Source organism: Collinsella sp. AM16-21, from assembly GCF_003471905.1.
GTDB lineage: Bacteria > Actinomycetota > Coriobacteriia > Coriobacteriales > Coriobacteriaceae > Collinsella.
In genome coordinates this window covers 115,267-170,672 of sequence record NZ_QRKJ01000002.1, presented here as the reverse complement: position 1 = coordinate 170,672, position 55,406 = coordinate 115,267, and the positions used below count along the sequence as shown (strand labels likewise).

Annotated in this window: 45 protein-coding genes; 17 read left to right on the top strand and 28 right to left on the bottom strand. The window is 58.8% G+C overall.

Annotated features, from left to right (window positions below; genetic code table 11):
* Positions 1–189: 189 nt before the first annotated feature.
* The 9 genes from DW180_RS02475 to pflB form a co-directional block, all read right to left on the bottom strand.
* Positions 190–822 carry a helix-turn-helix transcriptional regulator gene (locus tag DW180_RS02475; protein WP_117758364.1) on the bottom strand — a complete coding sequence of 211 codons (633 nt, stop codon included), beginning with the start codon at positions 820–822 and terminating at the stop codon, positions 190–192.
* 31 nt (positions 823–853) lie between these two features.
* The gene (locus DW180_RS02470; protein WP_118237246.1) at positions 854–1,537 is read right to left on the bottom strand and encodes a DUF3990 domain-containing protein; all 684 of its coding nucleotides are present in this window, start codon (positions 1,535–1,537) and stop codon (positions 854–856) included.
* A 94-nt stretch (positions 1,538–1,631) separates the two neighbouring features.
* Entirely contained in the window at positions 1,632–2,222 is a 591-nt protein-coding gene (gene yihA, locus DW180_RS02465; protein WP_055252447.1) for a ribosome biogenesis GTP-binding protein YihA/YsxC, read from the bottom strand.
* A gap of 38 nt (positions 2,223–2,260) precedes the next feature.
* The gene (gene mtnN / locus DW180_RS02460; protein WP_099432169.1) at positions 2,261–3,001 is read right to left on the bottom strand and encodes a 5'-methylthioadenosine/S-adenosylhomocysteine nucleosidase; all 741 of its coding nucleotides are present in this window, start codon (positions 2,999–3,001) and stop codon (positions 2,261–2,263) included.
* A 78-nt stretch (positions 3,002–3,079) separates the two neighbouring features.
* Positions 3,080–3,301, bottom strand: coding sequence for a hypothetical protein (locus DW180_RS02455; RefSeq protein WP_117758362.1), 222 nt, complete (start codon positions 3,299–3,301; stop codon positions 3,080–3,082).
* A 48-nt stretch (positions 3,302–3,349) separates the two neighbouring features.
* Positions 3,350–4,168, bottom strand: a complete 819-nt coding sequence (gene pflA, locus DW180_RS02450) for a pyruvate formate-lyase-activating protein (RefSeq protein WP_118237244.1) — start codon at positions 4,166–4,168, stop codon at positions 3,350–3,352.
* Positions 4,169–4,355: 187 nt separating this feature from the next.
* Positions 4,356–5,210: a DegV family protein gene (locus DW180_RS02445; protein ID WP_118237242.1), complete on the bottom strand. Its 855-nt coding sequence runs from the start codon at positions 5,208–5,210 to the stop codon at positions 4,356–4,358.
* A 438-nt stretch (positions 5,211–5,648) separates the two neighbouring features.
* On the bottom strand, positions 5,649–5,900 hold the full coding sequence (gene grcA3, locus DW180_RS02440; protein WP_055252439.1) for an autonomous glycyl radical cofactor GrcA3: 252 nt from the start codon (positions 5,898–5,900) through the stop codon (positions 5,649–5,651).
* Positions 5,901–5,985: 85 nt separating this feature from the next.
* Positions 5,986–8,037, bottom strand: a complete 2,052-nt coding sequence (pflB, locus tag DW180_RS02435) for a formate C-acetyltransferase (protein ID WP_117758359.1) — start codon at positions 8,035–8,037, stop codon at positions 5,986–5,988.
* Positions 8,038–8,574: 537 nt separating this feature from the next.
* On the opposite strand from pflB, the gene DW180_RS02430 reads away from it, so the two are divergent.
* The 5 genes from DW180_RS02430 to DW180_RS02410 all read left to right on the top strand — a co-directional run bounded on the left by DW180_RS02430 (position 8,575) and on the right by DW180_RS02410 (position 15,853).
* A complete protein-coding gene (locus DW180_RS02430) occupies positions 8,575–9,024 on the top strand; it encodes a MarR family winged helix-turn-helix transcriptional regulator (RefSeq protein WP_117583523.1) in 450 nt (149 codons plus the stop codon).
* Positions 9,021–11,387, top strand: coding sequence for an ABC transporter ATP-binding protein (locus tag DW180_RS02425; protein WP_118237240.1), 2,367 nt, complete (start codon positions 9,021–9,023; stop codon positions 11,385–11,387). The genes DW180_RS02430 and DW180_RS02425 overlap by 4 nt, the downstream gene beginning before the upstream one ends.
* Positions 11,387–13,243, top strand: a complete 1,857-nt coding sequence (locus DW180_RS02420; protein WP_118237238.1) for an ABC transporter ATP-binding protein — start codon at positions 11,387–11,389, stop codon at positions 13,241–13,243. Before DW180_RS02425 ends, DW180_RS02420 begins: the two co-directional genes overlap by 1 nt.
* A 565-nt stretch (positions 13,244–13,808) precedes the next feature.
* Positions 13,809–14,840 (top strand): 3-deoxy-7-phosphoheptulonate synthase, encoded by a 1,032-nt coding sequence (locus DW180_RS02415; protein ID WP_118237236.1) that lies wholly within the window; start codon positions 13,809–13,811, stop codon positions 14,838–14,840.
* Between the two features lie 362 nt (positions 14,841–15,202).
* On the top strand, positions 15,203–15,853 hold the full coding sequence (locus DW180_RS02410; RefSeq protein WP_117583527.1) for a GNAT family N-acetyltransferase: 651 nt from the start codon (positions 15,203–15,205) through the stop codon (positions 15,851–15,853).
* A gap of 1,036 nt (positions 15,854–16,889) precedes the next feature.
* Here the strand turns inward: DW180_RS02410 and DW180_RS02405 are convergent.
* Positions 16,890–17,993, bottom strand: a complete 1,104-nt coding sequence (locus DW180_RS02405) for an IS30 family transposase (RefSeq protein WP_233545148.1) — start codon at positions 17,991–17,993, stop codon at positions 16,890–16,892.
* Positions 17,994–18,245: 252 nt separating this feature from the next.
* Here DW180_RS02405 and DW180_RS02400 point away from each other — a divergent pair, with 252 nt between their 5' ends.
* Positions 18,246–18,437: a hypothetical protein gene (locus tag DW180_RS02400; RefSeq protein WP_118237234.1), complete on the top strand. Its 192-nt coding sequence runs from the start codon at positions 18,246–18,248 to the stop codon at positions 18,435–18,437.
* Positions 18,438–18,472: 35 nt separating this feature from the next.
* On the opposite strand, the gene DW180_RS02395 is transcribed toward DW180_RS02400, so the two are convergent.
* From DW180_RS02395 to ptcA, 4 genes are all read right to left on the bottom strand, one after another.
* The gene (locus tag DW180_RS02395; RefSeq protein ID WP_089572368.1) at positions 18,473–19,882 is read right to left on the bottom strand and encodes an APC family permease; all 1,410 of its coding nucleotides are present in this window, start codon (positions 19,880–19,882) and stop codon (positions 18,473–18,475) included.
* A 640-nt stretch (positions 19,883–20,522) separates the two neighbouring features.
* On the bottom strand, positions 20,523–21,728 hold the full coding sequence (locus tag DW180_RS02390) for an agmatine deiminase family protein (protein WP_117776866.1): 1,206 nt from the start codon (positions 21,726–21,728) through the stop codon (positions 20,523–20,525).
* Between the two features lie 367 nt (positions 21,729–22,095).
* Positions 22,096–23,535: an APC family permease gene (locus DW180_RS02380; RefSeq protein ID WP_117583531.1), complete on the bottom strand. Its 1,440-nt coding sequence runs from the start codon at positions 23,533–23,535 to the stop codon at positions 22,096–22,098.
* Between the two features lie 133 nt (positions 23,536–23,668).
* Positions 23,669–24,742 carry a putrescine carbamoyltransferase gene (ptcA, locus tag DW180_RS02375; protein WP_117583532.1) on the bottom strand — a complete coding sequence of 358 codons (1,074 nt, stop codon included), beginning with the start codon at positions 24,740–24,742 and terminating at the stop codon, positions 23,669–23,671.
* Between the two features lie 330 nt (positions 24,743–25,072).
* Here ptcA and DW180_RS02370 point away from each other — a divergent pair, with 330 nt between their 5' ends.
* The gene (locus DW180_RS02370; protein ID WP_118237233.1) at positions 25,073–26,038 is read left to right on the top strand and encodes a response regulator transcription factor; all 966 of its coding nucleotides are present in this window, start codon (positions 25,073–25,075) and stop codon (positions 26,036–26,038) included.
* A gap of 328 nt (positions 26,039–26,366) precedes the next feature.
* Here the strand turns inward: DW180_RS02370 and DW180_RS02365 are convergent, their stop codons facing one another.
* Entirely contained in the window at positions 26,367–28,568 is a 2,202-nt protein-coding gene (locus DW180_RS02365; protein ID WP_118237232.1) for an FtsX-like permease family protein, read from the bottom strand.
* On the bottom strand, positions 28,558–29,343 hold the full coding sequence (locus DW180_RS02360; protein WP_089572375.1) for an ABC transporter ATP-binding protein: 786 nt from the start codon (positions 29,341–29,343) through the stop codon (positions 28,558–28,560). Before DW180_RS02360 ends, DW180_RS02365 begins: the two co-directional genes overlap by 11 nt.
* A 144-nt stretch (positions 29,344–29,487) precedes the next feature.
* On the opposite strand from DW180_RS02360, the gene vsr reads away from it, so the two are divergent.
* The 3 genes from vsr (at position 29,488) to DW180_RS02340 (ending at position 32,625) form a co-directional block, all read left to right on the top strand.
* Positions 29,488–30,477, top strand: a complete 990-nt coding sequence (gene vsr / locus DW180_RS10445) for a DNA mismatch endonuclease Vsr (RefSeq protein WP_233545147.1) — start codon at positions 29,488–29,490, stop codon at positions 30,475–30,477.
* Between the two features lie 538 nt (positions 30,478–31,015).
* Positions 31,016–31,945: an AraC family transcriptional regulator gene (locus DW180_RS02345; RefSeq protein WP_158549316.1), complete on the top strand. Its 930-nt coding sequence runs from the start codon at positions 31,016–31,018 to the stop codon at positions 31,943–31,945.
* A gap of 56 nt (positions 31,946–32,001) precedes the next feature.
* The gene (locus DW180_RS02340; protein WP_089572377.1) at positions 32,002–32,625 is read left to right on the top strand and encodes an HAD family hydrolase; all 624 of its coding nucleotides are present in this window, start codon (positions 32,002–32,004) and stop codon (positions 32,623–32,625) included.
* Between the two features lie 322 nt (positions 32,626–32,947).
* Here the strand turns inward: DW180_RS02340 and DW180_RS02335 are convergent, their stop codons facing one another.
* The gene (locus tag DW180_RS02335) at positions 32,948–33,805 is read right to left on the bottom strand and encodes a class II fructose-bisphosphate aldolase (RefSeq protein ID WP_118237230.1); all 858 of its coding nucleotides are present in this window, start codon (positions 33,803–33,805) and stop codon (positions 32,948–32,950) included.
* Between the two features lie 335 nt (positions 33,806–34,140).
* Between DW180_RS02335 and DW180_RS02330 the strand changes: the two genes are divergently transcribed.
* The gene (locus tag DW180_RS02330; RefSeq protein ID WP_118237228.1) at positions 34,141–34,944 is read left to right on the top strand and encodes a DeoR/GlpR family DNA-binding transcription regulator; all 804 of its coding nucleotides are present in this window, start codon (positions 34,141–34,143) and stop codon (positions 34,942–34,944) included.
* A gap of 67 nt (positions 34,945–35,011) precedes the next feature.
* On the opposite strand, the gene DW180_RS02325 is transcribed toward DW180_RS02330, so the two are convergent.
* Positions 35,012–36,172, bottom strand: a complete 1,161-nt coding sequence (locus DW180_RS02325) for an FprA family A-type flavoprotein (protein ID WP_233545145.1) — start codon at positions 36,170–36,172, stop codon at positions 35,012–35,014.
* Between the two features lie 129 nt (positions 36,173–36,301).
* Positions 36,302–37,288, bottom strand: a complete 987-nt coding sequence (locus DW180_RS02320) for a LacI family DNA-binding transcriptional regulator (RefSeq protein WP_118237258.1) — start codon at positions 37,286–37,288, stop codon at positions 36,302–36,304.
* A gap of 383 nt (positions 37,289–37,671) precedes the next feature.
* Between DW180_RS02320 and DW180_RS02310 the strand changes: the two genes are divergently transcribed.
* Positions 37,672–38,877 (top strand): galactokinase family protein, encoded by a 1,206-nt coding sequence (locus DW180_RS02310; protein WP_118237226.1) that lies wholly within the window; start codon positions 37,672–37,674, stop codon positions 38,875–38,877.
* On the top strand, positions 38,868–40,496 hold the full coding sequence (locus tag DW180_RS02305) for a UDP-glucose--hexose-1-phosphate uridylyltransferase (protein WP_233545143.1): 1,629 nt from the start codon (positions 38,868–38,870) through the stop codon (positions 40,494–40,496). The genes DW180_RS02310 and DW180_RS02305 overlap by 10 nt, the downstream gene beginning before the upstream one ends.
* Positions 40,497–40,737: 241 nt before the next feature.
* Here DW180_RS02305 and DW180_RS02300 read toward each other — a convergent pair whose 3' ends face one another.
* The 7 genes from DW180_RS02300 to DW180_RS02270 form a co-directional block, all read right to left on the bottom strand.
* Entirely contained in the window at positions 40,738–41,673 is a 936-nt protein-coding gene (locus DW180_RS02300) for a hexose kinase (protein WP_118237256.1), read from the bottom strand.
* A 53-nt stretch (positions 41,674–41,726) separates the two neighbouring features.
* Positions 41,727–42,608 (bottom strand): aldose 1-epimerase family protein, encoded by an 882-nt coding sequence (locus tag DW180_RS02295; protein ID WP_118237222.1) that lies wholly within the window; start codon positions 42,606–42,608, stop codon positions 41,727–41,729.
* A 373-nt stretch (positions 42,609–42,981) separates the two neighbouring features.
* A complete protein-coding gene (gene lacB / locus DW180_RS02290; RefSeq protein WP_006234831.1) occupies positions 42,982–43,506 on the bottom strand; it encodes a galactose-6-phosphate isomerase subunit LacB in 525 nt (174 codons plus the stop codon).
* Between the two features lie 63 nt (positions 43,507–43,569).
* Positions 43,570–43,998: a galactose-6-phosphate isomerase subunit LacA gene (gene lacA, locus DW180_RS02285; RefSeq protein WP_006234830.1), complete on the bottom strand. Its 429-nt coding sequence runs from the start codon at positions 43,996–43,998 to the stop codon at positions 43,570–43,572.
* A gap of 307 nt (positions 43,999–44,305) precedes the next feature.
* Entirely contained in the window at positions 44,306–45,319 is a 1,014-nt protein-coding gene (locus tag DW180_RS02280; RefSeq protein WP_118237220.1) for a hypothetical protein, read from the bottom strand.
* A gap of 465 nt (positions 45,320–45,784) precedes the next feature.
* On the bottom strand, positions 45,785–46,123 hold the full coding sequence (locus DW180_RS02275) for a PTS lactose/cellobiose transporter subunit IIA (protein ID WP_089572387.1): 339 nt from the start codon (positions 46,121–46,123) through the stop codon (positions 45,785–45,787).
* A 214-nt stretch (positions 46,124–46,337) separates the two neighbouring features.
* Entirely contained in the window at positions 46,338–47,342 is a 1,005-nt protein-coding gene (locus tag DW180_RS02270; RefSeq protein WP_118237218.1) for a LacI family DNA-binding transcriptional regulator, read from the bottom strand.
* A gap of 357 nt (positions 47,343–47,699) precedes the next feature.
* Here DW180_RS02270 and DW180_RS02265 point away from each other — a divergent pair, with 357 nt between their 5' ends.
* Positions 47,700–49,475 carry a lactose/cellobiose PTS transporter subunit IIB gene (locus tag DW180_RS02265; RefSeq protein WP_118237216.1) on the top strand — a complete coding sequence of 592 codons (1,776 nt, stop codon included), beginning with the start codon at positions 47,700–47,702 and terminating at the stop codon, positions 49,473–49,475.
* Positions 49,476–49,541: 66 nt separating this feature from the next.
* Complete coding sequence (lacG, locus tag DW180_RS02260; protein ID WP_118237214.1) at positions 49,542–50,981, top strand: 6-phospho-beta-galactosidase; 1,440 nt, start codon at positions 49,542–49,544, stop codon at positions 50,979–50,981.
* Between the two features lie 404 nt (positions 50,982–51,385).
* Here lacG and DW180_RS02255 read toward each other — a convergent pair whose 3' ends face one another.
* Positions 51,386–52,756 carry an ATP-binding protein gene (locus DW180_RS02255; protein ID WP_117637046.1) on the bottom strand — a complete coding sequence of 457 codons (1,371 nt, stop codon included), beginning with the start codon at positions 52,754–52,756 and terminating at the stop codon, positions 51,386–51,388.
* A 157-nt stretch (positions 52,757–52,913) separates the two neighbouring features.
* Complete coding sequence (locus DW180_RS02250) at positions 52,914–53,678, bottom strand: DeoR/GlpR family DNA-binding transcription regulator (protein ID WP_233545142.1); 765 nt, start codon at positions 53,676–53,678, stop codon at positions 52,914–52,916.
* 206 nt (positions 53,679–53,884) lie between these two features.
* Between DW180_RS02250 and DW180_RS02245 the strand changes: the two genes are divergently transcribed.
* Entirely contained in the window at positions 53,885–54,937 is a 1,053-nt protein-coding gene (locus tag DW180_RS02245) for an aldose epimerase family protein (protein WP_118237212.1), read from the top strand.
* A gap of 63 nt (positions 54,938–55,000) precedes the next feature.
* Positions 55,001–55,360, top strand: coding sequence for a transposase (locus DW180_RS02240; protein ID WP_369831515.1), 360 nt, complete (start codon positions 55,001–55,003; stop codon positions 55,358–55,360).
* Positions 55,361–55,406: the final 46 nt, after the last annotated feature.

The following is a 55,406-nucleotide window of genomic DNA, read 5'->3' as shown; positions in this document are numbered from 1 at the left end:
GGGGGTCCTGCCGTCCTGCGGAAAGATTTGGGGGCAAAGCCCCTGGCCTCCCCTACGTTAACTTCGCTGGCGGCGGCTACAGGAACCTACGCTCTGGAAAGTCGCCGGGCTGATAGTTGCTTTTTATTGGTAGGGGCTCTTGCTAGGCTGGAGCACTTCCTAGAGGCGGGCATCGGCTGTGTGCTTGGTTTAGGCGGCGCTGGTTTCTTTGTATTCGAAGACTGGTTCTAGGAGGTCTTCGATGTTGCAGTGGAGGGCTTTTGCTATGGCTCTTACGCTTGTAACCGAAGCTTCATTGATGTTTCTCTGGCGCTGCTCGTACATTTGGATTGAGCGGAGTGATACGCCCGATTCGTATGCCAGGTCTTGTTGGGTTTTCTTGAGCCTCTTTCTTGCTTGCGCCAGTTTAGTTTGACGAGGTGTTTTCTTCGCCATATCGCAAATAAGACGCGCCACACGTTCCTCTGAGGCTTCGTGCCAGGGGTAGTACAGACTGCGTAGCACATCGAATGGAACGACATGCAGCAAATCTTCGAAAGACTCTCCTAGGCGCCACTGAAGGTATGCCAATATCCAGCCTGTCCAATATTCCGGTGTCTTTTCGAATCGGTAGGTTCGATTTGGCATCGGCCTTGATTGATAGCCGAACCTTTCGGCAATGAGCGCAAACAGCTCAACGCCCGATTTTCCCGATACGACCCATGCGTTGCCGCGTTCGAACTCGCGGGCTACGCCGCTCAGGCAAAAGAGTTCAGCAACTTCCGATCCTTCTGCCCCATAATCGTTAACGGCATAGTCAAAGCAGTCGCCGAGGTTGTTCATTGCATCCTCAAGGTAGTAGACGGGGTATGTCCTACTCGGCCCACGATCCGTTAACTCTTGGATCATTTAAATCAACCCTCCCTGCCATCAAATCCCTAATGTCGACACCATCAGAGTCAAATCCGTTTACCGTATCCAGGTACTTTCGTCGAGCGTTCTGTTCTCGCTCAAATCGTTTGGGATAAAACTCAGCTCCCGAGGCCTGCTTCCAATCGCGGAACTTAATCGCCGAGAACGCACGCTCACTCATGAGCGCATATTGAATGCCCAAATCCCCCAAAAACATAATGCGCTGCAATTGCCTGAGCGAGATCATGCCGTTGACAAACTGTCTTGCAAACGAGAAATAGGAATCGTCTGCACGATAGCCTCGAATAACGTCATAGGGAGAAATATCAATCAGGCAGTTATCCAGCAGATAACGAAGCCCCTCGCGTGCTACTGGCGTTGAAACATTGAACTCTCTCTTATTCGCCAGAATTGCAAGCCAGTTGAGAATCGAGAACTCACCTGATTCCAAATCCAAAATCGCAAGGCCATCTAAATCAAGCTCATATCGATTGGCAATGCCATCAGACTCGGTCCGGCATGCCCATTCCATTGCCATTTCCTCATGTGGCGTGCAATAAAACCCGCGCCCATAGTCATTGAATTGCCTGCATTTATCCAACGATGGATGCTCGACAACAACCTCCGACCCGTGCCAAAGCTCCATATCGACCTCCTAAAAAATATCACCCCAGTGATAGTTTACCAATAACTATCACTGGGGTGATATAGATGAGAGCTTTTGAGGGGTTGCAGCCCGATTAGAGGCAGGCCTCGGCGATGCGGCGCTTGAGTTCATCGATGCCGGTGCCGGTCTGGGAGCTTGTGATGATTACGTTTTCGGCCGGGACGTTGAGCTGCTTTTTGATGGCTGCCGCCTGGCGGGCCTGCTGGGTGCGGCTGAGCTTGTCGGCTTTGGTGAGGCAGACGATAAAGTTGAACTCGTTGCCCTGCAGGTAGTCGATCATGTCATGATCGAGCTTGCTGGGGTCGTGACGAATGTCCACCAGCGAGACGACCAAGTTAAAGCTGCGCTCGGAGTCGAAAAAGTCGCCGATAAGCTCGGCCCAGCGGTCGCGCTCGGCCTTAGAACGACGGGCGAAACCATAGCCCGGCAGGTCGACGAAGTGCACGTCGTCGGCCTCGAAGAAATTGATGTTGCTTGTCTTGCCCGGTGTGCTCGAAACCTTGACCAGGTTCTTGCGGCCAAAGAGCTTGTTCATAATCGACGACTTGCCCACATTGGAGCGGCCGACAAAGCTCACTTCGGGGCAGGTGGACTCGGGAATCTGCGAAACCTTGCCGTAGCTGGCGACGAACTTGGCAAGCTGGTAGTTAATGGAATCGGCCATGGACACTCCTTGGTCGTAGGTTCTTACAAAAGAGCGCGCTATTGCGCAGCGGCAATGCGGCGGACGATATCGAGCGTGATGTTACTTGCGACACGCGCGTACTCGAACAGATCGAACTCTCGGTCGCAAATTGCATCGTACGCCTCGTCACAATTATCGCTGATAGCGCGCAACACCAGGCAATCGACACCATTTTTGGTTGCGACATGGGCAATCGCCGCGCCCTCCATGCCGACACAATCGGCATGCGTCGCTTCGATAGCGTCGTTACGCATGGCGGCGCCCGTCACAAAGCGGTTACCCGTGGCAATCGTGCCGACCAGGAACTGTTTGGTGCCCTCGTTCGAAGCGACTGCATTTGTCGAAGCGTCAACGAACCCACGCTCAGCAAGCACGTCGACGGCAATATCGACCAGCGCGGGCGTCGAACCAAACTCCTCAAGCCCCGGTGCGGACTCGGCGATAAGCGCGGTATCGGTATCCAGATAGCGTAGGCGTTTGCCAATGACCACGTCGTCGATATGGAGCTTGGGGTTCAAACCGCCCGCAATGCCCGAAAACACAACAGCCTGCGGAGCATACTTGCTAATGAGGTGCTGTGTTGCAGCGGCGGCGTTCACCGTGCCCATGCCCGCCGTTGTGGCGACGACTGTCAGGCCGTCGAGCTCGCCGCTCACAACGGTCAAGCCTGCCTCCCGTGCCTCGCAAACGTCGCTCAGCTCTTCCTTAATCTGCATGATCTCTTTTTCGAGCGCACCGATAATCGCGATGGTAGCCATACCATTCCCCAAACCTATACGAAATTCTCAACCACGGTATGGTACCAGCATTTTGTTTGACCTCGCCAAACGAACACGCTAAGCCAGCGCAGCTCGCATATCAAACAGAGCCTTTGCAATCACGGCCGTAACCTCGCTCGAGCGGTCGCCCCACGGCATCGATGTCATGACGCTCATGACATAGGTACGACCATCGATGCCGATAAGGCCCGCATCGCATGTCGAATAGTAACCATCCTCGCTAATCCAGCCTGCCTTGTTGCGCACCAAAACATGCTCGCCCGCAATGCCATCGCGCACTCATTTAAGTCTGTCCCCAATGAGTGCCCTTGGGGCGAAAATGGCTCGCTAGTCGATGGCGTTTTTGAGTTCGGCGCGGCGCTTTTTCATGCCGGCCATGACGGCGTTGCGCAGCTCGGGCATGCGCGCGGTATCCATCTGGGGCACGCCCTCGAGCTTATAGGGAATACCCAGCTGCTCGTACTTGACGACACCCATCGTGTGATACGGCAGCATTTCCAGGCCCACCACGTTGTGCCATGGAGCGATCAGGCGACCGAGCTTCTCGCATTCCTCCGCCGTATCGGTGATACCCGGCACCACCACGTGGCGAATAACAACCTTAATCTTGCGACGGGCAAGCTCATCGCCAAACGCCAGGATGCGCGCAGGATCGCAACCGGTCAGCTTTTTATGCTCAATCGGATCGGCATGCTTGATGTCGAGCAGCACCATATCGGTCTCGTTGAGAACAGCATCGAACTTCTCCGGATGCTTGGGATCAAATGCATAGCCACAGCTGTCTAGGCAGGTGTGTACGCGGCCATCGGGGTTGTTGTGCATTGCACGGAACAGGTCGGCCAAAAACTCGGGCTGCAGGAGCGGTTCGCCGCCCGAAACGGTAATGCCGCCGCTACGGTAGAACTCATGGTTGCTCTGGAACTCGTCCATGAGATGCTCGACGGTCACCATCGTGCCGCCGTTAACAGACCAGGTATCGGGATTGTGACAATACGCACAACGCATGGGGCAACCCTGAACAAACACTACAAAGCGGATGCCGGGACCGTCGACCGTTCCCATCGTCTCGATCGAATGCACGCGACCCAGGGCATACGCAGAGTCCTCGGGATGAGCATCCACACCCTCAAGCGTCATCTCAGCCATTCCCGCAACCTTGCCTCTCTTTGGTTTTTGTCAATTAAAATGCCAGAGCCATTCTAGCCCATACGCCTGATGGCGAAACGGTTTAGCGGTCAATTTGATCGTCCTATTTGACTCCACGCAAAAGCGGCGGGAAGGTTGTCACAACCCGCTCGCCGCCGAAGCAATAGAAATCGATAGACGCCAGGCCCTACGCCTTAAGCGTAAGCACCGCGCCAAAGGCGGTCGGGCCGCAGTGGCTCGAGATGACGCCGCCGACCTGAGTCCAGGTAACGTCCTTAAAGCCCAGGTCGTGCGCATAGACTTCCATATCGTCGCGCAGCTCCTCGGAAAGGCCCACTGAATACGCCAAACCAATGTGCGAGTAATCAATATCGCCCTTCGCAACCATGTGGTCAATAAAGGCACGGGCACATTTGAGCATAGAGCCGCGGAGCTTCTTGGTCGCCACGAATTTGCCACCCGTCACCTCGATGCAGGGCTTAATCTTGAGCAGATGGGCGCCTAGGAACGCGACGTTGGACAAGCGACCGCCGGCCTTAAGGAAGGCGAGATCGGTTGGGACAAAGCCCAACAGCACGCGGTCCATCACCGAATTGGTGAAGGCGAAAATTTCGTCAACGGTGGCATCGGGATGAGCCTCGATGTATTTGGCAGTCTCGACGACAACGAGTGACTGGCCCACCGAGACAAAGCGCGTGTCCATGGAGAACACGTAGTCGCGCCCCTGGGCCGCAATCTTCGAGGACTGATGCGAGCAGGTCGTGGCCTCGGAATACGCAAGATGCAGAATGGTCGCATCGGGCTGCTCGGCATGGATACGGTCATATACGTGCGCAAAATCTGCCGGCGCACAGCCACTGGTCTTGGGCATTACGCCAAACTCGTTGCAGCGCGAGTAAATCTCGAGCGGATCGATGGAGCCGTCCTCAACGGTCTCGTCACCAATCGTGACATGCATGGGCACGCGCACGATGCCATAGCGCTCGCAGAGCTCCGGCGTCACATCCGAACCAGACTCAACCACGATTACGTACTTGCCCATTATCATCACAACCCATCTCGACGTTGGCTTTTGAATATGTGACGCACGTCCGCCGTCCTGCTGCAGAACGGCCTCCAAGCGCCAAAGAGACGCCGCCCCTTGCACACAACAAAGGACAGCGTCTCCCTGGAAAACTCCGTGCTTATCTGAGATTCTACACGGTTTATTAAGGAGTGTTACTTATTCCGCAAACGGTAGCTATACGCGATAAACGGTAGCAAGCAAGAATCCAGAACGCTCAACCCATTAGGAGAGTTCCGCCTAAAGGGTAACTACACAGGACCCCGCCGGGGCTGTTTGGGCTACCTCCCAAAATATTCCGCAGGACGCAAGAAGCCCTCGCCGCACGAAGTGCGCAGCGAGGGCTTCTTGCATGTCCGAGGACGTTTTGGGAGGTAGCCCAAACAGCCCCGGCGATCCTGCGGGAGTTAAACCCCTTTAGAACTTGTTGTGGAAGGTACGCGAAATGACCTCGTCCTGCTGCTCCTTGGTGAGCGTGTGGAAGTTCACGGCGTAGCCGGAAACGCGAATGGTCAGCTGCGGGTACTTCTCGGGGTGAGCCTGAGCGTCGAGCAGCGTCTCACGGTTGAAGACGTTGATGTTCAGGTGGTGGCCACCCTTCTCGGCGTAAGCGTCGAGCATGTGGACCAGGTTATCGGCCTGAGTCTCGGAAACTTCAGAAACCTTCATAATGTGTCTCCTTCGATCGATAGGCGCCGGCCGAAACCGGCGCGCCAATCAGTAATCGTTATTGTTAGTATAGCACTAACAATAGTTACTCGCCCAGCTGATCAAGATCGATATCGCCAAAGAACACCTGGTCCTCCTTGCCGAGCGCGCCCGGGATGATGGAGAAGGTGTTGGAGATGCCGTCCTGAGCATCGCGGAACGGGAGCTTGGAAACCGAAGACAGCGAAGCGATGGCGCCGTGGCTATCGCGCTTGTGCATGGGGTTAGCACCCGGGGCGAAGGGCTGGCCAGCCTTGCGGCCATCAGGCGTAGAACCGGTCTTCTTGCCGTACACGACGTTGGAGGTGATGGTCAGAACCGAGGTCGTGGGCACGGAGTTGCGGTAGGTGTCGTTCATGCGGATGTACTCCATGAACTGGTGCACAACGTCGTGAGCGATCTGGTCGACGCGGTCGTCGTCGTTACCGTACTTGGGGAACTCGCCCTCGGTCTCGAAGTCGACGATGATGCCGTTCTCGTCACGGACGGGGTGGACCTTGGCGTACTTGATGGCGGACAGGGAGTCAGCCACGACGGAAAGGCCAGCGATGCCCGTAGCGAACCAGCGATGCACGTGCTTGTCGTGCAGAGCCATCTGGATGCGCTCGTAGCAATACTTGTCGTGCATGTAGTGAATGATGTTCAGCGAGTTGACGTACACGCCAGCGAGCCACTTCATCATGTCGTTGTACTTTGCCACAACGTCGTCGTAATCGAGCGTATCGCCCTCGACGGCGCGGTACTTGGGGCCGACCTGCTTCTTGGAGACCTCGTCAACACCGCCGTTGAGTGCGTACAGCAGGCACTTGGCCAGGTTGGCGCGAGCGCCGAAGAACTGCATCTCCTTGCCGATGCGCATGGAGGACACGCAGCAGGCGATGCCGTAGTCGTCGCCGTGGTAAACGCGCATGAGGTCGTCGTTCTCGTACTGGATCGAGGAGCTGGCGACAGAAGTCTTGGCGCAGAACTTCTTGAAGTTCTCGGGCAGACGGGTCGACCACAGAACGGTCATGTTGGGCTCGGGGCTGGTGCCCATGTTCTCGAGCGTGTGCAGGTAGCGGTAGCTCATCTTGGTAACGAGCGTACGGCCGTCAACACCCATGCCGCCGATGGACTCGGTGACCCACTGCGGATCGCCGGTGAACAGGGCCTGGTACTCGGGGGTACGGGCAAACTTGACCATGCGGAGCTTCATGATGAAGTGATCCACGAACTCCTGGATCTGCTCCTCGGTGAAGGTACCGTTGGCAAGGTCGCGCTCAGCGTAAATGTCGATGAACGTAGAGGTACGGCCGATGGACATAGCGGCGCCGTTCTGCTCCTTGACGGAAGCGAGGTAGGCGAAGTACATCCACTGGATGGCCTCCTGCGTGTTGGTAGCAGGGTTGGAAATGTCGAAACCATAGGTCTCGGCCATCATCTTGAGCTCGCCGAGGGCGCGGATCTGCTCCTGCAGCTCCTCACGATCGCGGATGTTGTCGGCGGTCATGACCGTCGGGGTGGAAGCCTTCTGGGCCTCCTTGTCCTTGATCAGGTAGTCGACACCGTACAGGGCGACACGACGGTAGTCGCCGATGATGCGGCCGCGGCCATAGCCATCGGGCAGACCGGTGATGATGTGGGCCGAACGGCAGGCGCGCATCTCGGGGGTGTAGACATCGAAGACGCCGGCGTTGTGGGTCTTGCGCTCGAAGGTGTAGCGCTCGACAACGTTCTCGTCGATCTTGTAGCCGTGCTGGCTGGCAGCCTGGCAAGCGATGCGGATACCACCGTTGACGTGCAGCGCGCGCTTGAGCGGCTTGTCGGTCTGGAGGCCGACGATGGTCTCCTTGTCGCGATGGGCGTTATCGATGTAGCCAGCGGGGTGGCTCACGATACCCGTGACGGTCTTGGTGTCCATATCGAGGACGCCGCCCTGCTCGCGCTCCTTGAGCAGCAGGTCGAGAACCTCGCCCCACAGCTCCTTGGTACGCTCGGTCGGGCCGGCGAGGAACGACTCGTCGCCCTCGTAGGGGGTGTAGTTCTTCTGGATGAAGTCTCGGACGTCAACCTCTCCCGTCCAGATGCCTTCCTTGAAGCCTTCCCATGCCTCCTGCATTGTGTAACCACGCTCCTAGTTACGTGTAATGCGGCGCTCTCTCACACCGCTGCTTATTGAATTCTTGAATGTTAGACCTGCATGACCGGCTTCATTCGCTTTCCGCCGCACATTAGCACAGGGAAAAACGTTTATTCACCTTGGTCTTGCAACCCTAAACCCAAGATTTCACCCGTTAGTGAAGGATAACATAGCCACCCCCTTCATCAGGGCTGTTATATGTTCCTTTTTTTGTGTCATTAGAGCGTTTTCAACAAATCCGCAGGAAACGCGCCCGCCATCAGCTACCGTTCACCGAATTATTTGATATTTCCCCTTGCCTTTATACGTCCTTCACTCTAGCTGTTATGCCAGCTTTAGCAGGGTAAAGTGCCTCTGAGTAGGCTTTAGGACATGTCTAACGATCTGCCCCCAACTTTGCTGGTACCGACGGTGTACGGAGAGTTTTCTAGGCATGTCCCAAAATCTACCGCATAAGGTGTGCATACAGGGGTATCATCTTTCACCGAAAATAGTTTCTAGTGTTAGGGGTTTTCGGTGGAAGATACCGATTTCCATGAGCTTGGGCGTCAGCTTTTAACTGAGTTTGGCAGCATGCATCAGCGCATTTCGCGCTTTGCGGACAAAGCTCTCGGCGGCGAGATGGCCGTCATGCGCGCTCTCATGCTCGCCGGCGGTTCGCTCACGCCGAGCGAACTCGCCGATCGCGCCTGGGTCTCGAGTGCCCGCATCGCCAATATCTTACGCACTCTCGAAGCCAAGGGCTGGGTCGAGCGCGAGCACTCAAAGACCGACCGTCGTCGTGTACACGTCACGATGACCGATAAGGGATTCCAGAATCTCGAAATCAAACGTCGGGAATTCGAGGAGCGCACCGCGGCCTTCCTCGAGCAGCTCGGCGAAACAGATACCCAAGAGATGGTGCGCCTTCTAAGGCGTTTCAACGAAATTATCGACCGCAATCAAGAAAGGAGAGATGCCGAGTGAGGATTCTCAAGCTCTTTAAAAAGCATGTCCTGGCACTGTTCACAGCTATCGTACTTATCGTAATCAGCTGCAACGCCGATCTGGCACTGCCTACCTACATGAGCGACATCGTCGACGTGGGCGTACAGCAAGGCGGCATCGCCTCGCCCGTGCCCGACACCATTCGTGCCGAATCACTCGATGACCTTGAGCTCTTTATGAGCACCAAGGACGCCAAAGCGGTAGAGGCCGTGTTTAGCAAGGCAGACAACAACGGCATTCGGACGTACAAGGGCACCGAGGAAGAGCGCACCGATGGCGGCAAGATTGCTGACATTATGAGCCTGCCCGAGACCGTCGTCCTTTCGCTCAACCAGGGCATCGACGCTGGCTCCATGGGCGACATGATGGGCACGTCCAACGAACAAGACAACAGCACCGCCCAGGCCATGCCCTCCCCCGAGCAGATGGCGGCGATGACGTCCGAGCAGCTCGCCGAGATGCAGCAGAAGGCCGCAGCGGCGCAGAACATGCAAAAGCAGATCGACGCCGACGGCGGTAAGATCACCATGAAGAGCCTGCGCCTGGGTGTCGAGGGCGGTCTGGTAGACCAAAGCAAGCTCGTCGAGGGCGCCAACGAAATGGCGGACAAAATGGGCTCCATGTCGGGCTCCATCGTCACTCAGCGCGCCGTGAGCTATGTGCAGGACGAGTACAAGGCACAGGGCATCGACCCCGCCGACGTGCAGAACGCCTACCTGGGCCGCATGGCGACCACGATGTTTGGTCTGTGCCTGATCTCACTGGTCGCCACCATCCTAACCGGCGCCGTGGCCTCGCGCACCGCCTGTTCCATCGCACGCGACCTGCGCCGCGAGACCTTCAACAAGGTCATGCACTTCTCGCCGGCCGAGGTGGGCAAGTTTAGCCAGGCCTCGCTCATCACTCGCTGCACCAACGACATTCAGCAGATTCAGATGGCCGCAACCCTGTTTATCCGCATGTGCCTCATGGCGCCCGTCATGGGCATCGTCGCCGTCATGCGCGTCCTGGCCAACCACACCGGCCTGGAGTGGACCATCGCCGTGGCCATCATCGCGGTCTCGGCCGTCGTCGGCGTGCTTATGGGCCTCACCATGCCCAAGTTCAAAAAGATGCAGAGCTTTGTGGACCGCGTGAACCTTACCGCCCGCGAGCTGCTCGACGGCCTTATGCCCATCCGCTCGTTTAACCGCGAGGAGCATGAGCTCGAGCGCTTTGACCAGGCGTCCCTCGACCTGATGACCACGCAGCTCTACACCAACCGCGCCATGAGCTTTATGATGCCGCTCATGATGCTCGTCATGAACTGCATCACCGTGCTTATCGTCTGGTTTGGCGCGCAGGGCGTGTCCGACGGCGTGATGCAGGTCGGCAACATGATGGCGTTCATCTCCTACACCATGCAGATCGTCATGGCGTTCATGATCCTCACCATGGTTTCGGTTATCCTGCCCCGCGCCGAGGTCGCAGCAGAGCGCGTGGAAGAGGTCATCACCTGCCCCACGAGCATCAACGACCCTGCCTCGCCCAAACTGCCCGCAGCCAGCGCGCCGCGCGGTGAGCTCACCTTCCGCGACGTGAGCTTCCAGTACCCCGATGCCCGCGCCGATGTCATCAGCGGCGTGAACTTCACCACGCATGCCGGCCAGATGCTCGGCATCATTGGCTCAACGGGTTCGGGCAAGTCCACGCTCGTGCAGCTGATTCCGCGCCTGTACGACGTCACGGGCGGCAGCATTTCGCTCGACGGCATCGACGTGCGCGACATGACCCTTTCCGAGCTGCGCCACCGCATTGGTTACATCCCGCAGCAGGGTCGCCTGTTCTCGGGCACCGTCGAGAGCAACCTCAAGTTTGCCGGCGACATGGTGAGCGATGATGACATGCGCCAGGCGGCACGCATCGCCCAGGCCGAGGACTTTATCGCCGAGCGCGAGGGCGGCTACGACTCCCCCATCAGCCAGGGCGGCTCCAATGTTTCGGGCGGCCAGCGCCAGCGTCTGGCCATCGCCCGCGCGTTGGCCAAAAAGCCCGAGGTCGTGGTGTTCGATGACTCGTTTAGCGCCCTCGACTACAAGACCGACGCGCGCCTGCGCGAGGAGCTGGCCAAAAACGTCACCGACGCCGCACTCGTGGTCGTGGCCCAGCGCATCGCGACCATCATGCACGCCGACCAGATCATCGTGCTCGACGACGGTCACGTAGTGGGCACCGGCACGCACGAGGAGCTGCTGCACGGCTGCCCGGCGTACCTGGAGATTGCACAGTCGCAGCTTTCCGCCGAGGAGCTGGGGCTTACCCAAGAAGAAATTGCAGCCGTCATGGAAGGAGGCGAGCGCTAATGGCAGACGAGACCAAGACTCAGATTCCCAAGCCCACCCGCCAGCGTGGTCCCATGGGCCGCATGGGTGGCATGCGCCGTGGCGAAAAGGCCAAGGACTTTAAGGGCACCATGAGGCAGCTGCTCGGCTATATCGGCCAGCACAAGATTGCCGTGTTTGCCGCCGTCGCCTTTGCCGTGTGCTCGGTCATCTTTAACATTGTGGGGCCAAAGGTACTTGGCCAGGTTACGACCAAGCTGTTCGAGGGCCTGGTTGCCAAGGTCAACGGCACCGGCGATGTCGACTTTGCCTGGATCGCCAAGACGCTCGGCTTTTTGCTCTGTCTGTATCTGGCGAGCTCTGCCTGCAGCCTGATCCAAGGCTGGCTCATGACCGGCGTCACGCAAAAGATTTGTTATCGCATGCGCAAGGAGATCGCCGCCAAGATCGCTGTCGTGCCGATGAGCTACTTCAACGGCCACAGCAAGGGCGACGTGCTCAGCCGCATCACCAACGATGTCGACACGCTGGGTCAGTCACTCAACCAGAGCGTGACGCAACTCATCACATCGGTGACGCAGATTATCGGCGTGCTCGTCATGATGCTGTCGATCAGTCTGCCGCTCACCGGCGTCACCGTGCTCACACTGCCGGCAGCCGCGATTATCCTGACCGTGATGATTCACTTCTCGCAGCCGTACTTCCGCGAGCAGCAGCAGGTCCTGGGCGCCGTCAACGGCATCATCGAGGAGGACTTTGCCGGCCAGAACGTCATTCAGGTGTTCGACCGCGCCGAGGCCTCGATCGAGGAGTTCGACAAAGAGAACGACCGCCTCTTTATGAGCGGTTGGCGCTCTCAGTTCCTGTCGGGCCTGATGATGCCGCTTATGAGTCTGGTGGGCAACATGGGCTACGTGGGCGTCGTCGTGGTGGGCGCGCAGCTCGCGCTGACCGGCAATGCCACACCCGGCGACATCCAGAGCTTTATCCAGTACGTTCGCAACTTTACGCAACCCGTGCAGCAGCTGGGCAACGTGAGCAACACGATGCAGTCGATGGCCGCCGCCACCGAGCGCGTCTTTGAGTTCCTGGCCGCGGCCGAGGAGGAGCAGAAGGCCGACGCGCAGATTCCCGAGAAGCGCCCCGGTCACGTGGAGTTCGACCACGTCAAGTTTGGCTACACGCCGGACAAGACCATCATCCACGACTTTAGCTGCGAGGCCGAGCCCGGTCAGACCATCGCCATCGTCGGTCCCACCGGCGCTGGCAAGACCACGCTCATCAAGCTGCTGCAGCGCTTCTACGACGTGGACGGCGGTTCACTGCGCGTCGAGGGCATCGACGTGCGCGACTGGGACCGCGCGGCACTGCGCGGCGAGTTTGCCATGGTGCTGCAGGATACCTGGCTGTTTAACGGCACCATTCGCGAGAACATTCGCTACGGACGCCCCGATGCGAGCGATGCCGAAGTCGAAGCCGCCGCACGCGCCGCACGCTGCGACCACTTTATCCATACGCTCGCCGGTGGCTACGACTTTATGATCAACGAGGAGGGCACTAACCTGTCGCAGGGTCAGCGCCAGCTCGTGACCATCGCCCGTGCCATTTTGGCCGACCGCCCGGCGCTGATTCTAGACGAGGCGACTTCCAACGTGGACACCCGCACCGAGGAGCTCATTCAGCGCGCCATGGATGCGCTGATGCAGGGCCGTACAAGCTTTGTCATCGCGCACCGCCTGTCCACGATCCGTAACGCCGACGTGATCTTGGTGATCCGCGACGGCGACATCGTCGAGAAGGGCACACACGACGAACTGCTCGCCCAGGGCGGCTTCTACGCCGACCTGTACAACTCGCAGTTCGACGAAGCGGCGTAAAACCGGCGGCAAACAACCGCAATACACAAAACGGGGGCGCAGAATGAACTGCGCCCCCGTTTTGTTTCCTTTGGGCCTCGAACTGCCTCCCCTGGGACCTGATTGACAGCCCACTCCAAGCCCCGTGGGCAAAAAATGGCAAATATGAGTACTGTTACTTTTTTAGTAACAGCCAAAACAGCACCAAATGCTGCTCACACGGCTTGCACGCGCTCCTAAATTGATCAAATAGCTCTATAGCGGACTTATATGTGTTAGGTTAATGAACATATTTTCTGTTATGTCTATTATCTTTTGCCGGCAATATGGCACTACAATAGCAACAGTACTCATATTTGCCATTTTTTGCCCACGGGGTATGCCGCAGAAGATCCAACTTGCTCCAGCGTGCCGTACGCCGGCCTTCCCCTTCCGGCAAGTGCCGACATTTTCCCAGATAAAACCGAACAAAACAAACCTGTCCTTTTTCGGCAGGTTTCGCTTGCACTTTAGCGTGCGACAGCGGATAATGCCGAACACTCGACAATACGCTTATTGCTCTTTCTATAGATTGAGGAGGCCCCGCATGGCCATGGAATTCAAACGCAGGCTGCCAATCCCCATGGAGATCCGCGAGGAAATGCCGCTTTCCGCCGAGCTTACTGCCAAGAAGCAGGCATTCGATGCCGAGGTCGCCAAAGTCTTTACCGGCGAGGACGCACGTAAGGTGCTCATCATCGGCCCGTGCTCTGCCGACCGCGAGGATTCGGTGCTTGAGTACATGAACCGCCTGGTCAAGACCGCCGAGGAGGTCAAGGACAAGCTCATCATCATTCCGCGCGTCTACACCAATAAGCCGCGTACCAAGGGCACCGGCTACAAGGGCCTTCTGCACAACCCCAACCCCGAGGCTCCCGACGACCTGCTCGAGGGCGTCAAGGCCATCCGCCATATGCATCTGCGTGTTATTGAGGAAACGGGCTTCTTCACCGCCGACGAGATGCTCTATCCGTCCAACTACCAGTACCTCGTTGACCTGTTGAGCTATGTTGCCGTGGGCGCGCGCTCGGTCGAAAACCAGGAGCATCGCCTGGTGTCGAGCGGCATTTCGGTGCCCGTGGGCATGAAGAACCCCACCGCCGGTTCCACCACCGTCATGCTCAACTCTATTTACGCCGCGCAGGCGCACCAGAGCTTCATCTTCCGCAACTGGGAGGTCGAGTGCGATGGCAACCCGCTCGCGCACGCCGTCATGCGCGGCTACATCGGCCTCGATGGGCGCACCTACCCCAATTACCACTACGAGCACCTGGAGCGCCTGGCCGAGCGCTATACCGAGCATGCCGGCTATGCCAATCCGGCAGCGATCATCGACTGCAACCATGACAACTCGGGCAAGCGTCCGCTGGAGCAGTATCGCATTTGCAAGGAAGTGCTCGACAGCTGCCGCCGCAACGAGTCCATCTCCAAGCTGGTCAAGGGCTTTATGATCGAGTCTTACCTGGAGGACGGCAACCAGCCGGTCGACGGCGGCGTCTTTGGCAAGTCGATCACCGACCCGTGCCTAGGCTGGGAAAAGACCGACTACCTCATCCACGAGATCGCAGAGCGGGTTTAGTTACGTGGGCCGCATTTGGACAATCTGACGTTCAACTTCAAGGGCGCAACCAGAAGGTCGGCGCCCTTTCGTTTCACGTCACCTTGTCTCAAATGCGACCCGCTCGCTGTCCGTCCTCTACCTGCGGCGTTGTCTTGCTCCGGATGCGGCAGTTGGGGACGTTCCTTTTCTGCCGGCAGTCTGGGACATTCCTTGAGGTAGTCGTTGGGGACGCTCTTGTTTGACCAGTCGTTTAAGAACGTCCCCAATGACTATCTCTCCGCCCCCGTGGGATCGGGGGTCGTCTACCGAATGGTTGATGCGGCGGCCCTGCGGCCATGTCACACTCAGAGGTGGCCTGACCCAACCCGGAAGGAGCCTCCATGAGCCTTGACAACGTAGCCCTGCGCGCCACCACACTTGATGACCTGACCGGCATCGCCGCCATCTACAACCAGCTGTGGTGCAACACGCTGCGCAACCGCGGCGACGTCGAAGCTGCCGATTTCTGCGCGCGCTTTAACATCGCCATGCAGCTGCAGCGCTCCCCCATCGCGCTTGTCGCCGAGGCCGAGGGCCGCATTATCGCCGCCTGCTGCATCGGCATCTTCGAAGACGGCAAGCCGCGTACCAACCCCACGTGGGTACCCTGCTACGACGAGATGTTCGCCCAGGCAACCGAGATGGCGAAGACCGCCGACGCCAAGCTCGAGGGCTCGCTCTTTGGCGACAGCCGCGAGAAGGCCACGGCCGACCGCTTTGCCGCCACGGGCAATGAGTATGCCCAGGGCCAACTCAACCTCATCATCATCGTGCCCGAGTGGCAGGGCAAGGGGCTCGGCCGCGCGCTCATCGACCTTGCGCGCGCCGAGCTCGCCCGGGCAGGCTGCACCAAGTTCTTCCTGATGAGCGACTGCAGCTCCGACTGGCAGTTCTACGAGCACCTCAACATGAAGCGCATCTTGGAAGATCACAGCCAAGACACCGGCGACGGCTTTATCGTCTACATGTACGGAGGCGACACGCAGGATTAGCTTGAGTGCCGCCTCACGGGCTTTCTCCAAGACAGCCCAAAGCAATCAGCCACGCCAAAAGGGACATGCCAAAAAGGGACAGGTTTATTTTGGCAGGTTTTATCTGGGTAAACGCCAACCGCCGCGAGGAAGTTGCCTTCCCTCGCGGCAGTCTTCTAGCAGCCAAAACCAAGTGAGTAGACTTTTTGCAGGAGGCCGAGCACACCCCGAATCGCCACAGCGCTGACCTGCGGTTTTATTGAGCACTTGTCGTGATATGCTCGGCAGATCCAAAAAAGCCTACTCACTTGGTTTTGAGGCGCTCCAGATAGGCGAACAACCGCCGCGAAAGGGATCCGATCCTCTTCGCGGCGGTTGTTCGCGCTGGTTTTGAGGCGGTTTTGCCCGCTTGCTACTCGCTGCAGCGGGCAGCGATGACAGTTCGCACCATGCCGGCGCTCATAAGGCAGGCCCCCGACGACTACAGCAGCACACGCAATAATCTGACAGTATCATTTGCCATAATCTTGCAGTAGTGTTTTCCATAATCTAATAGTGGCCCAGTTCAGAGGCGTTATTGGATAGTGACATATAACCGTTTTAGAACGTCCCCAACGACTGCCCGGGAGCGATAACAGGTATTATCTGGTCAAACACCAAAACCACCACAAAGGGGTTGATTTTCAATCTCAACGCAACAGCCTGAACGGACCCCGCGTTTCCGCAGCTAGCGCAACGCGGAAATAGCCCCCGGCGCCTGGCCGTCGCCTCGTTTCCGCAGGTGGAGAGGCTGTGGAGGCCGGTGCCCCCATGCCGCCGCCGCATGCTCCGCCAGCCCGCCGCGCAGCCGTTCCGGACTCAGCGCAACGGGCCCTCCGGCCCATGTCCCGGCCCGCCGCCTATCCCGCCAGCGGCCCCTCGCCCCTCGCGGCCCTGGCCCTGTCGATGCAGCCGGGCGTGAGGTCGAGCTCGCCGGGCGCCAGCTCCTCTATCCCGAACGCGTCCATGAGGGCGGAGGCGTCCTCCCCGAGGGCCATCCGCAGCACGCGCGCCGGCGTCAGGAACCCGAGCGCCCCCTCGGCTCGGAGTTCACCTGCGACATGAGCAGCGCGCAGTCCGCCGCCTCCAGCCGGTCGAACCTGGCCCCGGCGCCCTTGGGCAGCAGCTTCCTGATCTCGACGTGGTTCTTCTCGCACGCGCCCTTCTGCTGGCTCTGCCGGGGGTCGCAGTAGAAGAGCCTGGTCTCGCCGTCCCGCTCGCCGAGCAGCGCCGCGATGGCGCCCTCGTCGGCGAACTCGCTGCCGTTGTCGGTGAGCACGGCGCCGAAGGCGCGCCTCGCGCCGTCCTCGCCGAGGACCGCGCGCAGGGAGGAGAGCGCCGCCAGGACCGAGGCGCACGTGCCGTCCGGCAGCGGCAGGGCCAGCTGGAAGCGGCTCGGGCGGTGCAGGAGCGTGAGGAGCCTGGCGGAGTCGCCCCTGGCGCCCTCGACGGTGTCCATCTCCCAGGCCGCGGCGCAGGCGTCCTCGCCGAGCGCGAGGAACGACGCGTGCGACCTGCGCGCCGAGTGGGACGTCGCCCTCCCCGGGGCCCGGCGCGACCTCGGCCTGTAGCCGACCTTGCGCCTGAGCTCCATGTTCGTCATGCCGTCGTAGCCGGCGTCCACCCACCTGTAGACGGTGGAGGCGCTGAGCCCGGGGGTCGCCGCCGCTATCTGCTGCGGGGAGAGCCCGCGCGCGAGCCCGTCCCTGATGGCCGCGAGCTTGGCGGCGGCGCCCTCCTCGGTCTCGTCGATCCCGGACCTGCTGCCCGAGAGCTCGGCGTCGGCCGCCTCCTGCGCCCTCCTGGCGCTGTAGAACACCCTGGGCCTCCTCGAGCAGCCGTAGCCCCTCCTGTGCGAGCAGCCGTTGCAGCACCTCGGCCACGAGGAGAGCCTGGGGCAGGCCCCCGACAGGTCCGCGGGAGCGGGCTCGCCGTAGCGCGAGCGCGGCGCCGTGACGTAGCGGTGCGCCGCCACCTCCCTGGTCACGGTCGATGGCGACCTGCCGAGCTCCGCGGCGATCTCGCGGGCGCTGCGGTTGAGGTCGAGCATCCTCTCGACCGTGTTCCTCTCATGCCTCGTGAGCCTCCCGTACGACCTCCCGGACGGCTTCGGTCTGGACATTTCGGCCTCCCTCCATCGCGGGCCGGGGGATTCCGGCCCCTCTGGGGTTGCCTACCCGGATTCGCGCCTCAGGACTCAGCGCAACGCGTTGCGCTGAGTCCTGAGTCTGTTGCAATGAAGATGAGAATCAAGGACCACCACAAAGGTGCCTGTCCCCTTTGTGGTGGTTTGGAGCTCTCCGCGGCGGGATGCTAGACTGGCGGCGTATACATTCGCGCCAAAACACGGGTCGCATGCAAGAAAGGAGATGCCATGGCGCCTATCGCACCTCTCAAGATGCTCGTCGCTCCTGCCGCTAAGGCCATCGCCCGCCTGAGCGACTCACTCACCTACGACGATATCCCCTGCGTTGTCGACGAGCGCCCGGACGGCTGTCCGTACCTGGGCCACGTTCCCTACTTTGCGCCTAAGCTCGCTTCTGATCCCGAGCACTGCGAGCAGTAATCCAAGACACAGCAAGCGCTGCGCAACTCGCGGCGCTACTGTTTTGGTGCAAAGAAACCTGATTCCCTTGCACCAACGCCGGGATTGTCGACGCTGCGGCCGCGGCGCGATATGAGGCGCGAAACCTCGCCCAGCAACACGACGATCACCACACCCATGAGAATGGGCAACTTTGCCATTTCGGCGGGCGAGCCGTTGAGCGGCACAATCGTAGCGACAATCGAAAGCACAAGCTCCACCACGGGAATCGCAAGTGCCACCGCAAGCACCTTGCCCTCGAAGGGTGCACGGAACACGCGCGGGCGATCGTCATATTTGCGCAGGCGCCAAAACGCTGGGAACATCGGGATATAGCTCATGAGCAGAAAGACGACGTTCATCGAAAAGAATACCCAAAAAACGTCGGAACCCTCGCCCAGCGGAATCTGAAGTAGCAGCACCAAGCTGGCAAAACAACCGTTAATGATTGCCGAGCCATTGGGCATGCCGGTCTTCTTGGACACCAGCGCAAAGGGGCGCGGCATGTTGCCATGGCGCGCGGCATAGCTCGCCACGTTGTTGACGCCAAAGCTCCAGCAGATCATGTTGGCGAACAGCGTCACCAAAAAGGCCACGCCAACGACCATCGTCAGCGGGTGAGCGCGCCCCACCATAGCGGCGACTGCGTCCACAATGCCCGAATCGAGTGAAAGCTGCTCGGTGGGAACCGCGGCTCCAATGCCAATGCCGCAAATGATGTAAATTGCCGCAATGGCCACGCCACCGGCAATAACCGCCTTGGGGATATCGCACGACGGGTTCTTCATCGTGCTGGCAAAAGTCGCGACCACCTCAAAGCCCATAAAGTTGAATAGGATGATCGATAGGTACGTCAACGAATTGGTGTCGCCCAGATCTGGAATGAAGGTCTTAAACGACATGTCGTTGGCAAAGCCGTTATTGCAGGCAAACCAAATGCCGACGATTCCCACCACAGCGGTAATGAGCACCTTGATGACGGCGCCGCCGTCCATGACCCAATCGGCCTCGGCAACCGGCTGCATTGCCATGACCGTGACGCCCCACACAAAGGCAATCTCGATGGCAATTCGGATCCCGAGTGAAAACTCGATACCCCACACCGCATTAATGACACTGGGGAACATGCAGGCGATACTTGCCACCCACAGCGGAAAGTTAACCCAGTAGCACCAAGAGCAACGGGCGCCCCAACGGTCGCCCAGGCCCAAGCGAACCCAATCGTACAGGCCGCCCTCGGAATCAAACGCCGTACCCAGCTCGGCCACCACCAGACCATAGGGAAGCAAAAACGTAATGATAAGGAAGATCCACCAGAAGAACTGCACGTTGCCCATGGCAGATGCCGGAGCCGCCGCCTCGATGGTAAACACGACGCAGATAACCGAAAGGATGACCTCGATCAGGGAGAACTTTTTACCTGCCATGGCACGCTCCCCCTACAGCAAAAAGGATGGCATCTGTACCGAAGGCGCAGCCCAAGGTAGGGTTGCAGGCCGCGTCACCGGTGCAGGTGCCATCCCAAAGAGAAGAGAGGATGCAATTATTGGACCAACGCTCGCGGAACAGGCGCGTGTAGATAACGATACGCTGGTACATAGATACTCCGATCAAAACGGCCGCGTTCGCGACCGGGAACTTTCGGCAATTGAAGACGCGTCTGACCTGGGAAATTCAAGCGAACAATTGGCCTAACCCGCAAAAAATCCCAGGCCAGACGCGTATTCAATCAAAGAAAAAAGGCACTCCGATGTGGAGGCAACGGAGTGCCCAAAGAAAACCCAACCGACCAAGACATCAAGCAAATCAGCCATCAATGCCCCAAGATGGTCCGATTCACCGACCGTCCGATTGATCGGCTGGGTTTTCGAGGTGCCCCAGGTCGCCGCGAAAGAGGAGCGAAGCGTACTTTGGTACGCGAGCGACGGTTTGAGCGGCGAGATGGGGTGCCTCGGAAAGTCAGACGTTTACTCGGCGTGCTCAGGTGCGCCAGATTGGCGCGAACGAGGAGCGTAGCGTACTGACGCTACGTAAGCGACGAGTGAACGCCAAGGTGGCGTGCCTGAGTTACGCCGAGGGCTCCTGCTGCGTAATGCAGTGGATGTTGCCGCCGCCGAAGACGACCTGCTCGGACTGGACGCCGACGCACTTGTAGACGCCCTCGCCCCAGACCTCGTCATAGATCTTCTGGAGCGTGTCGACGGCCAGCTGGTCGTTCTCGTCGCCGTACTGCGGGACGATGACGCCGTGGTTGGTGACCAGGTAGTTCATGTAGGACGCGATCAGCGGCTCGTCGGGGACGCGCGGCTCGGCGTTCTCGTCGGCGTCGATGGTGTCGCAGGAGGCCTGGTCCATGAACAGCGGGGTCACGGGCATGCAGAGCTTGTAGACCTTCATCTTGCGGCCCTTGGCGTCAACGGCGTTGGAGAGGGTCTCGTAGGCAGCGTGGCACTGCTCGTAGAACGGATACTCGGGATCGTCGGTCCAGATGCAGGCCATGACGCCCGGGGCGATGAACGTGGCGACGTCGTCGATGTGGCCGTTGGTCTCCTCGGGGTCGATGCCCTCCTTGACCCAGATGACCTTCTCGACGCCCAGGTAATCCTTGAGGTGCTCGTCCATGTAGGCGCGAAGCTCCTCGCTCCAGGGCTCAAACTTCTTGTGGAACTTGGGCCAGATGGACTCGGGATCCTCTTCCTCCTCGAGCACTGCAGAGCAGGTGCGGCCCGGGGAAAGCAGGCACTGGTCGGTCACGACAAGGGTGCCCTCGCCGTCAACGGTGATGGAGCCGCCCTCGAGGATCATGTCATCGGGACGATAGCGGCGGCAGCCGGAAAGCTCAGCCATCTTAAGGGCGATCTGCTCGTCCTTGTCCCACGGGAAATAGAGGCCGTCGACGAGACCGCCGTAGGCGTTGAAGTGCCAGTGGTTGGCGCGCTTCTCACCCTTGCCGTTGATGACGTAGGTGGCGGCGGTGTCGCGGAACCAGGCGTCGTCGGTGGTCATCTCGATGACGGTGACGTTCTCGTCCTCCTCGAAGACGGCCTTGCAGTTGGCATAGTCGACCTGGTTGGCGCACATGGTAACCGGGGTGAACTCGGCGATGGCGCGGGCGATGGCGGCATACTGCTTCTGAGCCGGCTTGGCGCCGTGGGCCCAGGTGTCGGTGCGGTGGGGCCAACCCATCCACACGCGATCCTGCGGGGCGAACTCAGCGGGCATAAAGAAGCCGTCGGCCTTGGGGGTGGACTCGGACTCGGTGATCGTACGCATAAGATATCCTCCAAATCGAACGATCGCTTGCTGCGGGCGGGTTACCCGCAGCCTAAAACCAAGAGATGGTAGGCGCCCGTTCCCCGGCAAGGGTCGGGGCGCCCGGCGCCGGTTTTCACGGAGTCGCACCGGCAAGCGACGACGTAACCAAGTGCGCGGAGACAAAACGCACGAAGGATACGGAAGAGAGATTGGGGTGGGCGGTGGTTACCGGAGCTATCGCTCACACCCACCCCGGGGAATGGTTAGCAAACCTGTCGCTTGGGCACGTCTCCGAAGAGGCTAGAGTGCCCGGAGTCGGGAGCGACAAGCCCGACGAAGCGCGCGTTGGTACACGAGGAGGGTTGGAGCCCCAGAACCGGGTGCTCTAGTTCTCCTCGGCCTCGGCGGCCTCCTCAGCGAGACGCTGAGCTGCCAGCTCGGGAGTGAGGCCCTTGTACTCGGTCTCGCGGCCCTTGGCGCTGACGACGCGGACAACCTCGCCGATGAGCAGAAGCACGATGAAGATAACGATCATCGGGAGCTTGTCGCCAATCTCGGCGGCGGAGAGCGGCACCAGCGTTGCAACGATGGCCAGGATCAGCTCGATGCAAGGGATGGCCAGCATGACCTTCATCATGGCACCCTTAAACGGGAACGTGAAGATGCGCTCGCGGTCGGGGTCGTTCTTGCGAAGGTTGAGGAACGCCGGGAACATCGGGATGTAGGTCAGCAGCAGGAAGACGACGGAGGTGCCGAAGAGCATCCAGAAGACGCCGTTGGAGATGGCGTCGATGGGAACGAGCTGCAGGCACAGCACCAGGGAGGCAACGACGGCGTTGACCAGGTTGGCGCCGTTGGGCATGTCATCATCCGAAATCATCGAGGCGAAGACCTTGGGCATGTTGCCGTGCTCGGCAGCGTAGCGGGCGACGGAGTTGACGCCGAAGGACCAGGCGGCCATGTTGGCGAACAGGGTGATCAGGAAGGCGATGCAGATGACCTTGAAGATCATGGAGTCGCCCACCATGGTCTGGACTGCGACAATCATGCCATAGTCGGGGTCGATGGAATCGGCCGGCACAGCAGCGCCGATGCCAAAGCCAGCGAACAGGTAGATCACGGCGATGGACAGGCCACCGACGATGATGGCCTTGGGGATATCGCGAGCGGGATCGGCCATGTCGTCGGTCATGGTGCAGATGACCTCGAAGCCCATGAAGTTAAAGATGATGATCGACAGGTAACCGAGAGCGTTGGTGTTGGTGAGCTCGGGCAGGAAGGTGGCAGCGGACATGTCGTTCGCAAAACCGTTCTCCATGGCATACCAAATGCCCAAAGCGCCAACGATAACGGCGACGGCGACCTTGATGATGGCGCCACCGTTAAGGACCCACTCGGAGTCGGCCGCCTTGGAGCGGCCCATGAGGTAGACGATCCACACAAAGGCAAGATCGATACCCATCTTGGCGATCAAGTTGAACTCGACGCCAAAGACCATGCCCAAAATGTCGGGGAACATGGTAGCCAGCGAGGCGATCCACAGCGGGTAGTTGACCCAGTAGTAGTACGAGATGCGGGCGCCCCATTTGTCGCCCAGGCCATCGCGTACCCAGTCGTAAATGCCGCCCTCGCCGTCATAGGTGGTACCGAGCTCGGCGACAACCATGCCGTAGGGAAGCAGGAAGGTCAGGATCAGGAAGATCCACCAGAAGAACTGCTGGTTGCCAATGGCAGCAGCAGGAGCGGCGGCCTCGCAAACGAAGACGACGCAGATGATGGTCGAAATGACCGTCAAGAAGGAAAGCTTTTTCTTTCCGTCGCTCATGATGAGCTCCTTCGCTCAGTCTTGGACAGATCCGAGGCCCTAAGGTATTAAGGCAATTGCTTGGGCCTCGGTGAGCGGGCGACAGGAGACGAGCATCCGCCGCCCGCAAACGTGCTTTTAGAAGCCTTGAGGCTTAGAGCTGCTCGAGAGCTTCGAGAGCGGCGTGGAGCTCAGCCTTGGCGGAGTACTCGACACCCTCGTCGTTGAGCGGGGTGCGCTTGCCCAGGGCGGCAAGGAGAGCACGGATGGAGTGCTTGCGGTTCTCGGCCTCGACCCAGCACAGTGAGCGCTCGGGATCGTCCATGACCTCGTCGACGACCTCCTCGTTGCGGGTGGCCGGCAGGCAGTGCATGAACTTGGAGTTGGGGCCGGCGAAGTTCATCATGTCCATGGTGACCTGATACTTGGGATAGAACACGTCCATGTAGTTCTCGCCCGAGACCTCCTCGTCGTACAGGCCATACCACACGTCGGTGTAGATGAAGTCGGCGCCCTTGATGCACTCGATGTCGTCGGAGATGACGACAGAGCCGCCGGAGACCTTGCAGTTCTCCTCGGCGATGGCCATCATCTGCTTGCCGAACTCGGCGCGCTCCTCGACGGTGCCAACGTGCAGGCCGCCGTCGGGGATCTGGTGGCCCTTAGGTCCAAACTGGACAAACTTCATGCCGACCTTGGAAGCGATGAACATGAGGGAGACGCAGACCTGGGTGGCGTCGCCGATGAAGGCCAGGGTGCAGTCCTCGATCTTCTTGCCCTCGGGGAGGTTCTCGAGCATGGTCATGAGGTCGCCCATCTCCTGCGTGGGATGGTTGAACTCGGACATGCCGTTGATGACGGGCACAGCGGAGCCCTCGGCGAGGCCGACGACGTCCTTGTGACGGTCAACGCGAGCCATCATGATGTCGAGCAGCGAGCCCATAACGCGAGCGGTATCGCCCAGGGACTCGTGACCGCCGAGCTGGATGGTGCCAGGGCCATAGAACTGAGCATGGCCGCCGAGGTCGGTCATAGCGGTCTCGAAGGAAAGACGAGTGCGGGTGGAGACCTGCTGGAAGATCATGCCAAGGCTCTTGTTGCGGAGCAGGTGCGGATAATAACCGTCAACCTTGATGGCCTTCTTCATTGCCAGGCCAAGATCCTCGATAGCCAGGATCTGCTCTTTGGTGAAGTCGTTGGTGTCGATGAAATCCTTAGGCAGTGCCATGTCGATTTCCTTTCCGCCGGTCTTGCCGACTATTACTATGAGGCGCTCGAACATCACGCCTCGTGTTGACAAGACCATCATTCACCCGTATGCAATTTTTACCTAGTTTATTCGGGATTAAAGACCGTTCACGGAGTTACACCCCCTCTAAACCAATATAAACCCGCAGGTCAAGAGTTTACAGGGGGTTTACCATCTAGAACCGCGAACGGTATACGGCTATGCTGTATCTCGGCGCCTAATCCACAATGAAACGAAGGGTTGAGACGTCTATATCCCACAAGGTATACAGAACTCGGCCATAGAATAAATGAGATGGGACGGTGACAGATGAACACCCTGATGTTCTTCTATACCCTAGCGATACTCGTGATCTGTATTGTGACGGCGGTGCTCTCGCTTGCCGCCTATGCCTCATCTCGTCGACGCTTCTTTATCTATGGCAGCGGCGTATTTATCTGCTATGCCATCGAGATGACCGAGATTTTCTTTTTTGAATACACGCTGCAAAACCAGAGTTTTCCAGCCAGCGACTATTACTCAATTACCATGCCTGCGTTGCGGACCTTTGTGGCGACCGCTTCGCAGGCTTTTATTTGGCTCATTGCCATGGATTTGCTCGACAAGCATTCAAAAAAGCAGTTTGTCATTCCCGTCGCAACGTTCTTGCTGAGCGAGCTGCTGATTATCGTCGCTGTCCCCTACGGCCCCATTCATCAATGGCTCTACTACACGATGCGTCAGGTATTCCTTGTTTTCGTGGGGCTATATATCTTTTGGACGGCACGCAAGAGCACACAAGTCGAGCTGAAGGCACGCGTTAACAACCAACGAAAGCACCTGATTATCGGCGCTATTCTGGTCGGTTGCATCGTTGCCGAGGATTTCTACAACATCCTTGTTGTTCCCATGAGCCTGGCACCCTCTTGGCTGCAGCTGTACCTGTCCGAGCGCAACTTTAGCGAAAACGTCTTTGCCTGCTACTTTGCGATTCTGCTGATCATCTACTCCTACCACGTGCTTTCAATCCGCATGCAGGAGGCGCCCGAGGAAAAGAACGTCAGCGATCTTGATCGACACATCGAAGAGCAGATGCCCTTCTATCGCAACGCCTACAAGCTCTCCAACCGCGAAACCGAAGTCATGCGTCTGGTTGTGTTGGGCAAATCGAACCAAGAGATCGCTGACGAGCTCTTCCTTGCCGTGGGTACCGTCAAGACCCACATCCACAACATCCTGGTCAAAACCGAGCAGCAAAACCGTACGACCCTGATCCTCCACTTTTGGAAACGATAACCTACCAAAAAGGGACAGGTTTATTTTGGCAGGTTTTATCTGGGCAAATGCCAAAACCGCCGCGAGGGAGCTACTTTCCCTCGCGGCGGTTTTCTAGCAGTAAAACCAAGTGAGTAGGCTTTTGGCGGGATGCCGAGCACGCCCCAAAACGCCACAGCCCTGACCTGCGGTTTTGTTGAGCGTTTGTCGCAATGTGCTCGGCAGATCCAAAAAAGTCTACTCACTTAGTTTTGAGATGCATCAGGCGGGCAAAAAACCGCCGCGAAGGGGGCCCGGCTTCCTTCGCGGCGTTTGTTCGCTGTGGTTATGCGGCGGTTTTGCCCGCTCGCTACTCGCTGTAGCGGGTGGCGATGGCAGCTCGCACCATGCCGGTGCTCATGAGGTACGTTACCAGGAAGTAGCCGCCGTAGGCTGCCAGGAAAATCGCACAGGTGAGGCCCACCGTGCCGCCGATGCTCATGTTGCCAAACGTGCTCACCAGCTCGATGATCACCTTGAGCGCCACAAAGGAGTGCGCCAGACCCACTGCCAGCGGGAACAGGAAGAACACCGCTTGCTGTGCCATCACCGAATGGTGAATCTGGCGGTCGTCACAGCCGATCTGCGCCAGCACGCGATAGCTGCGGCTGCCATCTGCCACGTTGGAGAGCTGCTGGATCGACAGAATTGCCGCGCATGCAACGACCAGTACAAAGCCGATGTAGATAGCCAGATAGCTAATCATGCCGTTCATCTGCGCTGCCTGCGTATATAGCTCGGAGCGTGTCATGAAGACTCCCCACGAACCCGGCTCCTTGCCGTCAACGAGCAGGTTGTCGAGCATAGTGTATTTAATGAGCTCATCGGCCTCGGCAACATCCATCCCTCGCTTGTAGTTAACGAGCAGGTTGCTGGCATACGGCTGCAGATTAAGCTGGGACAGCAGCTCATCGGCAACGACCACGGTACCGGGATTGCTACCGAGCCCCGAGTTGGCGATGGCCGCCGTGTCCTTGTCCGACTTATCGGTTGCGGGCTTGAGCTCATGCCCACCCAAGGTGAGGGTATGGCCGCCGGCCATATATTTGGTGTACAGGTCGCCCAGCTCACCGCCCATATCACACGTAAGCACGTACTGGTCGCGGCCAATGCTCACCGGCTCCTCGCCCATCATCTGGCGCAGCTTGTTGTACTGGCTCGCCGGCGTCACAAACAGGCCCATATCATCGGCATTGCTACCCTCGAGCACCTTGGGGAGCTTTTCGCCCATGGCCTTGCACATCTCGCCTGCAGCTACCGAGGGACCCGAGCCGCCAAGCGGGTAACTCAGATACGAATCGATCTGCACATGCTCACCGGCAACATCGGCGATATTGACCTTTTTGCCGGTCTCGTCGTTGTTGTCCGCCGACTTGCGCTCGCCATGCCATGCAGCGTACAAATCGACCGTTGCATCGGCCAGCACCATGCGATCGGCCTCAGACGGATTGACATACTCCTTGTAGTAGTCGAGCGTTTCGGGCGTGTAATAGACATACGTCTGAGACACGTCAACAGGGTTATAGCGCTCCAGGTTTTCGTTCATCACGTTGGCGATCGACATACCGCACGTCACCGAGGTGATGGCCAAAAACAGGATCATCGCGATGACGCCCATCGAAAAGCACACCGTATTGACCTTGGCCGCAAGCTGGCGTACGGTAAACATATTGAGGCCGCGCCAATAGACGCTGCGCAGGCCCTGCAGCAGCTTGATAAGCATGCCCGAAAGGCCCCAGAACAGGGCAAAGGTACCCACCGTAACCATGGCCGTGGTGATACCAAACTGGTTCATGGCCTCCTGCAGCTTGGTATCGGTCGCGGTGAGCGGGAACCCGTCGCGCAGCAGACGGTAATAGGCCACGCCCACAAGCACCGCGCCCACAGCAAAGATGGCAATCGCGATCCAGGGGTTGCGTGTCTTGATACTCTCGTTGCGACGCTCGGCACCCATAAGCTCGATGAGTTTGGTACGACGCACGGCGCGAAGGTTCAGCAGCAGCGTGAGCACAAACATTACGAGCATGCAGGCAAGGGTCAGGTTGAACGCATGCACCGAGAAGAAGAAGTGGAAATTGGCGATCTGCGTCTTGAAGAGTGAAGCCGTAAAGAACGTCATGAGCTGGGAAAGCCCCACGCCCAGCACAATGCCGGCGACAAAGGCGCCGACCGAAACGATCACCGTCTCGAGCGCCATGATCGTGGCGACGCGCCCGCGCCCCATGCCGAGCACCTGGTACAGGCCAAACTCCTTCTTGCGGCGTTTCATGATGAAGTTATTGGCATACACCATCAAAAAGGCCATGACACCGGCCAAAAAGTACGTCAGGTAGCCGAGCATGCTGCCCATAACCTGCGCCAAGCCCTCTTCATCGATGCCGGCAATGTCGACCTGCATCGAGACGGTGTTAAAGGCATAGAAGACGGTGACGCCCAGGGTGAGCGTCAAAAGGTAGACGAGGTAGTCGCGGCCGGCGCGGCGGACGTTGCCCCAAGCGAGTTTACAGAGCATCGGAGCCCTCACCGCCCATCATGGCAACGACCTCCATAATGCGGTCGAAGAACTCCCGGCGGTCGGTGTCGCCGCGGCGCAGCTCGGTGAAGATCTTGCCGTCGCGGATAAACAGCACGCGGCTCGTGTAACTTGCAGCAAAGCTATCGTGCGTGACCATGAGAACGGTGGCGCGCAGGCGGCGATTCAGGGCCTCCAGGCTCTCGAGCAGCAGGCGGGCGCTTTTGGAGTCGAGGGCGCCGGTGGGCTCGTCGGCCATGATCATAGTTGGGTCGGTGACGAGTGCGCGAGCCGCGGCAACGCGCTGTTGCTGACCGCCGGACATCTGGTAGGGATACTTGTCGAGCACCTGACTGATAGACAGACGCGCGGCTACATCCTGCACGCGGGTCGAGATCTCTGCCGAGTTTGTGCGGGCGATGGTGAGCGGCAGGGCGATGTTCTCGCGTGCCGTGAGCGTATCGAGCAGGTTGGAGTCCTGGAAGATAAAGCCGAGCTCCTCGCGGCGGAACTGCGAGAGCTTGGCCTGCTTCATGCGCGTCACATCCTGGCCGTTGATGCGAATGGTGCCACTCGTGGCGCTATCGATGGTCGACACGCAGTTGAGCAACGTCGACTTGCCCGAGCCCGAGGCGCCCATGATGCCGACGAATTCGCCGCGGTTGACGGTAAAGCTGACATCGTTGAGCGCGCGGGTCACGTTGCCCAGTGCTCCATATACCTTTTCGAGATGCGCGACCTCCAGTACCGGGGTCGCCGTTTGCGTGGTTTGCATACCGAGTCCTTTCTTGCGATTAGTCTACGGCATCTATAGTCGCAAGGAGCCGAGTCGGCTACCATCGATATGGCTTACGCTTGCCTTACCGTTGCGTAAGGTAAGCGTAGTCTGCCATGTGTTGATGTTGAGAGAGGGCTCCTGTTGAAGACTGTTCATGTTGCCGCTGGGATCATTCGCAAGGAAGGATCTGACGAGCTGCTTGCCGTGCAGCGCGGCTACGGCAACATGCAGGGACTATGGGAGTTCCCGGGCGGCAAACTTCTGCGCGGCGAGACACCCGAAGGCGCCGTGCGCCGCGAGCTTATGGAAGAGCTACAGGTAAAAGTCACCAACCTGCGTGATTTCTACACCGTTGAGTATGACTACCCCGATTTTCATCTCTCAATGGAGTGTTACTACTGTTCGCTGGCAACCGATTCCGACGAGCCCCAAAAGCACGACCGTCAGCTCGATATCCGCTGGATTCCGCGCACCTCGCTTGCCACCGTTGAGTGGATGCCCGCCGACAAGGGACTCATCGATGCGCTAATTGAGCTGAAGGAAGACCGACTTGAGGCCAACGGCATCGCTAACGACGCCCAGGCCACCACGGCCGACGAGCCTGCTACCAAGCCTAAGTGCAAACCTAAGCGCCGCAGCAAAAAGCGTCCCAAGCCCGGCCTGCTAGACGGTATCGACACCTCGGACCTTTCCGCCGACGAACGCGAGCTCGTGCGCCGTCGTGCCGCGATAAAAAAGTCCATGAAGGGCAACAAACGCGCCAACACCAAGCCCGAGTTGCTCGTCCGCCAGCGTCTGCGGGCAGCAGGCCTTACGGGATACCGTCTGGAATGGAAGGTGCCCGGCAAGCCCGACATCGCCTTCCCTGGACGCAAGATCGCCATCTTTGTAAACGGCTGCTTTTGGCACCGCTGCCCCAAGTGCAATCCGAGCCAGCCCAAGCGCAACGTTGAGTTTTGGGAGGCAAAGTTCCGTCGCAACGTCGAGCGCGACCGCGCTGCCGTGGCAGCACTCACTCAAATGGGTTGGACGCCCATAACCATCTGGGAATGCGAACTCAAAAAAGACCGCATCGACGCCACGATGGAAAAGGTCATCGAGCGGGTGCGCGCCGCAGAGCCGCAGCGCTAGCCGCCCGTCCCAATCGTGAGCGTGTTTTCCCTAGGGGAATCACGGTTGGGCGCGTTCAGATCCTTCATATACGCAACAATTGCGCCACAAACCTTAGAAAGCCCTTAAGCCTCCAACCTTTCAAGAGTGTTATGCAATAGCTTTGAACTGCGGTTTCATTGTTACATCAAACCTGATTAAGCCTTTCTTTAGCGCTTCCTTATCTGCGCTCGCGGCATAATGTAGCCAGCGCACGGGACCTAGCAGCAAACCCCGAGCGCATCCTTTTGGTGGATATCGAGGAGGCCGCAAAAGCATGCATTCTTCCAATGACGCAGCACAGCAGCCATCCCTAAAACATGCAAACCTTTTCTCCTTCCCCCGACACAGAGAAACGGCCTCCTCGACTCCCCCACCACAAAAACCAAGCGCTCAGCCGATCAGAGCCTCAACTTACGAGCATCCTTCGAAAAGCTCCAAGCATCCCTAGACAAGGCGTTCCCCGAACAGGCAAGAGCAATCTAAGCCCATCGCGCTTTATACTGATGCCATGCGAAACATGGATCACATAGAATTGCACCGCGGAGGACGCGAGGAAGCGTTTCCCGAGACCGCCGAAGACTGGCCCTATATTGCCGAACGCGCAGAATTCGCTCGCTATCCGGGCAATTCCGTCCCCTGGCACTGGCATTCCGAAGTTGAGCTTTTCTACATGGAGCAGGGAGCGATTGACTATCGAACGCACGCGGCTCATGAGCACGTACGCTTTGAGGAAGGGTCCGCCGGCTTTATCAACGGCGGCGTTTTGCACAGCACGCTGCAATCACCCAATTCGGCGCCAGCCATTCAAATGCTGCATATCTTTCAGCCGTCGATGCTCGGCGATCCCGCGGGACGTCTCCAAAAGCGCTACATCAACCCATTGCTTCAATGTCGAGGCGTCGATGTGCTCAAATGGTCGCCCACCAATCCCGACGATATGCCCTTTATCGATTTGCTGAAGAGCTCCTTTAGCCACGACCTTCAACGGCCGCAGAACGAGATGGCGCTTCGAAATAGTTTGTCAGAGCTCTGGATTCAGATTAACGCCAAGGCCGAACCGCTCTTTTCTTCCGACGGCGCCTCTTGGATGACCAGCCGCGACGTACAGTTCAAGGCAATCCTGGACTTTATCCGCGCAAACTATGCAGCCGCTATAGATGTGCCCCAGATGGCATCTGCAGCCGGCGTAAGCGAAAGAGAGTGTTACCGCATTATCGAAACTTGTGCAGGAACGACCCCGGCGGCATATCTACGCGCATACCGCATAAACCGTGCTTGCGAACTTTTGGCACACACCACGCGAACGGTACAGACAGTCGCGCGCCAATGCGGATTTATAACAGCAAGCCATCTTGGCCAGGTATTTAAAGAACAAATGGGGTGCACTCCTTCGAGCTATCGAGCAGCGAGGCAGAATCTCGATAGCACCAGGCAGAAATCCCGCTAACCCTTCTTCTGTCACTGCATCAAACTTGCAGGCAAACAACAGAGAGGAGCAATCATATGAAGCACTTTGACCATATCGTATTTGACGTTGATGGGACATTGGCAGATACAGAAGAAAGCGTTCTGTCATCGCTTGTCCAGATTGTCCAAGAAGAGACCAGCAAAACGCTTCCCCGACACGAGCTTGACTTTGCCCTCGGCATACCCGGCAAGGATGCCCTTGAGAAACTTGGGATCTACTCGCAGGCAACGTTGGATCGCTGGTGCCAAGTTGCCGCCAGCTTTAAAAGCACCATCAGCGTGTTTCCAGGCTTGCTTGAAGTCATCGCAACACTCGCCGATAGCGGCTGCAAACTTGGCATCGTCTCCTCACGTGCGCGCGACGAATACGCAAAAGAAATTGCACCCCTTGGTTTCGATAAGTATTTTGAGCACATCATCCTTGTCGAAGACACAACCGAACATAAACCCGCACCCGCACCCATGCTCGAATATCTCCGACGTGCGGGCGCGAATCCTGGCAACGTCGTCTACGTTGGCGACACCGTCTACGACGAACAATGCGCAACTTCAGCAGGGGTCAGTTTTGCCCGAGCAGCATGGGGATCACACCAAGATATCCCAAACGCCACCTACAACCTCAAAACCCCCAACGACCTGCTAACCCTAACAACCAAATAACCCACGCGTCCCACCCTTTCAGTCCCAACACCACAAGGGCGATTGAGCAGAACGGCTTGGGCGGGTCCCCGTACTTAGTTTCCAAAATCATTCCGCAGCGCGAAGGCTTCTTATTATTTTCCGCCCTAACGCCACAAGGGCGACGACCTCGAGTAGGTCAACCTGGGAGGGACGAGGGCTTAGTTCCCCAATCTTTCCGCAGGGGGCAAAAAGCCTCGCCGCACGAAGTGCGCAGCGAGGCTTTTTGCATGCCCGAGGACGATTGGGGAACTAAGTCCTCGTCCCTCCCCGGGATATGTAGCGAGTCGGAGTACCCTTGCTGTTACTCTGCCTTGCCCACAGAGTTGAGGTTAGTCATGCGGATCTTAACCAGCTCGGTGATCTCACGCATGCCCTCCTTGGCCGGCTTCTTAGGATCGAAGCAAGCGGGGTTCTCGGCCATGTAGGCCATGAAGCCCTTGGTGTAGGCCTGACGCAGCTCGGTGGCGTAGTTGACCTTGCAGATGCCGTTCTTCACGGCCTCGGCAACCTGCTCATCGGGCACACCGGAGGTACCGTGCAGAACCAGCGGCACGTCGACGGCGTCGCGAATGGCCTTGACCACGGACTGCTCGATGTGAGGATCGCTCGTGTACACGCCGTGGCTGGTGCCAACGCCAATGGCCAGCGAGGTGCAGCCGGTGCGCTCAACAAACTCCTTGGCCTCGGCAGGATCGGTGTAGGGGCTCTCGCCCTCAACCGCGGGACCGTCGTCCTCCTTACCGCCGACCTTGCCGAGCTCGGCCTCGACGGGCACGCCCATGGCGCGGCCAGCGTCGGCGACGGACTTGGTCAGAGCGATGTTGTCCTCGAAGGACTCGTGCGAACCGTCGATCATGACGGAGGTGTAGCCCGTGCGGAAAGCCTGCATGCAGCGGTCATAGCCATCGCCGTGATCGAGGTGCAGGGCAACGGGCACGGAAGCGCGCTCGGCGGCAGCCTTGACCATGCCGTAGAAGTAGTCCAGACCAGCGGTCTTGATGGTGCCCGGGGTGGTCTGCATGATGACGGGGGACTTGGTCTCCTCGGCAGCGGCCAGAACGGCCATAACAAACTCGAGGTTCTCGACGTTGAACGCGCCGACGGCGTAGTGGCCGGCCTGAGCGTCCTTGAGTATCTTTTCGGTGGTAACAAGTGCCATGAGCGTTTGCTCCTCTCCCTCGCCCGCATCTGGACATCGGGCGTACGTGTCCGCAAGGCGTTTTACCTTGCATTTTGCTGCGCTCATTGTATGAAATTCAGCGGGTATACATGTGCGAGATATTGAGCCCATGCAGGTCAATACAGTCGCTTTTGAAAAGTAAACGGAAGGAATTGGAGCCGAGCGGGCGTGTTCGATTTTGAATTTTGGGCGTTCAGCGTCTTTCTTTTATAGAAAAAGTAAGTAATCGAAAGGCGTTTTCTTACTTAAAAAGAAAATGAACGAAAATAGACTCAACACAATTCCTGCAAATTTCAGACGATGATGGAGCGGATATGGCCCATGCAACAACCCGAGCTTTCGCCGATGAGCGGCGTGCCGCCATCATGGAGATGCTCGAACATAACGCCTCGGTGCAAGTAGCAGAAATCGCCCAGACCTTTGGCGTTTCCTCCGTCACCGCCCGCGCCGACCTGGACGCGCTCGCCGAGTCCGGCAAGTTGCGCCGCACGCACGGCGGCGCCGTGTCGCTCCACAAACGCCTAACCGTCTCCACGCAGGATCGCCGCATCAACGTCAACGTTGCCGCCAAGCAAGCCATTGCCCAAAGCGCTATCAGGCTTGTTAACGACGGCGACACGGTGCTTGTCGACTCCGGCACCACGGCACTCGAGTTCGTTCGGCTCCTCGACCAGCGCGATGGCATCACCGTCATCACGGCCGACATTACCATTGCCGATTACATCGACGAGAGCATGCCCTCAGTCGATGTCGTCATGCTGGGCGGGGCACTGCGCAAAGGCCATCGCTATCTGTACGGCCCACTTACCATGCAGGCGCTCCAAATGGTCCACGCCGATCTTGCCGTCATGTGCCCTGGCGCTTTCGTTCCCGGCTGCGGCTTTACCACCGACTTTCCCCAGATGGCCGAGACCAAAGCGGCCATGATTGGCGCCGCCCGCCAAAGCGTGGCCCTCATGGACGCCAGCAAGGTCAACGGACGGGGCATGTACCGCTTTGCCGAGCTGACCGACGTCAACGCCATCGTGATGGACCGTGATCCCGATCACGCCGTCGCCACCTCAATCGCCGAGATCGTCGACAACGCCCGCCCAAATCTCCTCATCGCCGGCGCTTAAACAAAAACCACCACAAAGGTTCACCGTCCCCTTTGTGGTGGTTTGAGCGTTAAACGTGAACGTATCGCTACTTGGAGAGCTCGTCAGCGAGGGCCTCGATCTGAGCGCGCGAGGCGTCGTTGAGCGAACCCAGGACGGTCACCTTGTTCTGCGTCAGGGTGATGTCCTTCATACCCTCGAGCTCCTTGGTCATAATCTTGGCAGCTGCGGGCGCCCAGGAGCCGCCCTCGACGAGCGCCACCGTACGGTTCTGGTAGGCATGCTCGGCAAGCGTATGGATAAAGGTGCTCATGAACGGGAAGATCTCGCCCTGATAGGTGATGGAAGCGAGTACCAGACGGTCATAGCGGAACGCATCCTCAACGGCCTCGGCCATGTCGTCGCGAGCCAGGTCAAAGACGGAAACCTTCTGGCCGCGGGCCTCGAGCGCAGATGCAAGCTCCTCAACGGCAGCCTTCAGATGGCCGTAGACGCTCGTGTAGGCAATGGTGATGCCCTCGTCCTCGGGCTGATAGCTCGACCAAGTGTTGTAGGTGTCGAGGTAATAGCCAAGGTTCTCGGTAAGCACAGGACCGTGGAGCGGGCAGATGACCTGGATGTCCAGGTCGGCGGCCTTCTTGAGCACGGCCTGCACAAACTTGCCGAACTTGCCCACGATGCCAAAGTAGTAACGGCGCGCCTCGCAGGCCCACCCTTCCGGATCCTCGATGTCGTTGGCGCCAAACTTGCCAAAGCCGTCGGCACTAAAGAGCACCTTGTCGGTAGCCTCGTAAGAGAACAGCACCTCGGGCCAGTGCACGTTGGGGGCGCCGACAAACGTTAGGCTGTGGCCGCCCAGATCAAGCACGTCACCCTCTTTGACAACCATCTTGCGCTCGGGGAAGTCGGTGCCAAAGTAGTTGACCATCATGCGGAAGGCGCCCATGCTTGCCACAATCTGCGCCTGGGGATAGCGCTCCATAAAGGCGGCGATGCCGGCGGAGTGATCGGGCTCCATGTGATGGATGACCAGGTAGTCGGGCGTGCGGCCGTCGAGCACGGCTTCGATGTTACCGAGCCACTCGTCGACAAAACCGCCGTCGACTGAATCGGCGACAGCGATCTTTTCGCCCAAGATAACGTAGCTGTTGTATGCCATACCGTTCTCGGACACATCGTACTGGCCCTCGAACAGGTCAATGTCGTGATCGTCGACGCCAACGTAGCGGATATCCTTGGTGATCTCCATCAGGCAAAGCCTCCTAGATAGACAAAAGAGCCCGTCTATCATAGCACTCGGCTGCATCCCAACAGCTATCTGCCAGCATCCTTACCGATTGTTATTGAAATGCGATAAATCGCCGTTTACCAGCACAAACTATGTGCGCGGTATCGCCGTGCTATGTCGAATGATGAGCTGGCCGGGAATACGGATGGCAACGGTTTTGCCCACCGTACCCGCCTCGGGAACCGCATGCTCAAACACCTCGCGCCCACGCTGATGCAAGTCGAATCGAACGGTCGTGAGCTCGTTATGTGCGACAAAGTCGTCGAGCGAGTCATCGACGCCCACCACGCTCACGTCCTCGGGCACGCGCAGACCGCTATCACGCAGCGCTGCAATGGCGCCGTTTGCCATCTGGTCGTTTGCCGCGTAAATCGCCGTCATGGTGCGGTCGTGCTCGGCCAGATATCTGCCGGCCTCGTAACCGCTGTTGGCAGACCAATCGCCCTCGAGCGGCGCCTGCGGCTTAATGTGCTTACGCTCGAGTGCATCCTGCCAACCGGCGCGACGAAACTGCTCGTCGACCGAGAACGACGGGCCGCCAATATAGCGAATCTGATCGTGTCCCAGCTCAAACAGGTGATCCATAAGCAATAGCGAGCAGCCGTAATGATCGGAGTCAACTGTGGTCACGCGCGGATGCGCGTACATGGTAACGATGACCGTGCCAATGCCCGGCAGTGGATCAAACGTCTCAAAATCGGGCGCCATGCGACTCATGCCGATAATGATGCCGTCCACGGGCAGCGCGGCCATACGACGCGTGGCCTCGGCAAGCGAAAACTCCTCGGTCTTGGACATCTCGACCAGCGTGATGGCGCAATTATGCTCGCGAGCAGCGCTGGCGATGCCGTCGATCATTGAGAGGTTGCCAAACTTGGTGACATCGTTGACGCACAGGCCGACTGAATGGTAACGGCCGTCGCGCAGCGAGCGACCGGCATAACTCGGACGAAAGCCGAGCTCTTGCATAGCGGCCTGCACGCGCTGGCGCGTCTGCTCGTTGACGTTAGGCAAGCCGTTGGCGACGCGCGAAACCGTCTGCTGCGAAACGCCAGCAGCGCGGGCGACGTCGGCCATGGAGACCGGACGCGAACTGGTATCGTTGGACGGGCGCCTTGCCACAGGATCACCTTCACCCTTGCGAAATCTGAATAGCGTGCATGCCGGCCCGGGCAGAAATACACCCCGCGCCGAAGCCCGCTATCGTCGGACGCATGTTAACGTACTCTACTTTTTCTATCTGCATCTCTTCTGCTTTATAAGTCCATACGGCAGTACCGTTCACGGCTGCATTTCTACCGATTACCAGATTCTCAAAAAGTGACAAGCGATGTGTTATGAGTACGTTAACATAGCCCGTAACGTGCGGCATCGTGAACACGTGATTCATGCCGCTTCAAGTTGTTAACGTACTCATAACGACGCAAAACTCACCTGTGCGCGCCAAGGAAAGGACTCCCATGACCACCCCCGACGAAAAGACATTCGCCACGCTCACCAAGCTGTTTGAGGAGGAGTTTGGCCCCATCGGCGACCGCCAGGTGCTCTACGTGCACGCGCCCGGCCGCTCCGAGATCAGCGGCAATCACACCGATCACGAGGGCGGTCACGTTATCGCCGGCTCGCTCGATGTCGCCGTTGACGGCATCGCCGTGGCAACCGATTCCAACAAGATTCGCGTCGCCGACGAGGGCTATCCTACGTTTGAGATCACGCTAGACACGGTAGACATTCAGGAGTCCGAGAAGGGCACGTCCGCAAGCCTCGTGCGCGGTATGGCCCATGAGGTCGCAGCGCTTGGTGTTGAGCCCAAGGGCTTCGACTTCGCCTTCACCTGCTCCGTCCCCTCGGGCGGTGGCCTTTCCAGCTCTGCTGCCGTCGAGGCCGCGTACGGCCGTGCCATGGAGACGCTCTGGGGCGCGCCCGCCATTGAACCCGTCACGCTCGCTCAGATGAGCCAGCGCACCGAGAACAACTATTACGGCAAGCCCTGCGGTCTGATGGACCAGGCCGCCGTGTGCCTGGGCGGCCTCGCCTACATGGACTTTGAGGATCAGGCCCAGCCTAAGACCCAGAAGCTCGAGCTCAACTTTGAGGATCATGGGTACGCGCTCGTGCTCGTTAAGGTCGGTGCCGATCACGTGGCCGCCACCGACGACTACGCCGCCGTTCCGCGCGAAATGCAGGACGTCGCCGCCGAGTTTGGCAAGGCGCGCCTGTGCGAGGTCGACGTTGCCGACTTTGACGCCAAGCTCCCCGAGCTACGCACCAAGCTGGGCGACCGTGCCTGCCTGCGCGCCGTTCACTACTGGTACGAGAACGGCCTGGTCGACAAGCGCTGGGCAGCTCTGAACGCCGGCGACATTGACCGGTTCCTGGTCCTGACGCGCGAGTCCGGCGCCAGCTCCGCCATGTACCTGCAGAATGTTGTTGCCAAGCTGGGTTCCGAGCAGCCTTCCATGTATGCCCTGGCGCTGGCCGAGCACGTGCTCGACGGCCGTGGCGCCGTCCGTATTCACGGCGGCGGCTTTGGCGGCACCATCCAGGCCTTCGTGCCGCTCGACCTGGTCGACACCTTTATCACCAAGATGAACAGTTGGCTGGGCGAGGGTTCTGCCCGTCACTACGCAATTTCTGACAAGGGGGCTTACGCGGCATGGCTGTAATGACTGATGTGCGCGAGGCCGCGCAGGGCCTGATTGAGTATGCCATCCATCGATCGATGATCGGACAGGACGATCGCATCTGGGCATACAACACCATTCTCGAGTGCATCGGTGCTACGGGCCCGGCGCTCGACATGGCCTGGGCACTCCAGGTTGAGAAACTCTCGCTCTTGCACCCCGATACCCTGCCCGACTTTGACCTTGAAGGCACGCTTGCCGCGCTTGCCGAGACTGCCGTTGCCAACGGTGCTGCCGAGGACACGGCGTCGGGCCGCGATCGCATCGCCATGCGCATCATGGGCGCGCTCATGCCGAGGCCTTCGGTTGTAAACGAGGAATTCAATGGGCGTATGGGCGTCAACGAGCCCCGTGCCGCGACCGACTGGTTCTACGGCCTGTGCTGCGACGCCGGCTACGTGCGCCGTGCCGCCATCGCGCGCAACATCAAATGGAGCACCCCCACCAACTGGGGCGATCTTGAGATCACCATCAACCTGTCCAAGCCCGAGAAGGACCCGCGCGATATCGCCGCGGCAGGTGCAGCTAAGAACACGGACGAGAAGTATCCCGCCTGCCAGCTCTGCATCGAAAACGAGGGCTATCCCGGACGCTCCGCCGCAGCCGACGGCGGAGCTCACCCCGCCCGCCAGAATCTGCGCGTTATCCCCATCCAGCTCGACGGCGAGCGCTGGGGCTTCCAGTACAGCCCGTACGCGTACTTTAACGAGCACTGCATTGCCATGAGCTCCGAGCATCGTCCGATGCACGTCGACCGCAAGGGCCTGACCTGCCTGCTCGACTTTGTGGACCTGTTCCCGCATTACTTCATCGGCTCCAACGCCGACCTGCCCATCGTGGGCGGCTCGATCTTGTCGCACGACCACTTCCAGGGCGGCGCACACGAGTTCCCCATGATGCACGCCGCCGAGGTCTCGCAGTTTAGCGTGCCCGGTTTTGACCAGGTCAGCGGCACTGTGCTGCAGTGGCCGCTCTCGGTGCTGCGCCTGCGCTCGCATGACCGCGCTCAGCTGCTCGATGCCGCCGAGAAGATTATCCTCGCCTGGCGCGAGTGGAGCGATGAGTCTGTTGGCGTCATCGCGCACACAGCCGATGGCGTGGCGCACAACACCGTGACGCCCGTCATTCGCCGCGTAGACTCCCGCGGCAACGCCGGCGGCGAAATCTACGAGGCCTACCTGGCGCTTCGCTGCAACATCACGACCGACGAGCATCCGCTGGGCGTTTTCCACCCGCATGCCGAGTATCACCACATTAAGAAGGAGAATATCGGCCTGATCGAGGTCATGGGCCTGGCGATTTTGCCGCCGCGCTTGGTTCCCGAGCTCGGCGCTGTCCGCGAGCACCTGCTGGCGGCCAAGGCCGATGCCAGCTACGATCTCGCCGGTGCGCTCGAGGGGGACGACCTTTGCCGCAGCCATGCCGCGTGGGCCGAGGACGTCTATGCCCGCCGCGCCGACGAGCTTACGGCGGATAGCGCCATCGGCATCCTGCACGAGGAAGTCGGCGTAGTGTTTGGCCACGTGCTCGACAACGCCGGCGTCTTTAAGTGGAACGAAGCCGGCCGCGCCGCCCAGCAGCGCTTTATCGACTCACTGTAATGATCCCTTGGGGACGGAGGAAAACGGACTATTTCGTCTTCAAGACAACGGCGCCCGCCGGCAACATCGCCGACGGGCGCCGTTTTTGAGTGTAGCCATTGGGGACGCTCTTAAACGACTAGTCAAACAAGAACGTCCCCAACGACTAATGACTCGAGCGTGGAAAATCTCCCACTTTGAGCTCGCATGGGCACCAAAAGCAGGAGATTATCCACGCTCATTCTATTAGGAGTCGCAACCGCTACAACTCTACGACCTCAACGTTGTTGTAGATCTCGTCCCAGCGGTCCATGACCAGGTGGCCGGTCTTGGGATCCATGGCGTTAAGCTTGCCGCAGGTATTGGCGGTCTTGAGCACCGTGACGTCGTCGGCACCAGCAGCAATGGCATGCGCAAAGCCGGCGATGGTCGAGTCGCCGGAACCCGTCGCATTCACAGCCGCAATCGCGGGCGTCTTGGCGCGGAACGCGCGACCCCCATGGAAGCCCACCGAACCGGCAGCGCCCATCGAAACGACAACCCAGGGGATACCGGCAAAACGGTCATCGGCGGCAAGCGCCTCGCGTAGGGCATCGACATCTTCGGTCGTAAAGGACGTACCCAGCAGGCCGTTAATCTCGGTCAGGTTGGGCTTTACGAGCTCAGGCTTAGCGTCGGACTCCAGCGCGGCCTCCAGCGATGCACCCGAGGTGTCGAGCAGCACCTTGGCGCCCGCCTCCTCGGCGATCTTGACGAGCTCAGCATAGTAGCCAGCATCGACGCCACGCGGCAGCGAGCCCGAAAGCGTCACAACGTCCGCCTTCGCTGCAAGCTCGGCGAACTTGGCCGTAAAGGCCTCGAGCTCGGCCGGGGCGATCTGCGGGCCGCTCTCCAGCAGCTCGGTCTGATTACCCTCGTGCAGAATATTCAGGCAAATGCGCGTCTCACCGGCGATGGGCACAAAGTCGTTCTTGACGCCGTCGGCATCCATAAGCTCGGCCATATAGGCACCCATGTGGCCGCCGAGCAAACCGGTCGCGAGCACATCGTCGCCCAACTGCAGCAGAACACGGCTCACGTTGAGGCCCTTGCCGCCAGCGGTCTTTTCGGGCGTCACACGGTTAACGTCGTCGATGATCAGCTTGTCGAGCTGATAGCACGTATCGATCGACGGGTTCATGGTAACGGTCAGAATCATGTTGAACTCCTGTTCCGGGGCGGCATGACCCGCCCCAAACATACGATAGCTCGTTAAAGGATCTCGATCTCAAAGCCGCGGGTAACGGTCTCCCCCGGCTTGGCCACCAGGCAGCCACGCTTGTGCTCCAGAATATCGTCCTCGTCGGAGCAGGTGGACAGGCCGCCCCACGGTTCCACGGCCACAAAGTCGCCCTCGGGCTTGCTCCACACAATCAGGTACGGCATATCGGGGAACGTCAGGCGCACGCCCTTGTCCTCGGTCTTCTTGGTCAGCGTAACCACGCGGCTCTCGAGCACGTCGAAGATGGTCTCCGCGAAGTCGAAGAGTTCGTGGGTAAGCGGCAGGCTCTGGTCGATCATGGGGTTCTTGCTGCGATGCTCAACATCAATCAGGCCAGTCGAGGGAACGGCAGTACAGAGCTCGGTGGCCTCACGCTGCTCAAAACGAAGCTCATAATCGTCATAGGACTCGCCCTCGTCGAGCGGGCACTTAAAGCCGGGGTGACCGCCCACAAAGAATGGCATATCCTCGGTGCCCTCATTGGTCACCTCGTACGACACGGTCACCTTAGCCGCATCGATCGTGTAGCGCGCGACGATCTTAAACGGATACGGGTACTGCTCAAGCAACTCGGCATGGTCGGCAGAGCTTAGGCTCAGCGCAACCATGTTGTCGCTCTGCTCCTCGAGCTTCCACTCCTGCTTGCGAGCAAATCCGTGGCGGGCGAGCTTTACCTCGCGGCCGCCCATGGTCATTGCGTGACCGTCACGAAGGCCGCCGCAAATCGGGAAGCAAATGGGTGCCTGGCCCGACCAGACCGCCGGGTCACCCTGCCACAGGTACTCGCGGCCGTTGGCTTTAATCGAAGTGAACGATCCGCCAGCCGTGCTCAGTGCCACACGAATAGAACCGTTATCAAGAACAAACTCCATAGGAGCCTTCCCTTTCTTACGACAGCCCGCCAAGTCAGTGGGGCTGATAGAAAACCGGCCCGCGCCCCCTCACAGAAACGCGAGCCGTCAATTGAAAAGCTGCAGAATGCCGGGGGCCGCCAAAACGAAGCACTCAAGCCAAGCAAGCAAACGTGTTATCGGAGCAGCTAGCCGTACCAGAACGCTTCGCAACAACAGCGGTAACCCCACAGGTCACTCAGACATCAGCGAGAAGCCAGCTGGCGAGGCAAGGTGCCGTGAAGCGAGACGGCATTGACCTTCTGGTCATGCCGTCGAAGCTGAGCGGCAGATTGCCCGCCAGATGGCTTCGCAGCGTCAACCGGTCCGGCGTTTGTTAAAACGCCGGAACCCCTTAGTCGTGGTATTCGCCGCGGTCCCACTTCTCGAGGAACTCGTCAAAGAAGTGCGGGTCAGCCTGAGCCTCGGCGTCGGCCTTATTGCAGGCGTCGATCTTGGCGATCAGGGCATCGTGCTCGGGGGTCTTCTCGTAGGGCTCCTCCAGGAAGGCAAGCATAATGTCGGCCATCAGGAACTCGCCGGTAATCTTGCCGCCAAAGCCCACGATGTTGGCGTTAAGCTCGCGACGGGCATACAGGGCAGAGGTCATGTCGCGGACCAGGGCGCAGCGGGCGCCGGGAACCTTGTTGACGGCGTTGGTGATGCCGATGCCGGTGCCGCACAGGGCCACGCCAAAGTCGGCCTTACCGCTGGCAACAGCCTCGCCCACGGCCTTGCCGTAGATGGGATAGTGCGTACGGGTGTGGCTGTAGGTGCCGCAGTCGAGCACCTTGTATCCAGCCTGCTCCAGGCGGTCGGCCAGATAGATCTTCTCGTCCGTAACGATATGGTCGCAACCGATTGCGATGGTCTTCTTCATCAGAACGTCCTTTCGTCTGAATTCACAAGTTGAGGTAGAAGTTCGAGTTCTCGGTGGCTCTCGTTAGGCCATCTTGTTGAGCATGTCGACACGGATCTGGTGACGGCCGCCGGCGTACTGGGCGCGCAGGAACTCGCGGGCGATCTTCTTGGCGACCTCGGTGCCCACAACGCCCGGGCCCATGGTGACCATGCGCGAGCCGTTGTGCTCGCGGGTCATGTAAGCGGAACGCTCGTCGGAAATGTTGGCGACGACCATGCCCTTGATCTTGACAGCGGCCATATAGGAGCCGACGCCGTACTTATCGAATGCGAAGCCCTGGGAATCCTTGTGCTCCAGCAGGTCCTTGGCAACGGCGGTCGCGGAATCGACAAAGTCCGCGGCAGGGGTCTCGGAATAGTCGACGACCTCGTGACCGTCGGCGATGAGCATCTCCTTGATGGACTCCTTCATCGACATACCGTCGGCATCGGAAGCGATTACAACCCTCATGACATCCTCCTTGAGAGATACGCAGGTGCGTAGTTTCTGTTTGGAAGTGTTGAATCGCGTTCAGGTCCGGGCATCTGAATGTGCGGTTCTTCACTGTTCATGTTTATTTGAACACATTCGAACATTAACTGCAACAACTATTTGTTTATCTTTGTTCTTTTTTGAACAAATACCATTCACGGATGATTGCTGACCGTTTGGGTCTGGCGCGGACGTAGCGACCATGTGTTCAGCAAACAAAAGGGCGGCCGAGAACGTGTCTCGGCCGCCCTTCTTACGGTTGATCTTCCAAAGTTCGCTTTGCCGCCTACTCAGACTGCCCACTCTTCTTGGCATGTTTGGACGGAGCGCTCAGAAAACGGCCCGTCAAATAGTTCGCCGGGCCAGAGATATCGATCCCCAGTAGCGTGTGTCCCAGCCACAGAAACGCCGCGAGCACCAGCAGCGGGATAACGCACGAGGTCACGATCATCACGATGACGCCTTCGATGAGGTCGGTCACCTGCTGCACGATCTTGTCGGTCATCTGCTTGGCACCGCTGGTCACCGACGTGACCAAGCTCGAGGCCCCGTCAGTCAACTGCTCGAGCACGTTTTTGGACTCTGTAGACTCGGTCTTTTTCTTGCTTGCTTTGGAGCTGTCGCTATCTGCCGCACTCGCAGCGTCGGCCGCCTTTTGCTCGGCCTGTTCAATGCTGACGCGATATGTCTCGTCGACCTTTTGCGATACCCACACGCTTGCAGGCACCAACGCCATGCCGATCATGGCGACTACCAGCACGCGGGTCGCCACGCGGCGCAGGACGGCACTCGTGCTCCAGCGCCCGTGAATGCCAAGCGACACCGCAAAGAGCGCCAACGCAAACGGGATTAAGATGCCCAAGCCAACCGACCACAAAATCGTGAGCAAGTATTTCTCTAGGTATAGCACGGCAAGCACGATACCAAGGTTGCCTGAAAGCTGTGCGAGCTGCTCAGCGACCGGCGTACCCGTATCACCCGGCAGCGCGGTAATGCCCGCAGACAGCGCCACGCACGAGGCCGTGAGCGCCAGTACGTTACCTTTCTTTTGGTCGATAACCTCGATGGTGGAGTCCCAAGTCTTGGTATCGGCAAAATGCGGACGAGCCACAAAGCCCGACAGCAGCGCCAGTACCACGAGCGCAACGATAAAGCCAATCTGCAGCTTTTTGTTTGCGCACACGACATCGGACAGGCTGGGCTGCAGCTCGGTTACCGTCGTGTGCTCGGTTATCTGGACAGGACGTCCATGAGCCATCTCGTGCGCGTCTCTCTTTTGAATCGATCCGTTGTCCGGCATTTGGATACCTCCTCAGTCCGGTCTGTATTGCGGATGGAAGTATACCCACCCAGCAAAAAACCGAACGGGAGGGCGTGCAGAAGCTCCATAACGCTGCTAGTCGAATAGTGCCATTTCAAAACTATGCCGGTTTACTACGATAAAACCGATAGGACCGACCACATTTGCTATTAGCAGAAAATGACAAGCTTTCTACCTGCGGCTTTGATAACGCTGTTCTTTCCATAGTTGAAAGAATGCGATTCATCGTAGTAAACCGGCATAGTTTTGTAACCGACAGACCGAGTCGGCACCGCAGCAAACCTAATGACCCGGTTTCTTCCATCCTCAAAGGATCGAATGCATGGCAGGAGTGTCCCAAACTGCCGGCAGATAAGGAACGTCCCCAAGTGCCGGGTAAACAGAAAAAGCCCTGCCGCGGGTAGCGGCAGAGCTTTTGGAAGGGGACTTGGTTGTGAGAGCTCGTTAGGCGAGCTTAGCCTCGAGTGCGGCGATGCGCTTATAGGCATCGATGGTAAAGCGGGTCTGCTTCTCCAGGATCATGGTGGTCATGAGAGTATCCTGAGCGTGAGCCATGATGAAGGTCATCTCCATCTCGCCGCCGCCGGCCTCCTGCGAAAGCAGCTTGGTCTGCGTGTCGTGGGCGCCGATAAGTGCATCGCTGGCATCCTTGTGCAGCTGCTCGGCCTTCTCAAAATCACCCTCGCGAGCAGCATCGAGCGCTGCAAGCAGATCGGTCTGGGCGTCGCCCGCGTATGCGACAATCTCGAATCCAACCATCGAGATTTCTTCTTTGGTTGCCATATTGCGTTCCTTTCACATATGAACCAACGGAGAGCATCGCGTCCGGGCATACGCGCTGCGCTGTGTATGGCAGGAACATTAACATTCAAACAAAAAAGAACAGCGCAAAACGTAATTTCGAGCTATGAACGGTTGCTTTTCACCCGTGAACGGTTTTTAAACCAATCTGAACATTCTCGAACACAATTAGCGGCAACCCAAACAGGTCCGCACCCTAGCGTACATCGTGCACCGTATCGCCCGCTACGAGCACGCCGGGGATCAGCATGTGTTCCACGCCAGGCGCAACGCCCTCGGCGCCGGCGATCTTGTCGACCGCCCACATGCCGACACGCTTGTTATCAAAGCGCACCGTGGTCAGGCGACGATCGGGCACGATGTCGCCCAGGCTGTCATCGACACCCACCACGCTCACGTCCTCGGGCACGCGCTTTCCGCGCGACTCGAGCCCGCGAATGCAGCCGTAGGCCATGGCGTCGTTGGAGGCATAGATGGCCGTACAGGTCGGATCGTCTGCCAGAGCCTGACCGGCAGCATAGCCGCTCTGCGCCGTCCAATCGCCACGAATGAATCGCGGCGGCTCAATACCATGCGCGCGCAGCGTCTCGCGCCAGCCCTCCTCGCGCTGCATGCCCGAAAGCGAGCGCTCGGGGCACGAGATAAAGTGCACAGTCTTGTGCCCCTGCCCCAGCAAGTACTCGACCACCTGGCGCGAGCAATCGAACTGGTCGTTATCGACCGTCGAGCACAGCGGGTGCTCCAGCATGGTAACGAGCACCGTCTGCATACCGGGCAGCGGCTCAAAGGTGCCAAAGTCCGCCGGCATGCGGTTCATAATCACAACCATGCCATCCACCGGCAGTGCGCTCATGCGCGACGATGCGCTCTCGAGGGTATACGGATGCCCGTCTACTTTAGTGAGGGTGATGGCATAGCCATGTTTGTCGGCCGCGGCGGCAAAGCCCTCCATACGGTCGAGGTTGCCGGTGCCGGTAATGTTGAACATGGCGACGCCGACAGTCTTAAACTTGCCGCGGCGCAGCGATCGACCGGCAAAATTGGGGCGATACCCCAGCTCGCGCATGGCGGCACGCACGCGCTCCTTGGTCTCGGGGCGCACGCTGGGCGAATCGTGCACCGTACGCGAGACTGTCTGCTCCGAGACGCCCGCGAGACGCGCCACGTCCTTAACGGAAACCGATTTTTTAACAGCGGCCATAGGTCGATCTTTCTATGTCAACGATGCCATTGGTGGCACCCTACGCAGTTAAATGAAACGTCTTTAAGTATATCTAACGCCTCCTCCGCCATACGCTCACCACCCAAAACCTACCGTTCACCGACATTTTTGCTTCCCCGAACGGCTTTTGTAGTCCAAATGTTAACGTTGCCATTGTGCAAACACAGAGCCACCGGGCGGCTCAAACGTTTACGCATAAGGAATCGACGGTTCGCAGGCACAGGAACCATCAGTTCGCGTCTTTTTTTGTGTCGCAAAATGGCAACGTCAACATTTTGGCAACCGAACGCCAAAAGTTACCATCGTTGCTAACCCACCGACTCTTAGGAGCATTGCATGGAGCAACTCATCGCCATCATCGAAAAGGGCCAACCCTTTTTCAACGCGATCGCCCGCAACAAGTACCTCAAGGCGATCCGCGACGGCTTTATCTCCGTCATCCCCATCATCATCTTCTCGTCCATCTTCTGCCTGGTAGCCTCGGTCCCCAACATCTGGGGTTTCTACTGGCCCGATGACATCAACAACGCCCTGTGGAAGTGCTACAACTACTCCATGGGCATCCTGGCCATCGCCTGCGCCGCCACCACGGCCAAGCACTTCGCCGACGCCCAGAACCGCGATCTACCCAAGAACAACCAGATCAACTTCATCTCGTGCATGTGCGCAGCCATCATCGGCTTCCTGCTCCTTTCGAGCGACACGATCGCCACGGACGCCGCCAGCGGCTTCAACACCACCTACCTTGGTTCCAAAGGCCTGCTGACCGCCTTTATCGCTGCGTTTGTGACCGGCATCATCTACAAGTTCTTCATCAAGCGCAACATCACCGTCAAGATGCCCGAGCAGGTTCCGCCCAACATCTCGCAGACCTTTAAGGACATCATCCCCTTCTCCGTCTGCATCACCGTCTTTTGGGTCTTTGACATCGTCTTCCGCGCTGCCTTTGGCTTCTGCTTTGCCCAGGGCGTCATCCAGGTGTTCCAGCCCCTGTTCACCGCTGCCGACGGCTACATCGGCCTCGCTGTGATCTACGGCGCCATGAGCCTCTTCTGGTTCGTGGGCGTCCACGGCCCTTCGATCGTCGAGCCCGCCATCGCCGCCGCTCTCGTTGCCAACATGACCGACAACCTGGCTGCGTTCCAGGCCGGCGAGCACGCCACCGCTGTCCTGACCCAGGGTGCCCAGTACTTCGTCGTCTGCATGGGCGGCACCGGTGCCACGCTCGTCCTGGTCTTTATGTTCTGCTTCCTGGCCAAGTCTCAGGAGATGCGCGCCGTCGGTAAGGCCGCCATCGTCCCGGTCTGCTTTGCTGTCAACGAGCCGCTGCTGTTCGCCGCGCCCATCGTGCTCAACCCCGTCTTCTTTGTCCCGTTTGTCTTTGCCCCGATCGCCAACATCTGGATCCTCAAGATCTTTATCGACTTCTTGGGCATGAACGGCTTTATGTACACCCTGCCCTGGACCGTCCCCGGCCCCATCGGCACCATCATGGGCTTGGGCTTCCAGCCGCTCGCCTTTGTGATGCTCGCCCTCATCCTGGTCGTCGACTTTGTCCTGTACTACCCGTTCTTCCGTGCCTATGACGCCCAGAAGTGCGCCGAGGAGGCCGAGATCTCCCAGGAGGAGCTCGCCGCCAAGAACGCCGAGAAGGCCGCCAAGCTCAACGACGCCTTCCAGGGTAAGGCCGACGCCAAGAGTGTTGCCGCCGGCGGCGCCGCCGAGGCCGTGAAGGCCGACTCCCCCGCCGCTTCTGCAGCATCCGCTGCCGAGGCAACGACCGCCAGCGACCTCAACGGCAAGCGCGTGCTCGTGCTCTGCCAGGGCGGCGGTACCTCGGGCCTGCTCGCCAACGCACTGGCCAAGGCTGCCAAGGAGCGCGGCATCAATCTTGAGACCGCTGCCGAGGCATATGGCAACCACGTGGACATGCTCCCCGACTTTGACCTGGTCGTCCTGGCTCCGCAGGCCGCAAGCTACCTGGCCGACCTTCAGAAAGACTGCGAGCGCGTGGGCAACAAGTGCGTCGCCTGCCGCGGTAAGCAGTACATTGAGCTCTCCCAGAACGGCGACAAGTCTCTCGCCTTCGTCTCCGAGCAGCTTTCGAAGTAAGTAACGCCTAGGGCCAGCCGACCATCCAAGACCGGCTGGCCCTTCGATTTAGACGATTGGATCATCATGTCCGTTAACCCTGCTAGCGTCACCAACCCGCCTGCGCAGTTTCCCGAGGACTTTGTCTTTGGCGGCGCCACTGCTGCCTACCAGGTAGAGGGCGAGACCCGCACTCACGGTAAGGGCAAGGTTGCCTGGGACGACTTTCTGGAAGCCCAAGGTCGCTTCTCTCCCGATCCCGCCTCCGACTTCTACAACCAGTATCCGGTGGACCTGGAGCTGTGCGAGGAGTTTGGCATCAACGGTATTCGCCTCTCCATCGCCTGGAGCCGCATCTTCCCCAACGGCACCGGCGAAATCAACCCCGAGGGCGTCCAGTTCTACCACGATCTCTTCGCCGAGTGCCATAAGCACCATGTTGAGCCGTTCGTCACGCTGCATCACTTTGACACGCCGTTTCCCCTCTTTGAGAAGGGCGACTTCCTCAACCGCGAGACCATCGATGCCTTTGTGGACTTTGCCACCTTCTGCTTTAAGGAGTACGCCGACCAGGTGACCTACTGGTTCACCTTTAACGAGATCTGGGCCGACGCCTCCAACACCTACATCGAGGGTACCTTCCCCGGCGGCGTCAAAGCTCATCTGGCCGAGGCCTTCCAGTGCGAGCACAACATGATGCTCGCCCACGCCAAGGCCGTGCTGGCCTTCCACAACGGCGGTTTTAAGGGCAAGATCGGCGTCATTCAATCGCTGGAGTTTAAGTATCCGCTCAACGAGAACGACCCCGCCGACATCAAGGCCGCCAATAACGAGCACGTGCTGCAGAACCAGTTCTTGCTCGACGCCACCTTCCGCGGGGACTATGCTCCCGACACCCTCGAGTGCGCCAACCGCCTGGCTGCCGTCTCGGGCGGCGCCATCGAGATCCTGGACGATGATCTGGAAATCATGCGCGAGGCTGCGCTCTACAACGATTACCTGGGTGTCAACAACTACCAGTGCCGCTTCCTCAAGGCTTACGACGGCGAGAACGACCTGCACCACAACGGTACGGGCGAGAAAGGCACCGGCCGCTGGCGCGTTAAGGGTATTGGCGAGCATGTGAACAAGCCCGGCATCCCCACCACCGACTGGGACTGGATTATCTATCCCGAGGGCCTGTTCGATCTGCTCGTCTACATTAAGCAGCGCTACCCCAACTACAAGCAGATCTTCATCACCGAGAACGGCATGGGCTACAAGGACCCCTACAAGGACGGTTTTGTGGACGACCAGCCGCGCATCGACTACATCGAGCAGCACCTGCGCTGGTTGCTCAAGGCCATGGAGGTGGGTGTCAACGTGGGCGGCTACTTCCTGTGGAGCCTGCAGGACCAGTTCTCCTGGACCAACGGCTACAACAAGCGCTACGGCTTCTTCTACGTGGACTTTGAGACCCAGAAGCGCACGCCCAAGGCAAGCGCCTACTGGTACAAGCACGTGGCGCAGACCCGTCGTCTGGACTAGTGGCTTGCGACGGGCGGCATTGCCCCACTCACATAACTTGTCCCCATTTCTCAGCCGGGGGCGGCACGTCACACGGCGCGCCGCCCCCGGTCTTTTTTGTTTTTGAGCGGGTCGAGGTCCGTTTGTCTCAATCTGTAACATCTAGCCGAGTTTTTCGGTCCCACCTGTTACAGATTGAGACAAACGTGGAGGCCGGGCCGAAATATCTAAATCTGTAACACTTAACCCGGTTTTGGACGTCTAGTTGTTACAGATTTAGATAAACGTGCGAGCCAATCCCTTCAATCTAAATCTGTAACAACTAGCTTGTGTTTTCGCCCCTAGCTGTTACAGATCGAGACAAATAAAATAGACCGGGCTGACAATCTCAGCCGCATGCCCCCTTTTTGGCCGCATTCCACCGATCAGATAAAGATCGTCATATACAGAGGTAGATATATCCTATGCCCTTCAGCCCTGAGCTGTTTTGGGTGAAGAACTATCTCTTCTCCGACTCGTCGTTCGAATCGTCTGCCGAAATCGTCAAGCGAGATTGTTGAATACGATTTGGAAGATTTAACTTCAACAGGAGTGACCCGCGGTTTTCCAGCCGCGTCTTCAAAGCCGCGCGAAACAAGAAAATCAATTTCACGCGTTCTGGGCCGACTCCCCTCTGTTTTGGAAGGCTCCTGCCAGCTGTAATAAAAAAGCGAATGCCCCAGACTCTTAAGCTGCTGCGCCACGATGTTCTCGATTAGCATTCCTTTATTAATTGAAATTCTTCCAAATTGAATGTCTCTATGAACATCCATAAGGTCCGGACCATCATCAAACGCCAAGCTCACGAGCAATCCCGTGTCCGCCATATAGCATTTAAGCGAAGACGCGTCCTCGTGCAGGCGGTAACCCACGCTCGGATCACTGCATAAATAGCAACGGTTAATCAGTCGCGCATCCTCAAGCCAGATTAACGCCGACTCATATGTCTCAAAACGGGACCCCTTCTCCACGCTGTCAAATTTGAACCGTTTATTTGCCGCAGATAATTGACCCGGAATATCGTCATAAACCGCCCGCGCACGTCTAGCGTCCGAACCTCCAAACTTGGCAATGTCCTCCCTGTACAGTGCGATAATCTGCCGTTTAACCCTGTCGCATCCTCTAAAATCATTCTCTGCCACAAAGGAGTCGACCGACTGAGGCATACCACCGACAAGCATATACTCATCAAATAATCTCATGCACGTCGCATGAACGCCGTCCGGAAGCGCGGTCCGAGATTCGCGCGCTTTACGGATCTCTTCTGCATAAAGATCTTTTCCGGTCGCCCAAAGATACTCCTCAAAATCGAGGGGCTCGAGAGGGATTCTTTCTTCCTCTGACGGTATGACAATGCTATCGACATTCTTTTTGATGGAGACAAGAGAGCCTGTCTCGATGTAATCAAATCTGCCGTCTTCTACAAGATGCTTTATGTATTCGCGCGCGATGGGAAACCGCTGCACTTCATCAAAAATGACCAGCGACTCTCTCGGTTCGAGGGCCTTACCATACTGCAGCTGAAGCATGCGTAAAAAAAGATCGACATCTTCACGATGGTTCAGAAATATATCGAGCGTGGCTTTGCTAGCAGCCGAAAAGTCAATGTACAGATAATCCTTGTATTCATTTTGCGCGAAGCACTTGACGAGCGTCGTTTTGCCAACGCGTCTTGCACCCTCAATAAGCACCGCAGTGCGCCCTTGCGAGCGTTCTTTCCACTCCTGCAGACGATCATATGCCTTCCGTTTAAACATAATCTCACCTCAGCATAATTTACGTGCTAGTTTACAAAAATACCGACCTTCAGATATATCTAATAATACAAAAATACCGAGCTTTAAATGAGCTTATAGTTACAAAAATACCGACCATTGCAAAGGTCACAACAAACAATATCTCCGGCAACGCTCGCTAGCAAATGACCTGCGCGTGCTCCTCGATGGCGGCGCGATCCTCGGCGGCAATACCCGGCTCGCACACCACGGCGTCCAGGCTGTCCAGGCGGAAGAAGGTGTAGAAGTCGCGCTTGCCGATCTTGCTGGAGTCGGCGATCAGATAGCGCGAGTCCGCCTTGCTAAAGGCGAGCTGCTGGATACGGCCCTCGTCCATGTTGGACGTGGATACGTCACCGTCCAAGATACCGTTGGCGCCGATAAACGCCGCATCGATGCCCAGCGCACGTAGGGTATCCTCGGCCGTCGGCCCCACAAAAGCGGCAGTGCGGCGGCGGTACATACCGCCCACGAGGCACAGCTCGCAGTCCTCGCGCTCCTCGAGCAGGTTGAACACCGAAAGCGAATTGGTCACGATACGCAGGCGAAACGCCGGCAGCATCGAGGCCATCTGCTCAACCGTGGTGCCCGTGCCCAAAAAGATGGTCGAGCCCTCCTCGATAAGCTCCACAGCACGGCGCGCAATCTGCAGCTTTTCCTCGGCATGCTTAGTGCGCTTCTCGCTGTGCGAATACTCATGGCGCAACATAGCGTGGGGACGGCCCTGTGCACTGCGGGCTCCGCCATGCACGCGCTCGATCTCGCCTAGGCTCGCAAGTTCTTCGAGGTCGCGGCGAATCGTCATGTCCGAAACGCCCAGCGCATCCGAAATCTCTTTGACCGAGACCGTGCCCTGCTCCTCGAGCAGCTGGCGAACCTTATCCTGTCGCTCTGCCTTAATCACGATGAATCCTCGCCGTTCTTTGCGCGCATATCATTCAAACAGTAACGAACAAATTGTATCAGACTCGTACGCGTCAAAAATGAACGCCCGCACAGCTCCAATCATCACTTTTTTGAGAAAAATACCCCCAGCTTTAGTGGGGTGTAGTGATAATCTCGCCTGTTCGCGCTACAGTTTGTCGGAAATACCTCGATGTTAGGAACCAAATGATCACTTCCGAGCTTTTCGGCACCGCGCCGTGCGGTACCCCCGTTCATCGCTACACCCTCAACGGGCCCGAGATCTGCGTTCGCATTATGGACTATGGCGCCACCGTGCTGGGTATCGATGTGCCCGACATTCCCGGCAACGTGCGCGATGTGGTGCTGGGCTTCGATAAGCTCGAGGATTACTTTGACAACCCCGCCTGCTTTGGCGCGACCATCGGCCCCGTGGCAAACCGCACCGCGGGCGCCACGATCACCATCGACGGCACGGACTGGCATATGCCTGCCAACGAGGGCACCAACAACCTGCACAGCGATCTTGAGCACGGCCTGCATAAACGCGTGTGGGATGTTGAGCTCGACGAGGTCCATAACACCGTGCGCATGACCACCTCGCTTAAGGACGGCGAGCTGGGCCTGCCCGGCAACCGAACCTTTACAGCCGTGTTTACCGTTACGCGCACCGGCGTCTTCCGCATCGAGTATGGCTGCGAGAGCGACCGCGCCACCTACGTGTCCATGACCAACCACACGTACTTTAACCTTGCCGGTCATAACGCCGGCATGGACTGCGAACATTTCTTTGTCGCCAACGCCGCCCACTACCTGCCCATTGATGACCAGAACATTCCCACCGGCGAAATCGCTCCAGTCGAGGGCACGCCGTTTGACTTCCGCATGCTGCGCCCCGTCGCTCCCGGCATGGAGGCCGACGACCCGCAGATTAAGCAGGCCCGTGGCTATGATCACTGCCTGTGTATCGATGGCTATCAGTACGGCCGTAATCTGCGCCGCGCGATGCACGTCGAGGAGATGTGGACCGGCCGCGAGCTGGACTACTACACCACCGCCCCGGGCGTGCAGCTCTACACCGGCAATTGGTTGGGCGACGAGCACGCCAAGGACGATGCCAACTACGGCTGGGGCGCCGGCTTTGCCCTCGAGGCAGAGATGTACCCCGACACGCCGCACCAGCCGCTGTTCCCGCAGGGCATCGTGGGCCCGGGTCACCCCTACAGCAATGTGATCGAGTACCACTTTATGAGGCACTAAGCCCACAACGCAACATATCGCACAGCAGCGCCCGCCGGCACCACCGCCGACGGGCGTTTTTCTATCCAGTCGAACGCCCGCTCGTTCACGGCGTGGGTCGGCCTGACGCCCTCCGAGCACTCCAGCGGGGAGAGCGACCGCAGGGGCGCGATCACCAAGGCCGGCAACAAGCACCTGAGGAAGACGCTGGTCGAGGCCGCATGGCACTACATGACATGCTCGGGGCGGCCGAAGGACCTCGCCAAGGGCCAGGCCCCGGACCGGGGCGCCCGGAGGCATGCCGCCAAGGGCGTGCGGAGGCTGGTCGAGAGGCGGGAGGCGCTGCTCGCGCGCGGGGTCCACGGCAACAAGGCGAACGTGGCCACGGCGCGCGAGCTCGCCTGCTGGGTATGGGCGGTCGGCCTCATGGCCGAGGAGGCGTAGGGGGGGCGGTCCCCCGCACATAAGCCGATCACCCCGGAAGCGGTTT

Excerpts from the sequence above, each read along its gene's own strand:
- DW180_RS02475 (WP_117758364.1), bottom strand. The coding sequence starts at position 822 with ATGAACAACCTCGGCGACTGCTTTGACTATGCCGTTAACGATTATGGG.
- DW180_RS02470 (WP_118237246.1), bottom strand. The coding sequence starts at position 1,537 with ATGGAGCTTTGGCACGGGTCGGAGGTTGTTGTCGAGCATCCATCGTTG.
- yihA (WP_055252447.1), bottom strand. The coding sequence starts at position 2,222 with ATGGCCGATTCCATTAACTACCAGCTTGCCAAGTTCGTCGCCAGCTAC.
- mtnN (WP_099432169.1), bottom strand. The coding sequence starts at position 3,001 with ATGGCTACCATCGCGATTATCGGTGCGCTCGAAAAAGAGATCATGCAG.
- pflA (WP_118237244.1), bottom strand. The coding sequence starts at position 4,168 with ATGGCTGAGATGACGCTTGAGGGTGTGGATGCTCATCCCGAGGACTCT.
- DW180_RS02445 (WP_118237242.1), bottom strand. The coding sequence starts at position 5,210 with ATGGGCAAGTACGTAATCGTGGTTGAGTCTGGTTCGGATGTGACGCCG.
- grcA3 (WP_055252439.1), bottom strand. The coding sequence starts at position 5,900 with ATGAAGGTTTCTGAAGTTTCCGAGACTCAGGCCGATAACCTGGTCCAC.
- pflB (WP_117758359.1), bottom strand. The coding sequence starts at position 8,037 with ATGCAGGAGGCATGGGAAGGCTTCAAGGAAGGCATCTGGACGGGAGAG.
- DW180_RS02420 (WP_118237238.1), top strand. The coding sequence starts at position 11,387 with ATGGCAGACGAGACCAAGACTCAGATTCCCAAGCCCACCCGCCAGCGT.
- DW180_RS02415 (WP_118237236.1), top strand. The coding sequence starts at position 13,809 with ATGGCCATGGAATTCAAACGCAGGCTGCCAATCCCCATGGAGATCCGC.
- DW180_RS02410 (WP_117583527.1), top strand. The coding sequence starts at position 15,203 with ATGAGCCTTGACAACGTAGCCCTGCGCGCCACCACACTTGATGACCTG.
- DW180_RS02405 (WP_233545148.1), bottom strand. The coding sequence starts at position 17,993 with ATGTCCAGACCGAAGCCGTCCGGGAGGTCGTACGGGAGGCTCACGAGG.
- DW180_RS02400 (WP_118237234.1), top strand. The coding sequence starts at position 18,246 with ATGGCGCCTATCGCACCTCTCAAGATGCTCGTCGCTCCTGCCGCTAAG.
- DW180_RS02395 (WP_089572368.1), bottom strand. The coding sequence starts at position 19,882 with ATGGCAGGTAAAAAGTTCTCCCTGATCGAGGTCATCCTTTCGGTTATC.
- DW180_RS02390 (WP_117776866.1), bottom strand. The coding sequence starts at position 21,728 with ATGCGTACGATCACCGAGTCCGAGTCCACCCCCAAGGCCGACGGCTTC.
- DW180_RS02380 (WP_117583531.1), bottom strand. The coding sequence starts at position 23,535 with ATGAGCGACGGAAAGAAAAAGCTTTCCTTCTTGACGGTCATTTCGACC.
- ptcA (WP_117583532.1), bottom strand. The coding sequence starts at position 24,742 with ATGGCACTGCCTAAGGATTTCATCGACACCAACGACTTCACCAAAGAG.
- DW180_RS02370 (WP_118237233.1), top strand. The coding sequence starts at position 25,073 with ATGAACACCCTGATGTTCTTCTATACCCTAGCGATACTCGTGATCTGT.
- DW180_RS02365 (WP_118237232.1), bottom strand. The coding sequence starts at position 28,568 with ATGCTCTGTAAACTCGCTTGGGGCAACGTCCGCCGCGCCGGCCGCGAC.
- DW180_RS02360 (WP_089572375.1), bottom strand. The coding sequence starts at position 29,343 with ATGCAAACCACGCAAACGGCGACCCCGGTACTGGAGGTCGCGCATCTC.
- DW180_RS02345 (WP_158549316.1), top strand. The coding sequence starts at position 31,016 with ATGGATCACATAGAATTGCACCGCGGAGGACGCGAGGAAGCGTTTCCC.
- DW180_RS02340 (WP_089572377.1), top strand. The coding sequence starts at position 32,002 with ATGAAGCACTTTGACCATATCGTATTTGACGTTGATGGGACATTGGCA.
- DW180_RS02335 (WP_118237230.1), bottom strand. The coding sequence starts at position 33,805 with ATGGCACTTGTTACCACCGAAAAGATACTCAAGGACGCTCAGGCCGGC.
- DW180_RS02330 (WP_118237228.1), top strand. The coding sequence starts at position 34,141 with ATGGCCCATGCAACAACCCGAGCTTTCGCCGATGAGCGGCGTGCCGCC.
- DW180_RS02325 (WP_233545145.1), bottom strand. The coding sequence starts at position 36,172 with ATGGAGATCACCAAGGATATCCGCTACGTTGGCGTCGACGATCACGAC.
- DW180_RS02320 (WP_118237258.1), bottom strand. The coding sequence starts at position 37,288 with ATGGCCGACGTCGCCCGCGCTGCTGGCGTTTCGCAGCAGACGGTTTCG.
- DW180_RS02310 (WP_118237226.1), top strand. The coding sequence starts at position 37,672 with ATGACCACCCCCGACGAAAAGACATTCGCCACGCTCACCAAGCTGTTT.
- DW180_RS02305 (WP_233545143.1), top strand. The coding sequence starts at position 38,868 with ATGGCTGTAATGACTGATGTGCGCGAGGCCGCGCAGGGCCTGATTGAG.
- DW180_RS02300 (WP_118237256.1), bottom strand. The coding sequence starts at position 41,673 with ATGATTCTGACCGTTACCATGAACCCGTCGATCGATACGTGCTATCAG.
- DW180_RS02295 (WP_118237222.1), bottom strand. The coding sequence starts at position 42,608 with ATGGAGTTTGTTCTTGATAACGGTTCTATTCGTGTGGCACTGAGCACG.
- lacB (WP_006234831.1), bottom strand. The coding sequence starts at position 43,506 with ATGAAGAAGACCATCGCAATCGGTTGCGACCATATCGTTACGGACGAG.
- lacA (WP_006234830.1), bottom strand. The coding sequence starts at position 43,998 with ATGAGGGTTGTAATCGCTTCCGATGCCGACGGTATGTCGATGAAGGAG.
- DW180_RS02280 (WP_118237220.1), bottom strand. The coding sequence starts at position 45,319 with ATGCCGGACAACGGATCGATTCAAAAGAGAGACGCGCACGAGATGGCT.
- DW180_RS02275 (WP_089572387.1), bottom strand. The coding sequence starts at position 46,123 with ATGGCAACCAAAGAAGAAATCTCGATGGTTGGATTCGAGATTGTCGCA.
- DW180_RS02270 (WP_118237218.1), bottom strand. The coding sequence starts at position 47,342 with ATGGCCGCTGTTAAAAAATCGGTTTCCGTTAAGGACGTGGCGCGTCTC.
- DW180_RS02265 (WP_118237216.1), top strand. The coding sequence starts at position 47,700 with ATGGAGCAACTCATCGCCATCATCGAAAAGGGCCAACCCTTTTTCAAC.
- lacG (WP_118237214.1), top strand. The coding sequence starts at position 49,542 with ATGTCCGTTAACCCTGCTAGCGTCACCAACCCGCCTGCGCAGTTTCCC.
- DW180_RS02255 (WP_117637046.1), bottom strand. The coding sequence starts at position 52,756 with ATGTTTAAACGGAAGGCATATGATCGTCTGCAGGAGTGGAAAGAACGC.
- DW180_RS02245 (WP_118237212.1), top strand. The coding sequence starts at position 53,885 with ATGATCACTTCCGAGCTTTTCGGCACCGCGCCGTGCGGTACCCCCGTT.